The sequence below is a fragment of the Actinoplanes sp. NPDC051861 genome, assembly GCF_040681145.1.
Classification (GTDB): Bacteria; Actinomycetota; Actinomycetes; order Mycobacteriales; family Micromonosporaceae; genus Actinoplanes.
The window spans coordinates 119443-176030 of record NZ_JBFAYE010000006.1; the positions used below are offsets into that span (position 1 = coordinate 119443).

The following is a 56588-nucleotide window of genomic DNA, read 5'->3' on the forward strand; positions in this document are numbered from 1 at the left end:
GGGTGTGTTGAGTTGTGGTTTGTGGGAGGGCCGAACTTCACACGCGAAATTGGGGTCAGCGGGTCAGGGCTATCGTTATCACTCCGGCTCCGACCAGGACGCCGGCCCACAGGCGGTCGATGTTGAACCAGGCCTTGCGCAGGATGCTGAGGCCGACGAACTCGTAGACGACCAGGCCGCACGCTGCCATCGCGGCCAGCATCCCGACGGTGTGCACGCCCGCCGCGGCCAGGCCCTCCAGAGCGCCCGACGCGGCCGGCACGGCGTGGCCCGCGTGCCCGGTGCCGGCCATCGGTGTCGTCGCCAGCACCGGGAGCAGCATCAGGCCGGCGCCGTGTGCCGAGGACATCAGGAAGGACCAGCCGGTCAGCTGGGCGGCGTTGAGCCGCATGCCGGCCCACCGGAAGTGCCGCTCGGAGAGCAGCCGCCACAGGCCGAAGCCGACCATCACCACGCCGCCGGCGATGCCGACCACGTTCGCGGTGGTCACCGATCGGGTGGCCGAGACGACCGCCGCGACGATCGCGACCGAGCCGAGGTGGCCGGTCGCGATCGGGAGCAGGGACGTCAGGAACACCGTGCGGCTGCGCTCCTGCATGCCCCGTGCCACCGCGAAAAGCCAGCCCATCGCCGGGTTGAGGCCGTGGAAGGCACCGAGCGCGAGAAGCGCGCCGTACTGGGTCCAGGTCACTGCGACGGGAAACAGTACGAGTCCGACGACGCGTCCCCACCCTGCAGCCGCGTCTGGTGCACCCGAAGCCCGCGGAACTCGTCGCCGTGCGGGAAGAAGCGCGGGTCCAGCGTGAACGACTCGTCGGTGACGTCCAGCTTGGCCAGCCAGGCACCCACGCCGTCGGGGTAGAACTGGTCGTCCCAGGAGCCGTACAGCGAGTTGGTGACGTAGACGCGCTTGCCGTCGCGGGACACCTCCACCATCTGCGGGCCGCCGGCCAGCCGCTCGTCCGGGAAGGACGGGTGCGGTGTGCGCCGGACGATGCCGCCGAGGTGCACGGATCCGGCCGCGACCGGGTGGAACGGGTCGCTGACGTCGTAGCGCTTCAGCTCGCCGGTGCCCCAGCAGCTGACATAGAGGTATTTGTCGTCGACGCTGAGGTCGATGTCGCTGACCAGTGGCGGGACGGCGCTGAACGGCTGCAGGGCGGGCGGCAGGTCGGCCGGGTCGGCGGGCTCGGCCGGGATGTCGATCACCTTGACGACCTTGAACTCGCCGCCCTCGCGGTGCCACAGCCAGACCGAGGCGGACAGGTCCTCGACGCTGATCACCACACCGAGGAATCCGTACGTCTTCGCCGGGTCGTGCGCGGGCCGCAGCTCGAGGGTCATCTGGTACTGGTCACCGAGGTCGACGGTCTGCACCAGACTGCGCTTGGCCAGGTCCCAGAAGTGGATCCGGTGGCCGTACTGGCGGCCGAGCAGCAGGTCGGGGACTAGACCGTTCTCGATCATGTTGGGCGTGCCCCACTCGGACGTCACGAGCACGTCGGAGTTGAGGTGCCACCAGAAGTCGTACGCCAACTCCTGATCTCCCCGGTCGGCCTCCCACGCCCCGCGTACCTCAAAGGTGGTGTGATCGAGAACCGCGATGCCGCCGGGTCCGACGTCGCCCTGCCCCGCGCCCAGCGCGGAGACGTAGATCCCGTCGGGGCCGCAGTGGATCGTGTGCGGCCGCGAGTAGTTGGCCTTGTTCGCCAGCTCCGATGCCGGAATCTCCTTGATCACCCGGGGGTTGCGCGGGTCGTCCTTGGTGTCGAGCACATAGATCCGGGAGGACCGCAGGCCGGGAACGATCAGATAGCGGCGCTCCACGTGCGGGTGCGGTGCGGTCGGGCAGAGCGCGCTGCTGCAGGCGTTCCAGCCGAAATGGTGCAGCTCGTCGCCGGTGTTCGGAAGGTCGGTCCAGCCCACCACCGTGCCGTAGGCGGCCGAGGCGGGGTCAGTGTCGATCACGGCGATCGCGTCGGGCTTCTCGGCGGCGCGGTCGAAGGCCGCGACGTACGCCAATTGCTCGGCCGGCGCGCTCGCGGCATCACGTGGCGAGGGGTAGAAGCTCGGGTCCGGAGTCCATCGCGTCATGTGCCTCATCCTCGTCCCGGCGAACGACGGTGACCAGAGTCACAACTGTCAACGAAGTGTCAACGCGCCTCGAGCGGCAGCCGGATGAGCACGGTCGTCCCGGTCTCCCCGCCGATCAGCTCGATGCTGCCGTCGTGCTTCTCCACCACCGCGCGGCTCAGCGTCAGGCCCAGCCCGCTGCCCGGCAGCACCCGGTCGTGGCCGCGGGCGGTGCGGTACAGACCGGTGAACATCTGCTCCCGCTCGATGTGCGGCACGTCGCCCGCCGCGTCCGAGACGGCCAGCTCGGCGGCCCGCCCGGTGCTGCGCAGCGTCACCTCGACGTGGCCGCCGTCCGGGCTGTACCGGACCGCGTTGCTGAGCAGATTCTCCACGATGTGCCGCAGCCGGTCCCGGTCGCCGGGGACGATCAGCTCGCCGGGCAGATCCGCGTCGATCACCACGGGCGCGCCGTCGATTGCCTCCCGGGTGCGATCGACCACGTCGCGCACGACGGCGGCCAGGTCCATCGGGGTACGCCGGACGTCCGCGTGCCCGGCGTCGAGCGCCGACAGCTCCAGCAGCTCGTTGATGATGTCCCGCAGCTGGGTCGTGTTCCGCTCGATCACCTGGATGAGCCGCGGGCCCTCCCGGACCAGCGTCGTCTCGTCCGCCTCCCGCAGCAGCTCGGTGTACGCGCTGATCGACGTGAGCGGCGTCCGCAGCTCGTGCCCGATCAGCGCCAGGTACTCGTTCTTGCTCCGGGTCAGCTGCCGCTGCAGGTCCTCGACCCGGCGGCGCTCGACGAACTGCCCGAGGTGCGCGGCGATCCCGGACATCAGCGCGACCAGCTCGTCCTCCGGGTCCTCCACCGAGTCGGCGAAGACCGTGAGCACGCCGACCGGCTGCCCCGAACCGTCGTGCACCGGGATGGCGAGCGCGGTGTGCAGCCGGTCGGCCGAGGTGTCCGGGGAGATCAGGCTCTGCGGCCGGCCCACGTCACGGATCCAGAGCGGCTTGTCCACCTGCCAGGCCCGGCCGGCTAGGCCCTGACCGTACGCCAGCTCCTCCGGAACCGGGATGCCGGAGGGCCAGCCCGGGGCGCTCCACCGCGCCGCCGCCCGGATCGTCTCCTCGTCCACCATCCACAGCTCGGCGTGAACCCAGTCCAGCGTGGCGACCACCGCCTCCAGCACCCGCGGACCGGCCGCCTCGATGCACGGCGCCTCGGCCAGCGCGGTGGTCACCGCCAGCTCGCAGCTGCGGAACCGTTCCGCGCGCCGCTGCCGGGTGACGTCCTGGATCGCCTGCACGGCGCCGATCACCCGCCCGTCGAGCCCGTGGATCGGCTGGGCATCCATCAGGAAGTAGCGGGTGCGGCGGCTCAGGCCCTGCGCGGCGATTGGCTCGTCGCGTACGCGTTCCCCGCGCAGCGCCCGGAACAGGCCCAGCTCCTCCCGGACCAGCGGCGCGCCGGAACCGTCGACCAGCCCGGTGACCTCGGCGATCGGGTGCTCTCCCCAGAGCCGCCGCATCCGGTCGTTGACGAAGACCACCCGGCCGGTGGCATCGCACGCGGCCACCCCGTCGTGCAGGCTGTCCAGGACGGCGTCGAGGAACCGGTGCTGCTGCTCCAGCTCGTACCGCGCGAGTTGCTCGCCGATCAGCAGCGTCGCCACCTCGGCCGCCTCGGCGACGGCGGTGATCTGCTCGGGCGTCCACTCCCGGGGGCCGTGGTCGTACGCGCAGCACACCCCGATGACGAGTCCCAGCCGGTCGTACACGGGATAGCCGAGGAAGGCCTCGGGGTCGTCGATGACCAGGGCGGTGGCGCCGCTCACGACGAGGCCGCCGAGCTCGTCGTTCATGGCGGCCGCGTTGCCCCAGCTCCCGTACAGGCGCAGCTCGGCACCCTCGACGAACTTGATGCAGGCGCTCGGAGCGCGCGCGGCGCGGGCGACCAGTGCGGCGAGTTGGTCGGCGGAGCCGCTGGTCAGGACACCGCGGTGGAGGGCCGGGCCGGACGGGAAGACGGGCGGGCGAAACCCGTCGAAACGTTTGGCGGCCGCCGGCGAACGTGGATGCTCGTCGACGGCCGTCCCCCCGTGAGGCTCGGCCGGGCGCGCGAATGCCGCGGCTTCCGCCGCAGGCGTCCTCTCGGACCGCCCGGCGCCGACGCCGGGGTCGTCTCGCCGCATGGCCCTGACCTCCACACCTCAGGGTAGAGGGGCGAAAAGGCTAAAAGCGGCAAATTGCGCGCTCAAACCTCAGATCCTTGATCGGCCGGCCCGCCGCCGCGCCGCGCTTCTCGAACTTCGTCCGCGGACGTTCGTGCGGCCCGTCCGGCAGGCGGCCGAGCCCCGGATCCGCCTCCAGCACCTCGGCCATCGCCTCCGCGTACTCCGGCCAGTCGGTCGCGCAGTGCAGCACCCCGCCGGGACGCAGCCGGTCCCGCAGCAGTGCCACGTTCGCCGGCTGGATGAGGCGGCGCTTGTGGTGCCGCGCCTTCGGCCAGGGATCCGGGAAGAACACGTGCACCGCGTCCAGCGAGCCCGGCGCGATCCGGTGCACCAGCTGCAGGGCGTCGCCGTGCGCCACCCGGACGTTCGTCAGCCCCAGCTCACCGGTGAGCGCCAGCAGGGCGCCGATGCCCGGCGTGTGCACCTCGACGCCGAGAAAATCGCGTCCGGGATCTGCCTCGGCCATCGCCGCGGTCGCGTCACCCATTCCAAAACCGATTTCGAGTACGACAGGAGCGTCGCGTTCGAACAGGGCCGCCAGATCCAGGGGACTCCGGTCGCCGTCCACGATCGTCAGCCCGAACCGCGGCCACAGAGCCTCGTACGCGTCGAAGTGGCGGGCACTCATCCGACCCCGTCGCGGGTGGAACGTGCGGATCGGGCGGTGTTCGGCGGTCTCAGTCATGGCGGGGCCAACGATAGCCTCGCGCCCTGTCTCACCGTCCGGTCGGCTGCATGCTCGGCTGGGAGCCGGAGCGGAAGAGCTGCCGGGTGCCGTTCGCCAGCCCGAGCACGGTCACCCAGGAGGCGCCGGCCTTCTCGCCGGTCACCACGGCCCGGCTCGCGTCGAGGTAGGAGAGCTCCCGGTCCAGCGCGGTACCCAGCGTCCGCTTGGCCCCGGTCACGGTGTCGTACTCCACGAGATGCACCGGCTTGCTCTCCGCCGCGGTCTCACCCTGCTCGTAAGCGGTGAACGCCAGCTTCGCCCCGTCCTGCCGCCAGCTCGGCACCACCGCGAAGCCGCTGTTCTGGACGCCGCCGCCGCCGTACGCCGCGACCGTCTTCTCCGCACCGGAGACGACCTCCCCGATGCTCAGGCACGCGTCGTAGACCGACTCGCAGTCGCCACCCCGGAACGCCACCCGCTTCCCGTCCGGCGACCAGGCCACCGCGTCATCCGTGCGCAGGCGCTCGACCAGCGCGGCCGCCTCCTTCCGCGAGGTGACCGGCGTCTCCGCGGGCAGAGCCACACCCCGGCAGTCCCGCGGGAACAGCACCTCCGGCTTCGCGGCCTTGGCCGTCGCTGAGATCCGGTAGACCCCCGCCCCACCCGAACACGACAGCGACGCGAACGCGATCCACTTCCCGTCCGGCGACCAGGACGGCCCGGCCGCCGGCCTGGTGGTGAGCCGCCGCCCACCCGTGCCGTCCGCCTCAATCGTCCAGAGCTGCCCGCCCTTCAGCACCGCGATCAGCTTCCCGTCGGGCGACCAGCGGGGCCTCGCATATCCACCGCCGGTGGTGAGGCGCTTCTCGGTGGGCCCTTTACTGACATAGACATCCCCACCCCGGACATAGGCCACCAGACTCGGCAACGTCGGCGCCGCCTGGCCCGCCTGGGCCGCCGCGGGGTGCAGCAGCCCCAGCGCCGTCGTCAGCGCCACCCATCCAGCGATCTTCTTCATGGCCGAACGCCCCCCGAAGTTCTGCCTGCCTGTCCACCAGGGGTAATCGTCGCAACCAGCCTGCACCTAAGCGATTACCTCGCCGATACCACCAAATTTCCCACCGCTCCGGATGATTCCCCATAACCCGTTCAACCCACCCGCGCTGTGGTCATCCTCCGCCGGCGCCCCAGCCATCCCGGCCGGGGCGAGCGACGGCGGGTTAGCGGTCAGGCGGCTCGGAGGTACAGGCTCAGAACGGCTCCGAGCAGCAGCGACCCACCCAAAATCGTGGCGCCGTTCAACGGCTCGCCGAGGAGGGCCACCGCCAGGGCGGCCGCGGCCAGCGGCTCCAACAGCGTGACCACCGCGGCCACGCTGCCCGAGGTGTGGCGCAGGCCCGAGTAGAAGAGCGCATATGCCAGTGCCGTAGTGATCGCCCCCGCGTAGACCAGCAGCGCGACGCTTGCCGCCGAAGGGGTGAACGTCACGCCCTCCAGGAGTGCCAGGGGAGCCAGGGTGATGGCGCCGATCACGCAGGAGAGGGTGGTCAGGGTCAGTGGGGGTACGCCCTGTGCCGTGTGGCGGCTGAGGCCGGTCGACGCCGCGTAGACGATGCCGGAGGCTACGGCGGCGAGCAGGCCCAGTCCGGCGGTGCCCGCTCCCGGGGTGATCGTGGCGCCGGCGATCAGGATCAGGCCGGTTGTCGCGGCTACCGAGGCTGCGATCGTGGCGGTGCTGGGGCGTCGGCGGCTGCGCAGGGTTTCCCAGGCGCTGAGCAGGACGGGTGCCAGCCCGAGGCTGACCACGGTGGCGATGCTGACGCCGCCGAGACGGACGGCCAGGAAGTAGAGCGCCTGGTAGGCGGCGAGGCCGGCCCCGACGGCGATCGTGGCGGCGGGTGCGGCGCGGAAGGTCGCGATCACCTGGTGGCGGGTGTGTAAGCCGACGGCGAGGAGTACCAGTGCGGCGACGGCCAGGCGGTAGAAGCCGATGGCCAGCGCTCCGAGGCCGGTCTGGGCGGCGACGACCTGGACGACGACGCCGGTGGTGCCCCAGAGGATGCCGGTGGTGGCGAGTTGGAGAAGGCTCAGCCGGGTGCCGGCCGAGGTGGACAGAGACGTGGACACGTGTGTGCTCCGTGGAGGTGAGTCGGTTCAGGAAACCGGCGCCGGAGCACAGCGCTGAATCACCGGTCGAGCACGGCTCGAGCGGGTGGCGGGCGCTCCGGTCAGGAGCGCGGCGGCGAGAGAACGCCGGAGAACTGACTCACGTCGGCAAGAGTAGCCGGTCCCCGGTGCTGGGGAGAGCACCGGGGACCGGGTCAGCACCTCACGCGGCGGTGGCGGTCCACATCGCGGTGAAGGCGGCGGCCTCGCCCGCCAGCCAGCTCTCGACGTCGCCGGGGCGGGCGGCGGGGTCGATGCGGTGGGTCACGCCGCGGCGCAGGTCGACCAGGACCGGCTCGGCGTTGGGCAGGATCTGATCCATGTGCCGGGCCATCAGGTGCAGCATCGCGGTGGTCGCCTCCGGGCTCGGCGGCTCCTCGTCGAAGTGCAGCCGGACCGCCTCGCGGCGGCCGTCCTCGTAGCGCAGGCCGAAGTGCGGGTTGATCTTCACAGCGAGCGGGCCGACGGTGGCGATCGCGTCGCGGGTCTGTGCCAGGCTGACCCGCTCCGGGTCGCCGAGTGATGTCAGGTAGGCGCGGGCGCCGGCACGCAACGCCTCGTAGAGCGGCTTCCAGCGGTCCTTCACCAGATCGGTGACGCCACCGAGGTAGCTGCCGCCGGTGCGGAACGCGATGTCCGCCTTCAGCGCCTTCACCAGTTGGCCGTGCGGGTTGAACCCGCTGCGACGCTCCCGCTGCTTGCGGAGCCCGCCGACGAACGTGGCCTTCGCGGGGCCGGTGCGAGACACGTACCGCGTGAAGCCGAGCATCGTCGCATAGGGAGGGATCACAGGCACGGGTGTGGTCGAGATCGTGGACATGGCAGACGTGGTCACGTCAGTCTCCTCACTCGCTGCGCGTTGAAGATCCGCAGCTCAGGGCCCCTCTTTCGTACATACATACTAATCGACGGGTACGACATTCCCAACCGGACGAGCCCTCCGCTGTTGTCGCTTCCGCGCGAACTCTGCGAGTGTCCGGGTAACGTGCGAGTGATCTTGCGAGGCGCCCGGGAAACATTGCGAGTCACCCGTACGCGCCGGGTCGCCCGCCGAAAAGCGCTCATCCGAACGAGCGCTACGCCACGCTGGTCGCCGCAGCCGGATACATGCCGCTGGCCCTGTCCGGCGAGGACCATCTGGAACTGCTGCCGGTTGAGTGGTGGCGCATCACCGACGAGGGAATCCAGATCGGCAACCGCACCTACAACACCGCCGGCCTCGGCCCTTACCGACACCAGCACTCCGGAGTGATCGCCGAAGGAGGCCGGTGGGAGGTCCACTACGACCCCTGCGACGTCTCCCAGGTCCACCTACGCACCCCGGACGGCTGGATCACCGCGGCCTGGACCCAGCTGCCGATGGTGTCCGCACCGTTCGCCGACTTCACCTGGCGCCACGCCCGACGCCTGGCCGGCGCCGGCGCCACCGAGACTGACTTCGCCCGGGTCCTCGACGAACTTCTCACCCGCACCGAGCACGGACCGGGCCGGGGCCCGGATCACCGCACGGACCCGCGCGAGGCAGGCCGCGCACCGGCCAGCGCTACCCGAGCCCGCCGCACCGCCGGTCGCCGATGAACGCACCGGCCCGGACGCCGAAGTCATCCCGTTCGGGGTGTTCGAAGCCGAAGCCGAGAGGTGGAGATGAGATCCGTCGGTGACGACGACATCCTGGACCCGGACGATCCGCTGACCACCAAGGAAGGGTGGCGCCGGTTCGTGGACCACCAGCCGGAACCGGCGGCCGCCCTCGACGCCGAACAGCAGTTCCGCAAGACGGTCTCGATGCTGGCCGCCAGCAATCAGATCATCTACACCACGCACTCGCCGTTCATGGTGGGCACCGACGAGCTGCACCTGGTGCGTGTGGTGGAAATGAAGGACCGGCGAACAGGCACCAAGGTTCATTCGACCCTTGTTGTTGACGACCCGCGGTCGGTCTATCCCTTACAGGCGGCGCTGGGTTACGAGCTCGCCCAGAGCCTGTTCGGGCAGAAGCGCAACCTCGTCTGCGAGGGCCTCACGGACATGTGGTTCCTTGAGGGCGTGGCGGCAGCGATGCGCGAGGCCGGGGTAGTGACCATACGGAACGACATCGCGATCACGCCGGCCCAATCCGCCAGCAAGGTCGTCTACTACTGCGCGCTGCTGCGAGGGCAGAAGCTCAAAGTGGCCGCGCTGTTGGACTCCGACGCCGCCGGCGACCATGCGGCGACCCAAGACGAACTGGTCCGTCTGCTCAAGGGCAAGGAGATCCTGCGGACCAAAGACCACTACACGGGCGCGGTGACCCGCACCGAAATCGAGGACCTACTGCGCGACACCCTTGTCGATGTCGCGAAGGCAGAGCTGGGCTGGGACGTGACTGCCACAGCAGCCGCTCAGCCTGGGCGGCCGATCATCGACATCTTCACCGCTGAAATCACAGGCCGCATGGACGTCTCTCGCCGGGGCCGTCAACAAGGCGCTCCTGTAATCGGCTGAGAATTCGGCTCTACCAGGCCAGCAACCTTACGACCGTCCTCGACCCCAGGCGCCCGGGCCCAGGAGCGGGGCGGGCGCCTGCCGCTGTCCTGAAAGTGCAGAGCACGCCCGGACGATTCGGAATCCTCAAGATCCGGATCTACTCTGCGAGTGCCAGGTCAGCGCCTCGTCCGCTCGCAACTCTCAGGCGGACGCGACAGTTGTCGCTTCCGCGCGAAATCCGGCGAGTGTCCGGGTAAGTCTGCGAGGGCCGATCAAGGAGGCGGGGTGTGCATCCATCCCCCTGGTTTCACGGCCGGGACGGTGACCCGGCTCCGTGTCGCGGCGGGCGCGCTGCGGCCCGGTGTCGCAGGCTGGTCGCGGTGTGGGGCCAAGACGCGGGGGTCCGGTGGGTTCCCCGTGTCGCGTACGAAAAAGAATCAGCCGGAATACACACGGAGCGCGACGTAGGCCGCTGACAGCAAGGGGACCGGGACGCCGTGTGCGGAGGCCTCCGTGACCAGGTCTCCGACGATGGCGTCGGCTTCGACGGGGAGGCCCTGGAGGAGGTCGCGGTACATCGAGGAGGTTGTGGGCTCGGTTGTGGCGATCGCGGCTTCCAGCATCGCCAAGGCCTTGGGCCGGGGAGGGTGACCGGCCGCTGTCGCCGCGGCGATCGCCTCGTTGGCCAGGGCCTGGCCGAAAGCGGGGCCGCCCGGCGCGGCGTTGATGGCGCCGATCGAGCCGCGCATGAGGGTGGTGGCGGCGCCGAGCGTGGCCAGCAGGACCCACTTCTCCCACATCTCCTGCAGGATCGCGGTCGAGGCGCGGGCGTCGAAGCCGGCCCCGATGAGCGTCGCGGAGACTGCGGGGAGGCGGTCGTCGGGTTCGAGTGGGCCGAAGGCGAGGCGGTGCAGGCCGGTCATCTGGACCACGTCGCCGGAGGAGTCCAGCATCGCGTGGATCATGCAGACGCCGCCCCATGTCCGGTCTGTCCCGAACGCGCCGGTCAGGGCGTCCATGTGACGCATGCCGTTGAGCAGGGGGATCACGACGGTACGGGGGCCGACCGCGGGGGCGAGGCCGGCCAGCGCGGCCTCGAGGTGGTAACTCTTCACCGCCAGCAGGACCAGGTCGTAGAAGCCGTCGGCGGCGGTCACGGCCGGTGCGGAGAGGATGGTCTCGCCGTCGGGGCCGTGCAGGCGCAGGCCGCGTTCGGCCAGGTGGGCGGCGCGGCCGGGGCGGACCAGGAAGGTCACGTCCCGGCCGGCCTGCAGGAGGCGGCCGCCGAAGTAGCCGCCGGTGGCGCCGGCGCCGACCACCAGGGTGCGCATGTCAGCCCAGCTGTTCGTCGTCGTAGCACCACCGCCAGGTCTCGCCCGGCTCGAACGAGCGCATCACCGGGTGACCCTCGGCGGCGTGGTGTGCGGACATGTGGCGGGCCGGCGACGAGTCGCAGCAGGCGACGTAGCCGCAGGTCAGGCAGAGGCGCAGGTGCACCCAGTCGTGGTCACCGGCGGCGTGGCACTGCGGGCAGCCGGCGGCGTACTCGCTCTGCGGGGCCGGCTCGGTGGCGTCCTTGAGATGCTGGCAGATCAATCGACACTCCGTTGCAACTGTGACTCTTCCAGGTCGAGCTCTCGCTGAGCGCGGACCAGCACCTCCTCGGGGATCCGCCCCTCGTTGCGGGCGATCTTGAAGACGTGCCGCTCAGCTTTGATCATCTCGCGGCGCAGGCGACCGTACGCCGCCGACGGCGTTTCCCGCGCCTGGCTGCCGAGTCGCTCCCACGCGTTGTTGGAGCGGCTCTCGATCTGGGCACGCAACCGTTCCACGACCGCGGGCGGTGCGCCGTCGGCGTTGGCGTCGAGCGCCTCCAGCGCGGCCCGGCCCGCCTGGTGCTGCACGCCCGCCTCGGCCAGCGCGTCCTCGGCGCTGGTGTCCTGGACGACCCGCAGGCGGCGGGCCAGCCACGGCAGTGTGGTGCCCTGAACCAACAGCGTCAGCACGATGATCGCGAACGCCACGAAGACGAACAGCTCCCGAGGATAGTCGGGTACGCCGTCCTCGCCGGGCAGCGGCAGGGTCTGCGCGGCGGCGAGGGTGACCACGCCGCGCATGCCGGCCCAGGCGATCACGGTGGGCACGGTCACGGCGGGCCGGTCCTCCCGGTTGCGGATGCGCGGGATGAGCCGGGCCAGGTAGGTGGCCGGGTACATCCACAGGAACCGGATCACCACGAGCGCGCCGAAGACCACGGCGGTGACCTGGACGGTGGTTCGCATGTCGGTCTCGATGCTGCTCACCACGGACCGCAGCTGGAGGCCGACGAGGAGGAAGACCACGCCCTCGAGCAGGAAGTTGACCAGCCGCCAGACGGCGTCCATCTGCAGCCGGGAGGTGGCCGAGAGAAGGTACGGAATGCGGTGGCCCAGATAGAGGCCGGCGATCACCACGGCCACGATGCTGGACATGTGCAGGCTCTCCGCGACGATCACCACGACGAACGGGGTGAGCAGCGACACCGCGTCGTCGAGCAGCGCGTCCTCGATCTTGCGGTGCAGCCAGGCCGCTGCGACCGCGAAGGCCAGGCCGATCACCAGGCCGCCACCGGCCGTCTCCAGCACGTCCTTGCTGATGTCCCAGAAGCCGATCGCGGTGCCGGACAGCGCGGCCACCGCGACCCGGACCATGACCAGCGCGGTCGCGTCGTTGAGCAGGCTCTCGCCCTCGAGGATGGTGACGACGCGGCGAGGCAGTCCGACCCGGCGGGCGATCGCGGTCGCGGAAACGGCGTCGGGCGGGGCGACAATTGCGCCGAGTGCGACGCATGCGCTGAGCGGTGCCTCCGGCAACATCAGATGTACGAGGTAACCGATCACAAAAGCGGTGAGCACCACGAGTCCGACGGCCAGGAGCAGGATCGGTCTCAGCGCCAGGCGGAAGGCGGGCACCGAGGTCTGCAGGGCCGCCACGTAGAGCAGCGGTGGCAGGATCCCGACCAGCACGAGTTCCGGCTCGAGGTGTGCCTCCGGGAACCCCGGCACGAACGACAGTCCCAGTCCCGCGACGAGTAGCACCAACGGCGCCACGAAGCCCAGCCGCCGGGCCAGGGCCGCGCCCACGACGGAGATCGCCACCAGGACGACCGTGTCGACGATGCTCTCCATGCCGGGAAGCTTAGAGAGTCGCCGGCCCGGTGCCCTACGTGGTGCTGACCACCCCGGACCGGGCGATCGTCTCGGTGTACGTGCCCTCCTGGTTCTGGCGCCTCTTCACCACGTCGACGGAGAAGACGTACGGCGTACCCGACGTCAGCCCGGTGACCGTGGCGCTGACGTCGCCGCACGTGGCCGGCGCCGCCTTGGTCCACCCGACCTCGGTCTGCTCGCCCACCTTCAGGTCCTGGCTGATCGCGGTCACCCGGTAGTCGACGAGGTCGTTGCCGCCCGGGTTGTACCAGGTCACCACGGCGCTGGTGCTCGACGGCACCACGTCCAGGCCCTCGATGCCGGAGGCGCTCTGCAGCGGTGTGCAGGAGGCGCTCGGCTTGACGGCCGGTGAGGTGCTCGCGGACGGCAGCGGCGGCAGGGTCAGCTCCGGGGTCGGCGAGGCGGTGCCGTACTTCACGGCCGGCGCCTTGGTGGCCCGGCCCTGGTCGACCAGGATCCAGTCGCTGCCCGCGCGGGCGGTGTCACCCTCGGAGCTCGTGGCGGCTTTCCCGGCGGCGCAGCCGGTGAGCAGCAGCGGGAGCACGATGACGGCGGCTTTGCGATATCCCTGCACGTCTTGAAGAGTTCGGGCCGCCGGTCGGGTTGCTTAGCCGTTCCGGTAGTGGATCCGGGCGCGCCGGGCCGGGTCCTTGGTGGCGGCCGAGTTGACCCAGGTGCCGAGAATGATGCCGGCGCCGGGGATCATCTTGGCGAAGATCTTGCGCGCGGCGCGGACGCCGGCCATCTGCCCGAGTTTGACGCCGAGCGAGACGAGCACGCGGAAGAGCGGCCGGTTGGTGCTGCCGGTGAAGATGCGGCTGGCCCGCTCGCGGCCGGCGGCGACGCCGAGGGCGATGCGCGCGCTCTCGGCGACGTGGTGCACCTTCTGCAGGATCAGCAGGTCGGTGGCGCGCTCCGGGGCGGTGGGGTCGACCCCGTACGCCGCGGCGATGTGCAGCACCATGCGCGCCTGGTTCCAGGCGAGCACGCCGACGTCGAGGACCGCGCCGGGCAGGCCGGCGGCGCCGGAGACCGCCCCGGAGATCCGGGCCAGCGTGGTGAAGTGCCGGATCGCCTCGAGGGCCAGCTCGTCGGGGTCCTTCGGCTGGTGGTGGGCGGCCCACTCCGCCGCCTCGGGGCCCAGCCGGCGGACGGCTTCGAGAGCCAGGTGCTCGGGGGCGTACTGCGGGTCGGCCTTCATCCGGGCCCAGAGCGAGGCGGGAGGGGCGGTGGCGGTGGCGGTGGTCGTCGTCGTCACAGCCCTCAGTGTGAGAGGTGCGCGCACGTAAGTGATCATCACGGGTGTGGAATTAACGCCGGCGGCGCATGGTTGGTAGAGGAACCCCGCGCCGGCGGGTGTCACTTCGCGAGGAGGTCCGCAGCGTGCTCGACCCACACGGGCTCTACGAGGTGGCCGGCGATCTGCCGGCCCTGGACGGCCCGGTGCTCATCCAGGCGCTCACCGGGTTCGTCGACGCCGGAAGCGCGATCCAGCTCGCCCGGGAAAATCTGCTGGAGCACCTGGAGAGCGAGGTCATAGCCACGTTCGACCTCGATCAACTGCTCGACTACCGCTCACGCCGCCCACCGATGATCTTCGTGGCGGACCGCTTCGAGAGCTACGACGAGCCGAGCCTCGCCCTGCACCTGATGACCGATCAGCTCGGTACCCAGTTCCTGCTGCTCGCCGGCCCGGAGCCGGACCTGCAGTGGGAGCGGTTCATCGCGGCGGTCACCGCCCTGATCGAGCGCCTCGGAGTCCGCCTCACGGTCGGGCTCAACGCCATCCCGATGGCCGTGCCGCACACCCGCCCGGTCGGTGTCACCGCGCACGCGACCGACAAGCGGCTGCTCGGCGACCACGAGTCCTGGCTGCAGCGGGTGCAGGTCCCGGCGAGCGTCGGCAATCTGCTGGAGTTCCGCCTCGGCAACGCCGGACACGACGCCCTGGGTTATGCGGCTCACGTGCCGCACTACCTGGCGCAGACCGGCTACCCGGCGGCGGCCGAGCTGCTGCTCGACTCGGTCTCCACCAGCACCGGCCTGGCCCTGCCGACCGGCGGGCTGCGCGAGTCGGCCAAGCTCGTCCGCGAAGAGGTGGACAAGCAGATCGCCGACGACGAGCAGGCCGGCCGGCTGGTCACCTCGCTGGAGGCGCAGTACGACGCGTTCGTCCGCGGCCGGCAGGGCAACCTGCTCGCCGACTCGGACACCCCGCTGCCGACGGCCGAGGAGCTCGGCGCGGAGCTGGAGCGCTTCCTCGCCGAGCAGAGCCGCGACGACAGCTAGTTCTTGACGAGCCGGTCGAGCACACCGGGGAGCTGGGTGTCCCAGTAGTCCCAGGTGTGCCCGCCCGGTGCGAACTCGGTGTCCAGGTCGACGCCTGCGGTCCCGCAGGCGGCGACGAACCGCCGGTTCTGCGCCAGCAGGTAGTCGTCGGTGCCGCAGCGCAGGATCAGGCGCGGCAGCACGGCACGGTCCGCTACGCGGACCAGGTGCATCAGATCCTCGTCGCCGCCGGCCACGTGCCGGTCGGCGAAGACCCGGGCGACCAGGGCGCGCATGTGCGGCCTGAGGTCGTGTTCCTGGATGTACGCGAGATCGAGCGCACCCGACAGGGTGGCGGCCGCCGCGAACCGCTCGGGTTCCCGCAGCGCCCACTTCATCGCCCCGTAGCCGCCCATCGACAGCCCGGCGACGTAGGTGTCCTCGCGCCTCGCCGAGACCCGGAAGAACCGGTGGACGGTCTCCGGCAGTTCGGCCGAGAGGAAGTCCCAGAAGCGCATCCCGTACGCCTCGTTGGCGTAGAAGCTGCGGTGTACCTGGGGCATGACGACGGCGATGCCGCGTTCGGACGCGTACCGCTCCACCGAGCTGTACCGGGACCAGGCGCTGTGATCGTCGGTGAGGCCGTGCAGCAGGTACAGCAGCGGCGGTGGATCCGCGGCGTCGCCGCCCGGCAGCAGCACCGTCATCGAGGTGCTCATCTCCAGCGCCTCGGACTCGAAGTCACAGCGGATCATGGCCATCCCGACAGTCTCGGGCATCACGTCACAGCCGCGCCCGAAAGTCCCTCATCGCGGACTCCCCCCGCTTCGGGGTGTCAGACGGGGGCGGGTTGGCGGGTGGTGGGGACGTGGGCCAGGAGGGTTTCGGCCTCGCGGGAGACGCGGTGGGCGTCGGTGGCCTGGGCGGCTCGGTAGACGGTGGTGGTTCGGGTGGCGATGGTGGGCCAGTTGAAGTCGGTGCGTACTCGCTGGTGGGCCTGTTGGGCCAGGGTGCGGGCGTAGTCGCGGTTGCCGAGGACCTCGCCGGTCACCCAGGCGAGGGCGGCGGGGTCGGCGGGGGCGAACTTCACGCCCGTCACGCCGTGTTCGACGATTTCGGTCAGGCCTCCGGTGTCGGAGACGGCCACGGGGGTGCCGGCGGCGGCTGCCTCCAGGGCGACCATGCCGAACGGCTCGTAGATGCTGGGTACCACGTAGCAGTCGGAGGCGCCCATCAGCGCGGTGAGTTCGTGGCCGCCCAGGAAGCCGGCGAACGTCACGCCGGGGGAGGCCAGGGCTTCGAGCTCACGACGGTACGGGCCGTCGCCGGCGATCACGACGCGGAGGCCGGGGAAGCCCTGGCGGAGCATCGGTACGGCCGCGAGCAGGTGTTGCACGCCCTTCTCGTAGACGAGCCGGCCGGCGTAGCTGACCAGGGGACCGTCGCCGGCGTAGCGGGAGCGGGCGGCGGCCACGGCGCGGGGGCGGGCTCGCCAGCGCAGCGCGTCGACGCCGTTGTGGACCACGTCGGCGCGGGTGGCGTGCACGTCGAAGAGGCGGCCGACCTCGCGCTTCATGTAGTCGGAGCAGACGATCACGCGTACCGCCTCGGTGGACAGCCAGCGCTCGATGTCGTCGATCGTGCGGTTGTGTGCGGCGGGCAGGTGGCCCTGGTGGCGGCCGGACTCGGTGGCGTGGACGGTGGCGACGAGCGGGATGTCCAGGTGGTCGCGCAGGGTGACAGCGGCGTGGGCGACGAGCCAGTCGTGTGCGTGCACGACGTCGTAGCGGCCGGTCCGGGCGGCTCGCAGCGCGGCGCGGGTCAGCGTGTGGTTGAAGGCCATCGCCCAGGCCGGCAGGTTCCCGCTCGTGGTGTCGAAGGTCGGCGGGTCGTCGGGGGCGCGGATGACGCGTACGCCCTCGGTGTGTTCCTCCAGCAGCGCCCCGGGCACGTGCCGGGTGACCACGGTGACCTCGTGCCCGGCCGTGACCAGGGCGGTGGCGAGCGCGTGCACGTGCCGGCCCAGCCCGCCCACGAGCAGCGGCGGGTACTCCCAGGAGAGCATGAGGATCCGGCTCACGGCGTGTACCTCTGTTTCACGCGCAGGACCTCGGCGACGGAGCGGGCGGAGAACGGGCGGCCGGCGCCGTGGTGCGGGGCGTCGCCGTCGGCGTACTCGCTCACCGAGCCGGTGCCCCACTCGGACAGGTGCGCCTCCAGGCCGGTGAGCAGGCCTTCGACCGGGCGGCCGATGGCGTCGCAGGCGTCGGCGTACGCACCGATCAGCCACGGCAGAACCCGGCCGTCACCGGTGCTGCGGTAGCCGTACTCGCCGGGGGCCAGGGTGCGCAGTCCGAGCGGGGTGAGCAGGGACTCGCCGGCGGCGCGCAGAGCGGTTCCGGTGAGGCCGCGCATCGGGGCGTGCGGCAGCGACCAGGCGAACAGCTGGCCGGGACGCAGTGTCGGGTCGTCGTGGTGGGCGCCGGCACCGAGCGGGTAGGTCGCCGCGGGACCCTCCACCACGTCGTGGAGCCAGCCCTCGGGCGCCGGGAAGCGGGACACGAACGAGTCCCGGGCGCGCGCGTGCAGGGCGCGCGGCTCGGTGTCGTCGAGGCGAGCCTCCGCGAGCAGGTCGGCCATCGCGGCGAGCGCGTTCACCCACAGGGCGTTGACGTCGACGTGTTTGCCCGAGGGCGAGAGCTGAAGGAGACCGTCGGCCGGAAACGAGCCGATCCACCGGCGCAGCAGGCGGGCCAGCGGCACCGCGAGCCTCGCCGCCAGGTCGCTGTCCCCGGTACGCGTGACATGCCGGTCAACCGCGTGCACCAACCACAGAGGCGCGTACGGCGAACCCTGCGGATCGCGTGCCCGAGCGTGCCGGATCAGCAGCTCACGGCCCTCCTCGGCCCGGCCGGTGTCGAGGAACAACCCTTCGTAGGCGGCCATCGTGGTGGCCGGGTCGTGCTCCGGGGACGGATAACCGGCGAGGACGTCGACACCCTCGGCGGTCCGCACCACGAATCGATCCGCTGACAACGCGAGCGTTTCCGCGTACCCCTCTGTCTTGGAGAGCGTGACCAGCCGATGAGCCCGCTCGCGCTCCGCCGCGATGACCACCGACGCGGCCGGCGGCCTCTCGCTCAGCGTGCCGCCCCACGCGGAGATCTCCATGCCGCCGCCCGGGCCGGTCTGCTGGAAGAACGTCCCGGCCAGCCAGAGGTCCTCGGCGTGATCGCCGGCCCGCACGCCCAGGTGCCAGAATCCGCCGGGCTGCCAGCCGGGCCCGGCCAGCCGATAGGCGTCCTCGATCACCACGCCGTCCGCGACCGGCTCCGCGACCGGAGGCGGATCCGACGCGTGCCGCACCCCGTCGGTCTCCCGCCAGGTGCACATGGCCGCCACCGCGAGACCGACCGGTTCGGGTGCGCTCACCACGCGGTGCACGACGGCGAGCGACGGATGCCCGTTCCGCAGGGCCAGCTCCCGCTCGATCACCACGTCCCCGATCCGCCACCGCCACCGGGGCAGCCCGCTGGCGAGGGTGAACGTCTCCAGGAACCGGTGCCCGGCGGGATCGATCGCGCCGGACTCCCACTGATGGGTGAAGAGCGTGATCCTGGTTCCTGTTGGGAGCGTCACAGTCAGGTCCAGAGCGGCCAGCGCGGCGTGATCGCCGACGGTCAGCAGCGCATGGCTCGGGCGAGTCCTCAGTCCACTGACGGTGCCCGACGCGAACCCGCCCAGACCGTCGGTGACCAGCCATTCCCTTCCGCCGCCGGCGTCCACGGCGAGGGATCCGCACACCTGCGGGCCAAAGGTGATCTGTTCAGATCGCGGCACGACGCCTCGATTGCTCAAAGGTGACCCCGCAGAACCCCCGGACGGGGAGATATCAGGGGCTAACCGGACAGTCGGGCCGACGTTAGCAGTGATGTCCGCGAGAATGGCCGCTGACGCGGCTGTGCAGGATTAACCCATCCCCCGGATGGGCATGCTTCGCCCGCCGGCCGCAGATCGTCGGGGACGGCCGAGGGGTGGGAGCACGTTATGCAGGTCTGGCCTGGTCACAGGTACCCGCTGGGTGCCACGTACGACGGGACGGGCACAAACTTCGCGATCTTCTCCGAGGTGGCTGAGGCGGTCGAGCTCTGTCTGTTCGACGCGTCCGGCAACGAGCGGAAGGTGCAGCTCCACGAGCAGGACGCGTTCGTCTGGCACGCGTACCTGCCGGGGGTGGAGCCGGGTCAGCGGTACGGCTACCGCGTCTACGGGCCGTACGAGCCGCACCGGGGACTGCGGTGCAACCCGCACAAGCTGCTGCTCGACCCGTACGCGCGGGCGGTCGACTCGGACATCGAGTGGCACGCGTCGTTGTACGCGTACGACTTCGAGAACCCGGATCAGATGTCGGATCTGGACTCGGCGGCGTACATGCCCAAGGGCGTCGTGGTGAACCCGTACTTCGACTGGGGCAACGACCGGCGGCCGGACATCCCGTACCACCACTCGGTCATCTACGAGACGCACGTCAAGGGCCTGACCCAGCGGCACCCGGAGATTCCCCGGGACATGCGCGGGACGTACTCGGCGATCGGCCACCCGGCGATCATCGAGCACCTGAAGAGCCTGGGCGTGACCGCCGTCGAGCTGATGCCGGTGCACCAGTTCGTCCACGACAACCGGCTGCACGACCTGCGACTTCGTAACTACTGGGGCTACAACACGCTGGGCTTCTTCGCGCCGTACCACGGGTACTCGGCGATGGGCTCGCTCGGCCAGCAGACCCAGGAGTTCCGCGGCATGGTGAAGGCGCTGCACGCGGCCGGCATGGAGGTCATCCTCGACGTCGTGTACAACCACACGGCCGAGGGCAACCATCTGGGGCCGACGCTCAGCCTCAAGGGCATCGACAATCGTACGTACTACCGGCTCGTCGACGATCAGCCGCAGTTCTACATGGACTACACGGGTACGGGTAACAGCCTGAACGTGCGCAGCCCGCAGAGCCTCCAGCTGATCATGGACTCGCTGCGGTACTGGGTCACCGAGATGCACGTCGACGGGTTCCGCTTCGACCTGGCCTCGACGCTGGCCCGCGAGTTCTACGACGTCGACCGGCTCTCCACGTTCTTCGAGGTGGTGCAGCAGGACCCGGTGGTCGGCCAGGTGAAGCTGATCGCCGAGCCGTGGGACGTCGGCCCGGGCGGTTACCAGGTGGGCAACTTCCCGCCGAACTGGACCGAGTGGAACGGCAAGTACCGGGACACGGTCCGCGACTTCTGGCGCGGCGAGCCGGCCACGCTGGCCGAGTTCGCGTCCCGGATCACCGGCTCGGCCGACCTCTACCAGGACGACGGGCGCAAGCCGTTCCACTCGATCAACTTCGTGACGGCGCACGACGGGTTCACGCTCAACGACCTGGTCGCGTACAACGACAAGCACAACGACGCCAACGGCGAGGAGAACCGGGACGGCGAGAGTCACAACCGGTCCTGGAACTGCGGCATCGAGGGCCCGACCGACGACCCGGGCGTGCTGGCGCTGCGGGCCCGGCAGCGGCGCAACTTCCTGGCCACGCTGATGCTCAGCCAGGGCGTGCCGATGATCTCGCACGGCGACGAGCTGGGCCGCACCCAGCAGGGCAACAACAACGCGTACTGCCAGGACACCGAGCTGAGCTGGATCGACTGGGAGAACGCCGACGAGCAGCTGCTGGAGTTCGCCCGCAGGCTGACCGCGTTCCGCCACCGGCACCAGGTGTTCCAGCGGCGCCGGTTCTTCACCGGCCTGCCGGTGACCGCCCGAGGCGGCGGCGACCCGCTGCCCGACCTGGAGTGGTTCACCCCGGACGGGCGGCAGATGGCCGGCGACGACTGGGGCAACGACTTCGGGCGCGCGGTCGCGCTCTTCGTCAACGGCGAGGGCATCCGGGAGCGCGGCCAGTACGGCCAGCGGCATGTGGACAGCTCGTTCCTGCTCTTCTTCAACGCGCACGACGCGCCGCTGGAGTTCACCACGCCTCCCGCCGAGTACGGGGAGAAGTGGGAGAGGGTCATCGAGACCGCGGACCCGTCCCCGGATCGCCCGTCCGTCGTCGAGGCCGGACACAAGATCTGGGTGCCCGATCGATCGCTCATCGTGCTGGACAGGACGGTGTAAATGCCCCACCCGAGCAGTACCTATCGTGTCCAGGTCCGCCCCGAATTCGGTCTGCAAAAAGCCGCCGAGATAGCCGATTACCTGGCCGATCTCGGGGTCAGCCACCTCTATTCGGCGCCGTTGCTGACTGCCGCGCCCGGGTCGCAACACGGTTATGACGTCGTGGATCATTCGCGGGTGAGCCCGGCGCTGGGTGGTGCCGAGGGCCTCGATCTCCTGAGGAGCGCCCTCACCACGGCGGATCTCGGGTTGATCGTCGACATCGTGCCGAACCACGCCGGGGTGGCGCACGCCGACAAAAACCCCACTTGGTGGGATGTGCTGAAAAATGGCCAGAAATCGGAATTTTCGGGCTTCTATGACATCGACTGGTCGCGTGGACGCCTTCTTATCCCGGTTTTTGCTGACAAATCGGATGCGGTGAACGACCTGAGAGTCGAGGACGGCGAACTCCGCTACTTCGACAAGCGGTTCCCGATCGCGGACGGCACCGGCGAGGGGACGGCCCAGGAGGTCCACGACCGCCAGCACTACGAGCTCGTCAACTGGACCCGCGGCGACACCGAACTCAACTACCGCCGCTTCTTCGCCATCACCGACCTGGCCGGCCTGCGCGTCGAGGAGCCGGAGGTCTTCGACGCCACCCACGCCGAGATCCTGCGCTGGGTCCGCGAGGGCATCGCACAGGGCATCCGGGTCGACCACCCGGACGGCCTGCGCGATCCCGGCGGCTACTTCACCCGGCTGCGGGAGGCCGCACCGGACGCCTGGATCGTGGTGGAGAAGATCCTGGAGCCCGGCGAGCAGCTGCCCGCCTGGCCGGTCGACGGCACCACCGGGTACGACGCGATGGCCGAGGTCAACGGCGTCTTCGTGGACACCGGCACGGAGGCCTTCTTCGACACCCTCGACCATCACCTGACCGGCGGAACGACCTCGTGGCAGGACCTGGTCCACCAGAGCAAGCACGCGGTGGCCACCGGTTCCCTGGCTGCCGAGCTGGGGCGGCTCGCGCGTCTCGTACCCGATGTCGAAGCCGCTCCCACAGCGCTCGCCGAACTCGCCGCCTGTTTCCCGGTCTACCGCTCCTACCTGCCGTCCGGCGCTCGTTTTCTGGCACAGGCGCGCTCCGAGGCGGGTCGCCGCCGTCCGCAGCTGATCCGCGTGCTGGACGAGCTGACCGGCCGGCTGCGCAACCCTGGCGACGAGCTGGCCGTGCGGTTCCAGCAGTTCACCGGCGCGGTGATGGCCAAGGGTGTCGAGGACTGCGCGTTCTACCGCTGGACCCGGTTCGTGGCTCGCAACGAGGTGGGCAACGACCCGGCGAAGTTCGGCGTCACCATCGACGAGTTCCACGAGACCGCCGAGCAGCGGCAGTCCGAGTGGCCGGCCGGCATGACGTCGCTGGCCACCCACGACACCAAGCGTGGCGAGGACGTGCGGGCCCGGCTGGCGGTGCTTGCCGAGGTGCCGGGTGACTGGACCGAGGTGGTGCGCCGGTGGACCCGCGTCGCTCCGCTCGCGGATCCGGCGCTGGCTCATCTGATCTGGCAGGTCACGGTGGGTGCGTGGCCGATCTCGCGGGAAAGGCTTCAGGGGTACGCGGTAAAGGCTGCCCGTGAGGCCGGAACCGGAACCTCCTGGCTGAAGATCGACGAGTCCTTCGAGGACGCCCTGCGCGCGATGGTCGACAGGGTGTACGACGACCCGGCTCTGCACCGGGAGATCAGCGACTTCGCCGGGTCGATCACCCCGCCCGGCCGGTCCAACTCGCTCGGGCAGAAGCTGGTGCAGCTCACCATGCCCGGCATCCCCGACGTGTACCAGGGCACCGAACTCTGGGACCACTCGCTGGTCGACCCCGACAACCGCCGCCCGGTCGACTTCGCCGCGCGCCGTGAGCTGCTGGGCCGCCTCGACGACGGCTGGCTGCCGCCGGTCGACGACACCGGTGCCGCCAAGCTGCTGGTCACCAGCCGGATCCTGCGCCTGCGCCGGCAGCGTCCGGAACTGTTCACCGGGTACCGCCCGGTCTTCGCCGAGGGCCGGGTCGGTGAGCACGTGCTGTCCTTCGACCGCGGCGGTGTGGTGGCGGTGGCGACCCGGCTGCCGGTCGGATTGTCACGGCACGGCGGCTGGCACGACACCACGCTGTCACTGGACGGACATAGTTGGACGGAAGTGTTCACGAATACCGGCTACGGTGGGAATCGGCTCTCCGTGGCCGAGTTGCTGCGCACCTATCCCGTCGCCCTGCTGGTGAAAGAATGACGAATTTCGAGGTCTGGGCTCCTGGGAAACCGGTGCGGCTGCTGGTCGGCGGTCAGGAGCGCGAGATGGAATCCGTCGAGGACGGTTGGTGGCGGCTGGAGGTCCCGGAGGCGGGTGCCGGCAGCGACTACGCGTTCCGGCTCCCCGACGAGGACAGCCCGCTGCCCGACCCGCGCTCGGCGTGGCAGCCCAACGGCGTGCACGGGCCCAGCCGGGTCTACGACCACGACGCCTTCACCTGGACCGACCAGGGCTGGAGCGGGCGCCAGCTGCCCGGCTCGGTGCTTTACGAGCTGCACATCGGCACGTTCACGGCGGACGGTACCTTCGACGCCGCGATCGAGAAACTCGACCATCTCGTCGACCTCGGCGTCGACCTGGTCGAGCTGCTGCCGGTCAACGCGTTCAACGGCACCTACAACTGGGGATACGACGGGGTCTGCTGGTTCGCGCCCCATGAGGCGTACGGCGGACCCGACGGCCTCAAGCGCTTCGTCGACGCCGCGCACGCCAGGGGCCTCGGTGTCGTGCTCGACGTCGTCTACAACCACTTCGGCCCGAGTGGTGCGTACGCGCCGATGTTCGCGCCGTACCTGAGTGCCGGCAGCAACGCCTGGGGCAGCTCGATCAACCTGGACGGGCCGGAGTCCGGTGAGGTCCGCCGCTACATCGTCGACAGCGTGCTGATGTGGCTGCGCGACTATCACGTCGACGGCCTGCGGCTGGACGCGGTGCACGCGCTGCACGACGAGGGCGCCGTACACCTTCTGGAACAGATGGCCGTCGAGGTGGAGACGCTCTCCACCCGGTTGCGCCGCCCGCTCACGCTGATCGCCGAGTCGGACCTCAACGACGCGAAACTGATCACCCCGCGCGAGGGCGGCGGTTACGGCCTGCACGCCCAGTGGGACGACGACGTGCACCACGCCCTGCACGCGCTGCTCACCGGCGAGCGCCAGGGCTACTACGGCGACTTCGGCTCGCTCGACTGTTTGCGTACCGTGCTGGAGGGCGCGTTCTTCCACGCCGGCACGTGGTCCAGCTTCCGCGGGCGCCGGCACGGCCGCCCGGTCGACCGGCACCGGACCCCCGGGCACCGGTTCGTCGCCTTCCTGCAGAACCACGACCAGATCGGCAACCGGGCCGTCGGTGACCGGCTCACCGCCACGCTCTCGCCCGGCATGCTGAAGGTCGGCGCCACCCTGCTGCTCACCTCGCCGTTCACCCCGATGCTGTTCATGGGCGAGGAGTGGGCGGCCAGCAGCCCCTGGCAGTTCTTCACCAGCCACCCCGAGCCCGACCTGGCCGCCGCCGTGCAGAACGGCCGGCGCAGGGAGTTCGCCCGGCACGGCTGGGCCGAGGCCGACGTGCCCGACCCGCAGGACCCGGCCACCTTCGAGCGCTCCAAGCTCGACTGGTCCGAGCTGGGCAAGGCCGAACACGCCGAGATCCTCGACCTCTACAAGCGCCTGATCCGGCTGCGCCGCGCGACACCCGGCCTCACCGACCCGTGGCTCCACGAGGTCGAGGTCTGGCACGGCGACCAGCACGTGGTGATCCGCCGCGGTCCACAGGTCGTCGCGGCCAACCTGGCGCAGTCACCCCAGACGATCAGCGTACGGGCACTGCCCCGCTCGGTCCTGCTGGCCACCTCACCCGGCGTCGTCGTCGAGCGAGACCGCCTCGTTCTCCCGCCAGAGACCGCAGCGGTCGTCTCGGTCCGCTGACTGCTACTCGCCCTCCGCCCGCTTCTGCTTGCCGGCGGAGGGCTGCCGGTGCCGCTGCTGCCATCCGCCATAGAGCGAGGTGCAGGCGATCGCCATGGCGGTGAGCATGTCGCCCTGCCCGGCCAGGACGATCCCACTCGCCATGCCCAGGATGGCCAGCAGCGCGATCAAGTCGAGCCGGCGGTTGTCTCGCATGTAGTTCCTCCGTCAAGCCTGTGGATTCGTGCTCTCAACTGCTGCAAAGCCTTTCTCAACCGCCACCAAGGTGGCAATATTGTTGCGAGACACAGGACGTTTTAGCGAGACAATGAGGGACCGCATGCCTGGAGTGCCTGGACGGCGCCGAAGCGGGCCTGTGGGAGAGACCGAGGAGATCAACTCTCTGGCGGCGTTTCTCCAGAAATGCCAGCAAGACGCAGGTCTCTCGGTCAGAACTCTCCGAACCCTGCTGGATCCCGAGCGCCTCAAAGCGAGGCACGTGCCGAGTCATGCGGTTCTCCAGCGCAAGCTGAACGGGGCGCTCTCCGCCGCGGAGAAGCAGCTCATTGACGAGATTGTTCGTGTGTGCACGCCGCCAGCCGAGCTCGGACGAGCTCTTGCCCGGGCAGAGCGGCTCCGGCAGGCGGCGATCAGTGGCACCACACCCGCCGATCGTGGTCGCGACGAGGTCGCGCGTCTCCGCCGTGAGCTGAATCGGGTCAAAGGCAACCTGGACATCGCCAAGGACGATCTTCTGGCCGAGACACGACGTCGTGCCGACGCCGAGACGAGACTGCACGCCACAGCCCGGGATCACTCCGCAACCGGCACCGACCAGGCCGAGGTCGCCCGGTTGCGCGAGGCGGTGCGCAGGGCCGAGGCTGAACGTGACGAGGCGCTGCGCGAGCTGGCGGCCCTACGCCGTGAGCGCGCGGCGACGTCGGAGCACCGGTCGGAGCCGGCCCGGCCCACTCCGGCAACGTCCACTGGCGGCGCCGATCCAGAGCTGGACAAGCTGGCGGAAGCCTTGCGGCAGATGGATCCGGACGGTGTCCGCCTCGCCGCCGTGCTTCGGCGATCGCTGGATCAGCTTTACGACGGCCGGAACACCGGACGGTTCGACTGGCGGCAGCTCGGCAAGACGGAGAAGACCCACCTGGGCACCCTCGTCGAGATTGAGCTGCACCGTGAGTTCGGCCTTGCCGATGGGCAGCGATCCGACTTCGCGTTGAACGGCATCGAGTTCGATCTCAAGTTCTCCGTGCGGGACGGCGGCTGGATGATCGCACGAGGCGATCCCCGGCTCCTGCTTCTCGTCACCGGGAACGACACCGAGTCGAACGTGTCCGCTGCCCTGGTGCGCGTCCGCGACGGCCTCTTACATGACCGCGGCAACCGGGATGGGAGCGCATCGCTGTCGGCTGAGGGCCGCGCCGCTCTTCGCTGGCTGCATCGGAGAGTGCCTATGACAGAGAACCTGTTGGCGCATCTGACGGCCGGCGATCGGGCGGCAATTCTTGACCTGCGGCCGGGTCAGCGCCGGGTCACCGAGTTCTTCCGGCAGGTTCTCGAACGCCCGGTCAGCAGAGCAGTGGTCGAGACGCTCGCGATGCAGGAGAACGCCGCAAAGCGGGTGCGTTACGCGCGGGACCTGCTCCGCCGTGAGGGGATCGTCATCCTCGGCGGACGGAACGGCGCGCATCGGGGGATAGCCGCCGAGCTTGGGCTGACGTTGGACAGGTCGGACTCGTGGATGAGTGTGCGGGTGGTACCCGCTGACGAACATGAGCCGGATGTGCGCAGCGCCGAGATCGATGGACGTCGCTGGCGGCTGGCGGGCCCTGACGATCCGATCATTGAGGGACCGGGCACCTGAGGTTGAGGGGATACCCCATCATGTGGTGGTGACCTTGGGGAAGAGCAGGCGCCGGCGGAAGCGGAGCGACAAGGACTGGTGTCAGCTTCCGGTGTGTGACTGTGACGTGCCGGGATGCGACTGTTTCAACCTCAGCATGATCTTGAGGATTACGGCGCTGTTGGCGCGTACCCCCGGATCTAAAGGCCGGGCTGAACGGGCCGTGACCGGTGCGATCAGAGGGTATCGGGTGGTTTCGCCGAGGCTGCCCACCCGGTGCCGGTACACGCCCACCTGCAGTGCGTATGCGCTGGAGGCGATCGACAAGCACGGGCTGGGCGCCGGGTTGCGGCTGACCGCGGCGCGGTTGGGGCGTTGCCGTCCGGGTGTCCCGTTCGGGACCGCGGACCCCGTTCCGTGACCTCGGTGGTGCACGATGTCTCCTTCGGGGGAGGGAGTCGGGTTCGGTGCCCGGTTTCCTTCGGGGGAGAGGGAGTCAGGGGCCATGCCCGAGGAGAACGAGAGCCCACCACCGGCGCGTGACCCGGAGCCGGCGCCGCAGCCCGCGCCGCAGCCGGGGGATCGCGGCCTGCGCTGGCCCCGTCAGTGGAACCCGGAGCGGATCTGGCCGCCGCTGCGCAACGGCGACCTGGCCTGGCTGCGCCGGCGCCTGCCCGAGCAGCCCGTCACGGTCGAGGAGATCGCGGCGCACGACATCGCCGAGCAGGAGGTGATCGAGGAGGTCATCTCCGAGGTCGAGCGGCGGTCGATCGTGGAGGGCGAGTTCCGGTTCAAGGCGTGGCGGCTGGCCGGGCTGGGACTGCTCATGGTGCTGACGCTCGGGGTGGCGCTGGGCCGGCTGCTGGTGGCCGGGCCGCCCTCGGTCGACGAGCTGCGCGAGCAGGCCGGTGTGGACGGCTGGAGCCAGCTGGCGATCGGGGTGAAGGACGACCAGTACGGGGTGGCGTACTACGACAAGGCGCAGAAGAGCTGGTCCGGGTTCGACATCGACGTGGCGTACATGATCGCTGAAGATCTTGGTTTTCGTCGCGACGACGTGCGCTTCTACGGCCTGGAGAGCGAGGACCGGGCCCGGATGCAGGCGATCGACCCGGCGACCGGCGAGCGTGTCCCGGTGCAGCTGGTGCTGGCGAGTTACAGCATCACGGCCGAGCGGGAGGCGGCCGGCGTGCGGTTCTCGGCGCCCTATCTCTACACCGAGCAGTCCGTGGTGACACTCAACGACCATGATCCGGTCTCGGCGCTGCAGGACCTGGCGTTCCAGCGGGTCTGCACGCTGTCGACCTCGACCTCCTCGATCGCGCTCACCGAGGCCGGTGCCGTGGCGGTCCGCAAGAACCGGGTCAGCGAGTGTTTCACCGAGATGGACAAGGGCGCCGTCGACGCGATCAGCACGGATGCGGCGATCCTCGCGGGATACAAATGGAAATATCCGACAAAATATAAGCACTGGGATCTGGGGCTGGAGAAGACCGAGCGCTGGGGCGTGAACGTGGGGGAGAACCCGGCCCTGGAGACTCTGGTCAACCTCACCCTGTACCGGTCCTATACGGACCCGAAGGACGACCGGTGGGAGGAGGCCTGGGGGGAGAACTTCCAGGTCGAGCTGGACGCGAACGGGACCACGCCGATCGCCGTGGCCCAGCAGCCGCCGGCTGACCGGCCGGACGTGCGGCAGCTTCCGTGGGAGGACCCGCTGGGATGAGCGAGATCCACACCGGTGCGGTGCACAAGGAGCGCGTGCTTCCGCGGCAGAGCTATCGGGCCGAGCTCAACTGGCTGCTCGCCGTCCTGCCCGGGTTCCCGCTGCTGCTGCTCGTCCTGAGGTTGTGGTACCTGAGTCGCCAGGACCTGCCGACCATGCTGCTGCTCGTGCAGTACATCAACCCGCTCGGCATGATCGGCGCCCTCTTCATCACGCTGAGCTGGACGATCCCGGCGATCATCCTGGTGGTCCGCCTGCTCGGCGGCATCCTGCTGGTCAGCGTCCCGGACCGGACCGGCACGTCGTTCCTCGCCGTCGCGGCGCTGCGGATGCCGGGCTGGGTCGTGGTCATCGCCGCGGGCATCGCCGCCTTCACCTGGCAGCTGCGCATGCTGCCGCTGCTCATGATGATGGTCGTGGCGATCCTCGGCCTCACCGCCGTGCAGAGCGTGCAGGGCGAGCGGTGGCTGATGCGGTGGATCACGATCGGCGTCCCGGTGGTCACCGGCGTCCTCGTCTGGATCTTCTTCTGGCCCGGTGTGGTCGCCGCGGTGCGTGCCGGTGAGTACGGCACCGCCCTGCTGCTCGGCGTGCCGCCCCTGCTCGGCCCGCTGCTCACCGGCCCGGTACCGGAACGCTGGGCCCGCATCGCCACGCACTGGCCGGCCGTCGTCGCGGCCTTCGCCATGCCCTTCGTCGTGGGCGTCGTCTTCCTGCGCGCGCCCGTCCTGCCCAACAGCGCCATCGAGGTGGCCACCGCCGGCGAGCCGGTACGCGTGATCCGCGGCCAGCTCATCTCGGTCGACGACACCTCCACCACCATGCTGGAGCCCACCGGTGATGTCACTTTCGTCCCCAACGGCGAGGTCAAGTCCAAGACCCTCTGCCCGGAACCGGTCCGCCCACCGGACAGCGCCGTGGCCGTCCGCGGCTGGCCCGTCGAAGCCTCGGCACTGCAGTGGATCGCGCCGACCCGCAAGGTCACCGAGATCGATCCGAGGTGCCTCGGTCGCCCACTCGACCGCGTATGAGTGTATTTTCTGCAACGACATGGACGACGCGCCGCCTCCCACGTGCAGACAGCCTGGCATCGACCTGGCAGGCTGCACGCCATGACCTTGCACCTCCGGTGGGCGGCCGTCACCGACCAAGGACACGTCCGCAGCAACAACGAGGACAGTCACTACGCCGGTGACCGTCTCCTCGTTGTCGCGGACGGCATGGGCGGGATGGCCGCCGGCGATCTGGCCAGCCGGATCACCATCGACGCCATGGTCTCGCTCGACGTGCCGATCGGCACCGAGCACCAGATGGACGCGCTGCACAAGGCCCTCGAGATGGCCAACGGCCGGATCGCCGAGATGGTGGCCGCCGACCCCTCGCTGCAGGGCATGGGCACGACGCTGACCGCGGTGCTGTTCAACGGCGAGCGGGCCGCGATGGCCCACGTCGGCGACTCCCGGGCCTACCTGCTGCGCGACGGCCGGCTCAACCAGCTCACCAAGGACGACACGTACGTCCAGATGCTGATCGACCAGGGCCTGCTGAAGCCGGAGGAGGCGGCCGGCCACCCACGCCGCGCGGTGGTCACCCGGGTGCTGCAGGGCGAGCCGGTCAGCCCGGCGTACGTGATCGTGGAACCGGTGCCCGGCGACCGCTGGCTGCTGTGCAGCGACGGCCTCACCGGCGTCGTCGCCGACCCGGTCATCGAGCAGGAGATGCAGACGATCGCGGACCCGAAGTCGTGCGCCGAGCGCCTCGTCGACCTGGCGCTGCGCGGCGGCGGGCCGGACAACGTCACGGTGATCGTCGCCGACGTGACCTCGGGGGACTAGGCCGGGTACCTTACTCCGGCCGCGACGATCGTGGCCCGGACTCTGGTGGTGATTCCGACGGTGCGACTGGTCGGCACGATGGTGCTCGCGGTGGCGGTGGTCGCCGCCGGGCAGCTCCTGCCCGGCTCGTCGATCCTCTACAGCGAGACCGCACAACTGATCGCCGGCCTCGCCGCCGCGGTGTTCTGCCTGCGCGCCGCCCGTGAGCGGACCGGCGTCGCGCGGTACTGGCGTCAGCTCGCCGCGGGCGGGCTCGTGGTCTGGGCGCTGACCCGGCTGTGGTGCGTGGTGCAGGTCGTCGGCGGCAGCGGCGGATCCACCCCGCGGATCATCGCGGCTGTCGGCTTCCTGGTGCTGCCCGCCTGCATGCTGTTCGGACTGCTGAGCGCGACCCACACCCGTCCCCGGCCGGTGCCCACCTCGCCCCGGCGCGACCAGGTCGGCCTGGTCATCGACAGCGTGCTGATCACCGGGTCGGTGCTCGCGCTGGCCTGGACCGTGTACCCGGGCGACCAACTCGAGGACGTCGTCGACACGGTCTGGCTCGCGTACCCGATCTTTGATCTTGTCCTGCTCACCATGGCCGGGCTGCTGCTGACCACCCGGCCCGACTCACCGGCCGGGCGGCGCCCGCTGCTCGTCATCGCGGCGGCGCTGGTGGCGTTCGGCACGGCTGACACGCTGCGGCTGCTCGGCACCGGGCCGGACTGGCTGGAGACCGCGGGACACCTGCTCGGGCCGGCCCTGATCGCGCTGGCGGCACTCTGCCCGGCGCGGCCGGCGCCCGCCCTGCCCGACTCGGCGCTACTGTCCCGCGACTGGTTGCACCTGCTCGTCCCGTACGGGCCGGTGCTGGTGACCGGGGTGGTGCTGGCGGCGCGGACGATCGGCGGGGAGCCGTTGACGCCGTTCCAGGCGTACCTGGGATGGCTCGGGCTGGCTCTCGTGGTGACCCGTCAAATGCTCACGATCATCGACAACAACGTGCTGCTGGACCGGGTCGCGGAGACTCAGCGGCGGTTGCACCATCAGGCGTACCACGACCCGCTGACGGGCCTGGCGAACCGGGCCCTCTTCCGGGAACACCTGATCCTGGCGGTCGAGGCGCACGAGCGGCACGGCACTCCGGTCGCGGTGATCTTCGCGGATCTGGACGACTTCAAGCTCATCAACGACACGTTCGGCCACGCTGTCGGCGATCGGGTGCTCAGCGCGGTCGGGGAGCGGATGCGGTCTTGCGTACGCTCCACCGACCTGGTGGCGCGGCTCGGCGGCGACGAGTTCGCGGTCGTCTTCGATCACGGGATGCTCCAGCCGCCACCGCAGCGCCGTGTGCGCGGCCGTCTCCGGCGGATCGGCGGCCGGCGTTACGTGCTCTCCGCCGCCGGTGTGCGCGTGTCCGAAACTGTCGACTGGCCGCCGGACCCGTCGCTGCCCGAGCCGGCCCCGCCGACAGCGCTGGCCGAGGGGGAGTGGTCGGCGGAGGCGGAGGCGGTGGGGCAGCGCGTTCTGGCGGCGTTGCGTAAGCCGTACGTCATCGACGGCCGCTCCGTCGGCGTCGGCGTCAGCATCGGCCTGGTCGCGGCCGAGCCCGGTGACGAGCTGACCGCCGACGTGCTGCTGCGCCGGGCGGACGCCGCCATGTACGCGGTCAAGCGCCACGGCAAGAACGCGCTGATCCGCTACACCGGCCCGCGCGACTCGCTGCCGAACGCCGACCTGCCGCAGCTCCTCGCGGGCGCGCTCGCCGACGGTGGAAGTCCGGCCGCGGCCGGCTTCGAGGTCTTCTACCAGCCGATCGTCCGCCTCGCCGACTGCGCCACCGTGGCAGTCGAGGCACTGGCGCGGTGGACCGACCCGGTCGCCGGTCGCGTGCACCCCGACGTCTTCGTCACGATGGCCGAACGCACCGGTCTGGTCGCGGCGATCGACGACTTCGTCCTCGACCAGGCCTGCGCCGACGCCGCAGCGCTGGCCGCCCGTTTCGGCCGCCCGATCGACCTGCACGTCAACGTCTCGGCCGGCCGCCTCGGTCAGCAGGACCTGGAGAACGCGGTGAAGGCGGCTCTGTCCCGTCACGACCTGCCGCCCGCACGCCTCGTCATCGAGATCACCGAGACCCTGCGCATTCCCGACCTGCCCCGGGCCGCGGACGTGGTCGGGCGGTTGCGGGCGCTGGGCGTGCGGGTCGCCCTCGACGACTTCGGCAGCGGGTTCAACGCGCTCGCCCAACTGCACTCGATCCCCGTCGACATCGTCAAGCTCGACTCCACGCTGACCGATTTCGGCAACTCACCGGACCGTTCCGGCGCGCTGTGCCGGTCGGTCCTGGCGATCTGCGCCGAGCTGGACATAACGGTCGTGGCGGAGGGGCTGGAGACGCCGGACCGGTCGGGGGCGCTGGCTGATCTCGGGTGTCCGCTCGGGCAGGGCTACCTGTTCGGCCCGCCCGCGGCCCTGGCCGACCTCTAGGGCCGGCTGGGGGTCAGGGGGAGCGGGGGTTGAGGCGTTTCGTGGGGACCGCGGAGGTGGGGTCCTCCGGCCACGGGTGGCGGGGGTAGCGCCCTCGCATCTCCGCTCGTACCTGGGGGTAGCCCTGTGCCCAGAAGGAGGTCAGGTCGCTGGTGACCGCGACCGGCCGGCCGGCGGGGGAGAGGAGATGCAGGAGTACCGGCACGCGGCCGTCGGCCAGTGTGGGTGTTCGCTGCCAGCCGAACGCCTCCTGGACCTTCACGGCCAGGACGGGTGCGGCCGGGTCGGAGTAGTCGACGCGGATGTGGGAGCCGCTGGGTACCGGGAGGCGTTCCGGGGCGACGGTGTTCAGGCGGCCGGCGATCGACCAGGGCAGTAGGCGGCGCAGGCCCGCGGTGACGTCCAGTTTGGCCAGGTCGGCGCGGCGGCGGGCGGAGCCGAGGTCGAGCCAGTCGGGCAGGGCGGCGGTCAGGGCGGTGTCGGAGACGTCGGGCCAGGGTTCGCCGAGGGCGGCGTGGGCGAAGGCGAGGCGGTTGCGGAGTTCGGTGGCCGTGCGGGACCAGGTGAGCAGGCCGAGACCCTCCTGGCGCAGGCCGGTGAGCAGCGCGTCCCGGAGCAGCGCGGGAGACGGGTCGGTCAGGCGGGTGGAGGTGAGCGTGATGGCGCCCAGGCGCTGGACGCGGCGGGCCACCACGTCGCCGTCGATCCAGCCGATCTCGGTGTCGTCGGTGAGGAACGTGGCGGCCACCTCGCGGGCCGTCGCCTCGTCGAGTGGCGCGGCGCTGCGGACCCGGGCCGAGCGGGCGCCGGGGGAGCGGTCGGCGCCGGCCACCGCGAGCCAGGCAAGTCCGGTCAGAGGGCTGCCCTCGGGGAGATCGGCCGCGGTGCCGCCGGCCATCAGGTAGGCGCGGCCGCCGGGTTCACGCAACCGCCCCACCCGCTCGGGATAGGCGAGCCCCACGACGATCCCGGCGGCCAGATCGTCAGGAAGCCGCCCCGCGCCAGAGGGAGGAGTGGTTGGAGGGCGGGGAAGGGCGGAGCGGAGGCGGCGGACCTCGGTGGACCATGCAGGGTCGTTGGCCGAGCGGGCGCGGCGCCACGTCGCGACCACGTCCTCGGCGCCGGTGCGGTCGTCCGAGAGGGTGGCGACGATCTCGGCGGCGCGGGCGGGGCCGACCAGCTCGGCGCCGTCGAGGAGAGCGCGGGCCAGGCGCGGGTGCAGGCCGGCGCCGGCCAGAGCGCGGCCACGAGCGGTCACCCGGCCGTCGGGCCCGAGGGCGCCCAGGTCGTGGAGGGTGGAGGTGGCGGCCCGCAGCGCACCGGCCGGCGGCGGGTCCGGCAGGGACAGGCCGCTGCCGTCCGGGTGGCCCCACAGTGCCAGGTCCAGGGCGAAACCGGTCAGGTCGGCGGCCGCGATCTCCGGCTCGGGCTGGGCGGGGAGCCGGTCGTGCAGCGCCCGGGGCCAGCAGCGGTAGACACGACCCGGCGCCTCCCGCCCGGCTCGCCCGGCGCGCTGGTCGGCGCTCGACCGGGACACCGGCACCGTGGCCAGGGCGCCCAGTCCGCGAGCGTGGTCCATCCGGGGCACTCGGCTGAGCCCGGCGTCGACCACCGCCCGTACCCCGGGAACCGTCAGGCTGCTCTCCGCGACCGCCGTGGCCAGCACCACCCGGCGCCGCGGCCCGGCCCGCAGCGCGGCGTCCTGCGCCGCACCGGTCTGCCGTCCGTGAAGGGTGACCACATCGATGTCGCGCAGGGAGCGGAGGTGGCCGGCGACGATGTCGATCTCGCGGGCGCCGGGCAGGAAGACCAGCACGTCGCCGTCACCCTCGGCGAGGGCGCGGCGCACGGTCGCCGCGACGTGGTCCAGCAGGCGGGGATCGACCCGGAGGCCGTGCGGCGGGGCCACCGGGCCGGGCGGCGGCGCCCAGATGACATCAACAGCATGCGTACGCGCAAACGCCGTGACCACCGCCGCCCCGCCCAGAACCTCCGCCAGCCGCTCCGAGTCCGCCGTCGCCGACGTGGCGAGCACACGCAGCTCGGGCCGCAGCGCCGCACGCACCTCCACCAGGAACGCCAGCGCCAGATCCGAGTCGAGGTGCCGCTCGTGGCACTCGTCGAGGATCACCGTCGTCGTGCCCGCGAGCTCCGGATCGTTCTGCAGGCGGCGTACGAGCAGTCCCGTCGTCACCACCTCGACCAGAGTCGACCTGGACACCTGACGGTCGCCGCGGACCGCGTACCCGACTCGGTCTCCGACCTGCTCGCCGAGCAGGCCCGCCATCCGCCTCGCCGCAGCCCGGGCTGCCACCCGCCGGGGTTCCGCCACGATCACCCGGTTGCCGGGTTCGGCGAGCGCGAGCGGCACGAGCGTCGTCTTGCCGGTGCCCGGCGGCGCGACCAGCACCGCCGCCCCCGCCGAGGCCAGGGCCGCGGTCACCGAATCGAGAACGGGACGGACCGGGAGGTCGGGCAGGTCGCCGGCGGGGAGAAGCACCGGACCAGTCTGGCTCACGAGATTTCCGGCGTGCTTCGTGGCAGGGTGCGTGTTAATTCTTCGGTCCGTCGCTGCCCGCCGCGGACTCCGCCTGCTTGACTGATCAACATCGAAAAAAGGGGGGTGACCCGAGTGAGCGCGGTGGAGATCTTCAACGCGCTGCCCGCCGAGCGGCTCGAGGAGGACCTGCTGGCCTGCCTCGCGGCGCCGGCCTGGGCCACCGGGGTGACCGCCGGGCGGCCGTATCCGGACCGGCCCGCGCTCCTCGCCGCCGCCGGTGCAGCTGCCGATGCGCTGAGCTGGGAGGACGTGCTGAGAGGCCTGTCCGCGCACCCGAGGATCGGCGAGCGCGCCGCCGGGCAGTCCAGAGAGGCGTCCTGGTCGCGGGCCGAGCAGTCGGCCGCCGCGAGCAGCTCCGACGAGCAGACCGGACGGGCCCTGGTCGAGGCGAACCGGAAGTACGAGGAGCGGTTCGGCCACGTCTTCCTGATCTTCGCGAGCGGCCGCGGTCAGGCCGAGATCCTCGCCGCCGCCCACGAGCGGCTCGGCAACGACGACGCCACCGAACGGGCCGTCGTCACCGGTGAGCTGCGCAAGATCGCGCTGCTCCGGCTGGAGCGGGTGCTCGATGCCCTCTGACGACGGTACGGCCTCCGAGTTCGCCAAGATCTCCACGCACATCCTCGACACCGTCACCGGCGACCCGGCCAAGGACGTCTACGTACGCCTGGAACGCCGCGACTCCGACGGCTGGCTGACGATCGCCGAGGGCCGCACCGACGGCGACGGCCGGCTGCGCTACCGCGTGCCGATGCGCGACTGGCAGGCCGGCGGGTACCGGCTCTTCTTCTACGTCGAGCCGTACCTCGGCGGTGACTGCTTCTTCCCGGAGATCACGGTCGCGTTCCACGTCCACGACCCGGACCGCCACTACCACGTGCCGCTGCTGCTCAGCCGGTACGGCTACACCACCTACCGAGGGAGCTGAACCGTTGGCGATCGTGCTCGGACCGAACCGTTACGGCAAGGCGGAGACCCGGCTGGTCCGGGTGTCCCGCGACGGCGACACGCACGGTCTCGTGGACTTCAACGTCAGCGTCGCGCTCGCCGGTGACCTGACCGCCACGCACCTGACCGGCGACAACTCCGGCGTCCTGCCCACCGACACGATGAAGAACACGGTGTACGCGTTCGCCAAGAAGCACGGCCCCGTCGAGCCGGAGGCGTTCGCGCTGCTCCTCGGCCGGCACTTCGTCGGCACCCAGTCGCAGGTGCGCAGCGCCACGGTGTCGATCGAGTCGTTCGCGTGGGAGCGGCTCGGCCCGCACTCGTTCCAGAAGCGGGGCGACTTCACGCGTACGGCATTGGTGACCGTGACCGAGGACGCCGCGCAGGTGGTGTCGGGTGTGACGGGGCTGGTCCTGCTCAACTCCACCGACTCGGAGTTCCACGGGTTCGTGCGCGACGAGTACACGACCCTGCCGGAGACGACTGACAGGATCCTGGCGACCGCTGTGGACGCGAGGTGGCGGCACCTGAACATCGAGAAAGACTGGCTTAAATCGTACGATAAAAGCCTTGAAGCTCTTAAAAGCGCATTTATTGGAACTTATAGCTTCTCACTCCAGCAGACGCTCTACGCCATGGGGCAGAACGTTCTCGCCGATCAGCCCGACATCGTCGAAATCAGACTGGCCCTGCCGAACAAACACCACTACCTCGTCGACCTGTCGAGCTTCGGCGAGACCAACGACAACGAGGTCTTCATCGCCGGCGACCGGCCCTACGGCCTCATCGAAGGCACCGTGACCAGGGACGACGCACCGGCGGCAATCGCGGAGTGGTGGCTGTGATCGTCATCGAGAACGTCGCGATCGCGACCGTCGACGAGGCCGGCACCGAATACCCCAACGGTCACGTGGTGATCGGCGACGACGGCCGCATCGCCGCAGTAGGTAACGGCAAATATCCGGATAAAGCGGATAAAGTCGACGGCGCTGGGTGCCTGCTGACTCCGGGGTTGATCAACACCCACCACCACCTCTACCAGTGGGCGACGAGAGGGCTCGCCCTCGACGAGACCCTCTTCGGCTGGCTGACCACGCTGTATCCGATCTGGGGAAGGCTGGACGCCGAGATCGTCGGCGCGGCGGCGGGTGCGGGCCTGGGCTGGCTGGCGCTCTCCGGCTGCACCACCTCGATGGACCACCACTACGTCTTTCCGCGTGACGGCGGCGACGTCCTGGAGGCCGAGATCCGCGCCGCCCAGAGGATCGGCCTCCGGTTCCACCCCACCCGAGGCTCCATGGACCTGAGTCGCAAGGACGGCGGACTGCCGCCCGACCACCTGGTCGAGGAGACCGACGAGGCCCTGGCCGCCACCGAGGCCGCCGTCGACCGCTGGCACGACCCGTCGCCGGACGCGATGCTCCAGATCGCCGTCGCGCCCTGCTCGCCGTTCTCGGTCACCACCCGCCTGATGGAGGAGGCCGCGGTCCTGGCCCGGCGCAAGGGCGTCCGCCTGCACACCCACCTCGCCGAGACCGACGACGAGGAGGAGTTCTGCCTCAAGCAGTTCGGCTGCACCCCGGTCGAGTACGCGGACCGCGTCGGCTGGCTCGGCGACGACGTCTGGCTCGCGCACGGCGTCCACCTCGACGACGCCGCGATCGCCCGCCTCGGCGCCACCGGTACGGGCGTGGCCCACTGCCCCAGCTCGAACGCCCGCCTCGGCACCGGCGCCGCCCGGGTCCGCGAGTTGCTCGACCATCGCGTACCCGTCGGCCTCGGTGTCGACGGCGCCGCCTCCCAGGAGGTCTCGCACCTCGGCGCGGAGCTCCGGCAGGCCCTCTACACCGCACGGCAGCGCGGCGGCCCGAAGGCGATGAACGCCCGCGAGGCGCTGCGCCTGGGCACGATCGGCGGCGCCCGTCTGCTGGGCCGGCAGGACCATCTCGGCTCGATCGAGGTGGGCAAGCTCGCCGACCTGGTGCTGTGGCGCCTCGACGGTCTCGGCCACGAGGGCATCGACGACAGGGTCGCCGCCCTGGTGTTCGGCCCGCCGGCCCGCGTCGAACTGGCCCTGGTCGGCGGCAGGCCGGTCGTCGAGCGGGGCGAGCTGGTCAACGCCGACGAGGAGACGCTGACCAGCGAGGCGCGGCGAGCGCACCGCCGCCTCCTGAAGACGGCATAGAGGGGGTCATGAATAATGCACGACTACGGTACGGGGGAGTAACCACACCGAGAGGAACCGTCAACGATGACCGAGATCCTGTCCGACGAGGCCGTGGCGTTCGTCGCCGACCTGAACCGGCGATTCCGGCCGCGGCGTAACGAGCTTCTCGCCGCCCGTGCCGCCCGCCGCGCCGAGATCGCCTCCGGCGCCACGCTCGGCTTCCTCGCGGAGACGGCGGACATCCGCGCGGCCGAGTGGTCGGCCCCGCCCGCCCCCGCGGACCTGCGCGATCGCCGGGTGGAGATCACCGGGCCGACCGAGCGGAAGATGACGATCAACGCGCTCAACTCCGGCGCCAAGGTGTGGTTGGCCGATCTGGAGGACGCGAACACCCCGCACTGGGAGAACGTCGTCGACGGCCAGCGCAACCTGCACGACGCGATCCGCCGCACGATCTCTCTGGAGACCCCCACCAAGAGGTACGAGCTCAGCGGCGGCCCGTACCCGACGATCGTGATGCGCCCGCGCGGCTGGCACCTGGACGAGCGGCATCTGCCGGTGGACGGCGAACCGGCCGTCGGCGCCCTGGTCGACTTCGGGCTCTACTTCTTCCACAACGCGCGCGAGCTGCTCGAACGTGGCAGCGGCCCGTACTTCTACCTGCCCAAGATGGAGTCGCACAAAGAGGCGGCGCTCTGGAACGACGTCTTCACGTACGCGCAGGAGACGCTCAGGATCCCGGTCGGCACGATCCGCGCCACCGTGCTCATCGAGACGATCCCGGCCGCGTTCGAGATGGAGGAGATCCTCCACGCGCTCCGGCCGCACATCTCCGGGTTGAACGCCGGCCGCTGGGACTACCTGTTCAGCATCATCAAGTACTTCCGCGACAACCCGAACATGATCCTGCCGGACCGGGCGTCGGTCACGATGACGGCGCCGTTCATGCGCGCGTACACCGAACTGCTCGTCTCCACCTGCCACCGCCGCGGCGCCTTCGCGATGGGCGGCATGGCCGCGTTCATCCCCAGCCGCCGCGACCCGCAGGTCAACGAGGTGGCCCTGGCCAAGGTCCGCGAGGACAAGGAGCGCGAGGCCGGCGACGGCTTCGACGGTTCCTGGGTGGCGCACCCGGACCTGGTCCCGGTCTGCCAGGAGATCTTCGACCGGGTGCTCGGCGACCGGCCGAACCAGCTGGACCGGCAGCGCCCGGACGTCGCGGTCGAGGCACACGACCTGCTGAACGTGTCGAGCCTGGCCGCCAACGTCACCGAGCCCGGCCTGCGCAACAACGTCGACGTGGCGCTGCGCTACCTGGAGGCCTGGCTGCGCGGCAACGGCGCGGTGGCCATCCACAACCTGATGGAGGACGCGGCGACCGCCGAGATCTCCCGCTCGCAGATCTGGCAGTGGATCCACAACAGCGTGAAGCTGCCCGACGGCACCCCGATCACGGCCGAACTCGTCGGCCGCATCGAGGACGAGGAGCTCGCGCGGATCCGCGAGTCGCTCGGTGACGAAGCGTGGACCTCCGGCCGGTTCGACGACGCCCGCAAGCTGTTCGAGCGGGTCGCCCTGGCCGACGACTTCGCGGACTTCCTGACCAGCGCCGCCTACGACTCGATCGACTGAGGAGCCCCATGCGCCTGTCCGATCACGACCATGCCGAGATCGACGGGCTTCTCGCCGCCCACGACGCGTTCCTCCGGTCCCGCTATCCGGGGGAGCGCGCCGGGCGGCAACCTGTGCACACCGTCTACATCCCCGCCGACCGCCTCGACGGCTTCCGCGACTGGGGCGAGATCGCGCTGCGGACCATGGATGAGCATGACTTTCCCTGGCCCGACCCGGCTGTCCGGGCCAAACTCGCCACCGAGCCGATCGAGGACCTGCGGGTCGACTTCGAGGACGGTTACGGCGTGCGCGACGACGAGCAGGAGGACGCGGCGGTCCGCAAGGCCGCCGCGATCCTGGCCGACGGCCCTCGCCCACCGTTCGTCGGTGTCCGGATCAAATCACTCGAAGCGGCCACCCGGCGCCGTTCACTGCGCACACTCGACCTCTTCCTCGAGCTCTTTCAAGATCGTTTCACGATCACGTTGCCCAAGGTCAGCGGTCCCGATCAGGTCACGACGATGGTCACCCTCTGTGAAAAGCTGGAGCGAGCGTACGCGCTGAGCACCGGCTCGATGACCTTCGAGATCCAGGTCGAGCTGCCCTCGGCAGTACTCGCCGCCGACGGCACGGCGACCGTCGCCCGCCTCATCACGGCGGCCGGCGGGCGGTGCACGGGCCTGCACTACGGCACCTATGACTACAGTGCCGCCGCCGGTGTGGCCGCCGCGTGCCAGTCGATGGAGCACCCGGCAGCCGACTACGCCAAGGCCGTCATGCAGGCCGCGGCCGCGCAGACCGGCGTGCGCCTCTCCGACGGCTCCACCAACGTCCTGCCGGTCGGCGACCCGGCACACGTCCGCGCCGCCTGGGACCTGCACCACCGGTTGGTCCGGCGCTCGCTGGAACGAGGGTTCTACCAGGGCTGGGATCTGCACCCGGCGCAGCTGCCCACGCGCTACGCCGCCACCTACGCGTTCTTCCGCGACGGCCGGGACGCCGCGGCTGACCGCCTGCGCCGCTACCTCGACCGCCAGGACAGCGGCATCGCCGACGAGCCGGCCACGGCCCGGGCCCTGGCGGGTTATCTGTTGCGCGGCCTGGACTGCGGCGCCCTGACCGACGCCGGCTTCCCCCGCGAGCAACTGACAACCCTGACGCGATAACCCCACCGCCAACCCCGCGTGTGGAGTTCGGCCCTCCCACGAACCGCAACTCCCCACGAAGTGGTGTTGAGCCCGTTGTGTGTGGAGTTCGGCCGTCCCGCGAACCGCAACTCCACACGGGGCGGTGTTGAGCCCGTTGTGTGTGGAGTTTGGCCGTCCCACGAACCGCAACTCCCCACGAAGTGGTGTTGAGGCGGTTGCGTGTGGAGTTTGGTCGTTCTGCGAACCGCAACTCCCCACGGAGTGGTGTTGAGCCCGTTGTGTGTGGAGTTTGGCTGTTCTGTGAACCGCTACTCCACACGAAGGGGTGTTGAGGCGGTTGGGTGTGGAGTTTGGCCGTTCTGTGAACCGCAACTCCACACGGGACGAAGTGGTGTTGAGTGGTTGCCGTCCGGTTGAAGTGGACAGACCGTTATCTTGCCGGTGCTCTCTGGCAATCAGGTGCCGGACAGGAGTCGATCTCGAACTGTTGGGCGCCCGCGCGAGTACTACCCCCGGGGACCTGACGGAAGGCGTGTGGTGCGGTACATCGGAAATGAGCACACCTGGCAGCGGCCAACCTGGCACTGCCGAGCCTGCGGGCACGCGTGGCCGTGCGCGCCGGCGCGGGCGGACCTGGCGGCCGACGGCGCCGACCGGGTGTCGCTGGCCATGTACATGTGGGGCAACCTGGACCGGGCCGTGGTGGACCTGCCGCGGCGGACTCCGGCCGAGCTGTTCGAACGGTTCGTGGGGTGGACCCAGAATCAGGAGACGGGTGCGACCTGTTCGCGTACCCAGGCCGGATCGGGATTGACGTAACCCTGGCCGCCGAGGACCACGGTGGGCACCGTTTCGTCACCGCCGGTAATGGCGCGGACGGCCGCGGCGCCCTCCGGGTCGTCCCAGATGTCCACCCAGTGCAGGCGGCCCGCCTCCGGGCCGAGGCGGGCGCGCAGGCGGATGCAGAACGGGCAGCCGGGCCGCCAGTAGACCACCGGGCGACCGTCCGACTGGGCCTCGGCGGCGGTCTCCGAACGGGGGAAGAGCTGCGGTGACACGACGAACGCGAGGCCCAGGAAGATCAGCATGAGCAGGGCGGCGGCTCCGGGGGAGTCGTCGCCGATCTTGACCGCTGCGATCAGTGCCCCGCAGAGCACCGTCAGCAACGCCAGCCTCCACCGTCGCACCATGGAGCGGTACGGTACTCCGCTACCCCGGGTAGCGATATCCCCGCCCGGGCGGATGGGCGCCCATTGAAACAAACCCTGTGAAACAAACCGTCGATAGGGTCGCCCCATGGTTGATCTGGTGGTGCGGTCGCGGCGGACAGTGACTCTCGACGGCGAGCGGGCGGCGGCGGTCGCCGTCGAGGACGGGCGGATCGTGGCGCTCCACGAGTACACCCAACCGGTCGGTGCCGCCGAGGACGTCGATCTCGGTGACACCGCGTTGCTGCCCGGCCTGGTCGACACCCACGTGCACGTCAACGAGCCGGGGCGGACCGAGTGGGAGGGCTTCGCCTCCGCGACCCGTGCGGCGGCCGCCGGCGGGGTGACCACGATCGTCGACATGCCGCTGAACAGCCTGCCGCCGACGGTGAACGCGGCGGCGCTCAAGACCAAGCAGGCCGCCGCGAGCGGGCAGTGCCACGTGGACGTCGGGTTCTGGGGCGGCGCGATCCCCGGTAACGCCGACGACCTGCCCGAGCTGCACGCCGCCGGGGTGTTCGGCTTCAAGGCGTTCCTCGCCGACTCCGGCGTGCCCGAGTTCCCGCCGGTCGACCCGACCCAGCTGGCGCAGGCCATGAACGCGGCCGACGCGCTGTTCGTGGTGCACGCCGAGGATCCGTACCACCTGCACGCCGCGGAGAGCTCCGCGGCGTACGCCGACTTCCTCGCCTCCCGCCCGGCCGACGCCGAGCACGCCGCGGTGGCCACCGCGATCGCCGTCGCCCGCGCCGCCGGCCGTCGCGTGCACATCCTGCATCTCTCCGCGGCCTCCGCGCTGCCGCTGATCGCGCAGGCCCGCGCCGACGGCGTACGCGTGACCGCCGAGACCTGCCCGCACTACCTGACCCTGGACGCCGCCGAGATCCCGGACGGCGCCACCGAGTTCAAGTGCTGCCCGCCGATCCGGGACAGCGCGAACGCCGACCTGCTCTGGTCCGCCCTCGCCGACGGCCTGATCACCTGCGTGGTGAGCGACCACTCGCCGTGCACCCCGGAGCTGAAGCGGCGCGACACCGGTGACTTCGCGGCGGCCTGGGGCGGTATCGCCTCGGTGCAGCTGGGCCTGCCGGTGATCTGGACCGCTGCCCGGGAACGGGGACACAGCCTCGCCGACGTGGTGGACTGGATGGCGCGCCGGCCCGCCGATCTGGTGGGGCTGCGCGGAAAGGGGCGGATCGCGGTGGGCGCCGACGCGGATCTGGTGGCCTTCGAGCCCGGTCAGGAGTTCACCGTCGATCCGCACGCGCTGCACCACAAGAACGCGGTCACGCCGTACGCCGGAAAGGTCTTGAAGGGTGTGGTCCGCACGACCTGGCTGCGCGGCAGGCGGGTGACCGGTGACCAGCCGGGCGGGACGTTCCTGAGCCGAGGGGAGAACTGATGGGTGACTTCACGGCGCTGCCGGATCTCGCGTCACGGGCGTTCGGCGGAGGCGTCGTGTCCGCGAACGACGAGTTCTTCGCCGCCGCCGACCACCTCGTCCTGCCGCACCCGCCGGGCCATGCACCGAAGACGTTCGACCACAAGGGACAGGTCTACGACGGCTGGGAGACACGGCGGCGTCGCGAGCCCGGCCACGACTTCGCGATCGTCCGGCTCGGCGCACCCGGTGTGATCCACGGCGTGGACGTCGACACCGCGTTCTTCACCGGCAACTATCCGCCGCACGCGTCGGTCGAGGCCGTCGAGGTACCCGGTTATCCCGGCCCGGCCGAACTCGCGGCAGCGGAGTGGGTGGAGATTGTGCCGCGCTCGTCGCTGAAGGGCGACAGCGGCAACCTCTTCGCGGTGTCCGACCGCCGCCGCTGGACCCACGTCCGTTTGCGGATCTTCCCGGACGGCGGTGTGGCCAGGCTGCGGGTGCACGGCGAGCCGATGCCCGACCCCGAACTACTGCCGAAGGTCTTCGACGTGGCCGCCGCGGAGTACGGCGCGACCGTCACCGACTGCAGCAACATGTTCTACGGCCACCCGCAGCGGATGCTGATGCCCGGGCTCGCGCAGAACATGGGCGACGGGTGGGAGACCTCGCGCCGCCGCGACGACGGCAACGACTGGGTGGTGGTGCGCCTGGCCGCTCCGGCCCGAATCCGCTTCGCCGACCTGGACACCAGCCACTTCAAGGGCAACGCGCCGGGCGCCGCCACGCTGACCGGCATGGACGAGCGCCGCGACGCCGGGAACTGGTTCGAGCTGCTGCCACGGGTCGCGCTGCGCCCGGACACGCCGCACCGGTTCCGGGTGACGAAGGCGCCCGAGGTGACCCACGTGCGGCTGGACATCTTCCCGGACGGCGGCATGGCCCGGCTGCGCCTGCTCGGGCGCGCTGACCGCTCTGGGATGCGGCGGTGACCCGTACCGTCTCCCTGGTTCTGGTGGACCCGGCGGGCACCCTGCTCGGGGCGCTGCCGCCGTTCCCCGTCTCGACACCCTGGTGGCAGGAGGTCGCGGAGATCGTCGCGGCCACCGGCGTCACCGTGCTGCGCCTGCTGCACGCCGACCGGCCGCACCCGCACGGCGGCCACATCACCTACCTCGCCGAGACGGACACCCGCCCGGAGGGCCTGATCCCGGCCGGAGCCGACCTGGCACCGCACCCGCACCGCGCCCCGTACGCCGAGGTGGGCGGCCCGGCCGCGTCGCTGGCGTGGGCGGCGGGGGCCCTGGACCGGATCGGCGTCACCGGCACCACCGCGCATCAGCAGCGCACCTGGAACCTGTCCGCGATCTGGCGCCTCGACGCGCCGGACGGCACCCCGGCCGCGTGGCTCAAGCAGGTCCCCTCCTTCTTCCGGCACGAGCCCGCCGTGCTGCGTCTCGTCGACAACGTCGCGCCCGGCCTGGTGCCGTACGTGCTGGCCGCCGGTGACGCCGGCCGGATGCTGCTCGCTCACGTGCCGGGAGACGACCTCTACGGCGCGGGTCCGGAGATCTGCGACGAGATCGCCGCGGCCTTCCACCCGGTGCAGGAACACTTTGCCGGCCGTGTTGATGAGCTTCTCGCGGCCGGGGTGCCGGACCGGCGACTCTCGGTTGACCGGCTCATCGACGTGGCCAAGCCGTTTATAAGCGATATGTCGGGTTTGTCAAACCTGATCTACGGACTGCCGGACCGGCTCGCCGACGTGGCCGCGTGCGGTCTCCCCGACACGCTTGTGCACGGTGACTTCCACAGTGGCAACGCGCGCACCGGCCCGGTCATCGTCGACTGGGGAGACTCGTGCGTCGGCAATCCCGCCCTCGACGTGCTGCGGCTCAGCGACGACCCCGCGGTGCTGCGTGACTGGGCCGCACGCTGGCCCGGCACCGACGCGCTGCGTGCGGTTGACCTGCTGCGGCCGGTCGCCGCGCTGGAACAGGCCGCCGCGTACGCCGGATTCCTCTCCCGGATCGAACCCTCCGAATGGCCCTACCACGCCGGCGACGTGCCCGAGCGCCTCGCCGCCGCGGTCGAGACCGCTGGTCCCTGACCCGGATAATTCGTACGGTGGCAGGCATGGAGGACGCCCGCCGGCACTACCTCGACCAGATCCGGTACGACGGCGTCGCGCTGTCACCAGCGCTGGCCGCCGCGTTCGCCGCCGTGCCCCGCGAGGTCTTCGTCCCGGACGGCTTCCACCGGCGTGACGGCCGGCTGGTGCTGCCCGCCGACCCCGAGTTCCTGCCCACCGTCTACAGCAACGACGTGCTGGTCACCAAGATGAACGGCGACGTGCCGATCAGCTCGTCCAGTCAGCCCTCGCTGATGGCCGTCATGATCGAGGCGCTCGACGTGCGTCCCGGCCACCGGGTTCTCGAGATCGGCGCCGGGACGGGTTACAACGCGGCGCTGATGGCCACCCTCGGCGCGGAGGTGACCACGGTGGACGTTCAGGAGGACGTCGCGGACCGGGCGCGCGCGGCGCTGGCCCGGGCAGGCATCGATGGGGTACGCGTAGAGCACGCCGACGGATACACCGGAGGCGTCGACGGGCGCTACGACCGGATCATCGTGACCGTCGGCGTGGCCGGCGTCTCCCCGCACTGGCTCGACCGGCTCGAACCGGGCGGGCTGATCGTCGCGCCGGTCGAACATGCCGGCACCCACCCGGTCCTGGTCGTCCGGCCCGATCCCGTCACCGCCTCGGTCGTCTGCCCGGCCGGGTTCATGACCGCCGCCGGGCCGCTCGCCTCCCGGCACCAGCACAGCCACCCACCGCCCGCGCCCGCGCTCGGCGGACTGGCCGAGACCGCGCCGGCCCGGTGGGGCACCGCCCTGGAGGCGTACGCGTACCGCGACCTCTGGTACGCGGCCGGCGCCTGGCACAACCGCGCCACCCACGCCTCGATACCCGGGCGTGAGCAGAGCTTCCTGGCGCTGCTCGACGACAGCGGCGCCGCCGGCGCGGTGGTGCTGCCCGACGGCGCGATCCTCGCCTCGGGCGGGTCCGCCGAGCGGTACACGGCGGTGGCGACCGCGCTGGTCGACCGCTGGTGGTCCCTGGGCCGCCCACCGATCCGGGCGTGGCGAGTCGGACTGGCACTCGACGGTCCGATCCTGGCGCCCCGCACCTGGGCCCTGACTAAACTCCGGTGATGGACATCTCGGTGAGGCCGGCCAACGCGGCGTCCTGGGACGATCTGCGGGCGATCTTCGGGACCAGGGGTGAGCCGGCCCGCTGCCAGTGCCAGTGGTTCAAGATCACGGCAGCGGAGTGGCGGACCGTTCCGGTCGAGGAGCGTGCCCGGCGGCTGCACGAGCAGACCGGCTGTGACGATCCGGCGGCGCCGTCCACGAGTGGGCTGGTGGCGTACGTGGGGGACGACCCGGCCGGCTGGTGCGCGGTGGAGTCACGGACCGTCTACCCGCGACTCGGAACAGCGCGGGTTCCGTGGGCGGGGCGTGACGAACGTCGTACCGATGCCGGGGTCTGGGCCGTGACCTGCTTCGTCACCCGGACCGGCTATCGGCGCCGCGGCGTCAGCCGGGCGCTCGCCACCGCCGCGATCTCCTTCGCGCATGCCCGCGGCGCCCGCGCCCTGGAGGGATATCCGATCGTCACGAGGTCCGGCCAGGAGTACTCGTGGGGTGAGCTCTACGTCGGCAGCCACAAGATCTTCCTGGAGGCGGGGTTCACCGAGGTGAGCCGGCCGACGCCGCGGCGCGCGGTGATGCGCGTCGATTTCTGAGGGTTCGTGGGGAGGAGTCACCAGGTCCCGGCTCGGCGGTCCCGCCACGGCCGGCCATCCGGGTCGTAGACCAGCCGGTACGCCGGAACCGCCCACAACCGCTGCATCCACGGCAGCCGGTTCGTCTCGTGGTGGACCAGCCGCCCCGGCGGTCGAGGCCCGGTGCGCCCGCCGTCGTGCCAGTCCCGCAGCCGGTCGGCGGCGGCCGTCATCGCCTCGATCGCCGACTCCGGGTCCAGCAGGTCCTCGTCGTCGCCGTCGGCCCGGTCCAGGTGCTCGCGTGTCAGCGCCAGCCGCAGCTCGCGGGCGAACCGGCGGGCGCCGTCACCCAGCCCGGCCGGATCCACCGGCTCGCGCTCGTCGCGCGTCTCGTCGAGGACCGCGCAGGACAGCTCGCTGTCGTGTGTCCACGAGCGACGGTTGAAGTTGTCGCTGCCGACACTGCTCCAGACGTCGTCGATCACGCAGACCTTGGCGTGCACGTAGATCGGCGTGCCCTCGGAGTTCTCCAGGTCGAAGACGTGCACCCGGTCGGAGGCGGCCCTGCGGCACAGCTCGATGGCCTTCTCCCGGCCGACCTGGTTGGGCGGCAGCGCGAACCTGCCGTCCACGTCCGGGTGCCGCGGGACGACGGCCACCAGGTGCAGCTCCGGGTTCTCGCGCATCGCCTCGGCGAACAGCTGCGCCACCTCGGTCGACCACAGGTACTGGTCCTCCAGGTAGACGATCCGCCGGGCCCGCTTGATCGCCTTGGTGTATCCGCGGGCCACGGTGCGTTCACCCAGCTTCGCGAAGCCGTACGGCGGGCGCATCGCGGGGTAGGTGCGCAGGACCTGGACGGTCATCAAGCCGCACTCGGGTGGGTCCGGTGGCTGCTCCGGGAGCCGGTCGGCCCGCATGTCCTCGTGCCGGAGCTTGTCGGTGAGCGTGGAGACGGGGCCGTGCTGATCGAGCGGGACCGGGTCGTTCCACCGCTCCCGGAACGACGTGTCGAGGGCGCCGACCACCGGGCCCCGCAGTGCCAGCTGGACGTCGTGCCAGGGCGGGTTCGGCCCGTACGCCTTCGCCATCTGCACGGCCTGCCGGTCGCCGTGGTGCTCGGCGCTGTCTCGCCGGCTGTGGCAGAGATCGATCCCGCCGGCGAAGGCGATGTCCCGTTCCGGACGTCCCGGATGCCGCAGCACGACCAGCTTCTGGTGGTGCGACCCGCCCCGCCGGACCCGCTGGTCGAGCAGCACCTCGCCGCCGGCCGCCTCGATGTCGTCGCTGAGGTTGCGGTTCTCCTCCTCGCTGTACGCCAGTCTGTCCAGATGGGAGCGCCACAGCAGGCCCTTCACCACCACACCACGCTTGGCCGCCGCGGCGAACAGCTCGGCGATCGCCGGACCGTGATCCCGCAACCGCTCGTCCGGGTCGCCCCGCCAGTCGGTGAAGAACAGGTGATCACCCGACTCGAGCTGTTCAACTTCGGTCACTAACCGATCGAAGTAATTTTGCCCGTGAATAAGTGGCTCAGCCGTGTTTCCGTAGTTCCATGTGGGTATGGAGGTGTCCGGGTTGCCGCGTTCGGCGGTCGTGAGAAGCCATTCCTGCGGCGGCACTGCAACCCCTTCGAGGTCGACGACGCCCTCACCGTAAGCCTCCCGACCGCCGCTCGCACCCGGAGCGGAGACCCCCGATCCCGCGGAGGAGTGGATCCATGAGCAGCGAGCCGCTGGTTTCGACCCCCGTACCCGAGACCGCTACCGACTCCGCCGAGAAGGGCCTGCTGATCGCGGTCCTGCTACTGGTGCTTCTGGGCACCACGGCAATGCTGATGATGGGTTAGAGAACCCATTCGTCGTCCCGGATGATCTCGACGGTGCCCTTCGGGCCGGTGCCGGTAACGGTCAAACCGTCCCCGCCGATCACCACGTCGGTGTGCACGGTCGAGGTGTTCAGCCCCAGGTCGGTACGCTCCGACTCGCTCATCCCGATCCCGCCCGCCACCGCGAACGGGAAACTCTGACCCCACGCCACGTGACACCCGGCGTTCTCGTCGAAGAGCATGTTGTGGAACACGATTCCGGCACGGGCGATCCGGCTGTCCCGGTCCACGAGGGAGACCTCACCCAGGAACCGGGCGCCCGGGTCGGAATCCAGCTGAGCCTCCACCGCCTCCGCACCCGCGTCGGCGGACACCTTGACGATCCGCCCACCCGCGAACTCCACCCGCAGTCCCTCGACCAGCCGCCCGTTGAGCACGAGCGGTTTGGTCAGCCGGATCACGCCTTCCGCGCGCCGCCGGTCCGGGCTGGTGAACACCTCCTCGGTCGGGATGTTCGGCATATAGGCGATGCCCTGTGCGTCGACCATCCCGCCACCGGTCCAGTGACATCCCGGGATCAGCCCGACGGTCAGATCGGTGCCGCCACCCTGATACCGGATCTCGGTGAGCTCCAGCGCGTCCAGCTCCGCACCGCGAGCCGCGAGCGTCTCGCTCCGCTCCCGCCAGGCCGCGGCCGGATCCGGCTCGTCAAGACGCATGGCGACACCCACCGCCTCCCAGAGCCGCTCCACATCCGGCTCCCCGAACACCTGATTCGCCCAGCCGGGGTTCGGCGCACCCACCGCGGTCCAGCGCATCCCGCTCATGATCGCCGCCCGCCGCGCCCTGACCTCCTCGACCGGAACGGCCGCGGCCTTGGCCGGATCAGCACCGTCCAGCAGATGCGGATCAGCGTCCCCGATCAGCGTGATCGAAGCCGCCCCCTGCTCCCGCCACTCCTGAATCCGCTGCAGCGCCCACCCCCGGCTGCCCCGCAACGTCTCCAGCTCCGCATGGTCGACCGCCGACCGCCGCATCGGCCCGTCCGTCCACACCGGCTCCACCCAGCCGGCCCCGGCCGCATAGGCCGCTTCCACCACCGCCCGGGCGATCTCGAGATGCGCGGTGTCGGTATGCAGCACGACCCCCTGACCAGGCTGCAGATTGACCCCCGCACGAACCACAACATCCGCAAAACGCTCTATCCGGTCCATGCCCGCCACCCTATGACCCGGACGCTCCCGCCGGTCATCCTGTTCAACCCCCAGCATCGGGCCGCCGTTGCCTACTCTTCCGGCATCGGCCCGGGCCGTCGTCGCTTGCGCTTTCTCTGCGGAGGTACGCGAGATGGCAAGCCCCGCCGAGTCAGCGCGACCGCCCCGCACGGTCACGCCACTGCCGCGCCCGCCGGGCGGAGCTGCCCGCTCACCGCTCCGGCGGCCGGGCCGGTGACCCACCGCACGGCGCCGTAGGTCGCCGGGCGGCCCGGTGTTGCAGCTGGTCGCGCTGACTCTCGGGGACTGCGTGGTCGCTCCTGGGACTCCGGTCACCCGTATCGAAGAGGTTTGGGTGAGAAAGCCGCCTGGAGCGACCCCCGTCAGTCGGTGTGGGGGAGGCGGGTGGCGGGGATGACGCCGAGGCGGCCCTTCTGGAAGTCCTCGAAGGCCTGCTTCAGCTCCTCGCGGGTGTTCATGACGAAGGGGCCGTAGTGCGCGACCGGCTCGCGGATCGGGCGGCCGCCCATGATGAAGAGGTCGAGTTCGGTCTTGGCCTCGACGCGGATGGCGTCGCCGGGGCCGTGGGTGGCGAGCTGGCCCAGGCGGATCGGGCGCATGTCGGTGCCGGCCCAGCCCTCGCCGGCGAGGGTGTAGACGAGAGCGTTGTAATCCGGCTGCCACGGCAGGTCCAGGCGGGCGCCGGGCTGGAGCGTCACGTGGGCCAGGTTGATCGGGGTGAACGTGGAGCCGGGGCCCTCGTGGCCGGCGATCTCACCGGCGATGACGCGGATCAGCGCGCCGCCGTCCGGCGTGGTCAGCAGAGCGGCGGACTTTCCCCGGATGTCCTGATATTTCGGGTCGAGCATCTTTGCGGCCCGCGGCAGGTTCACCCAGAGCTGGAGGCCGTGGAAGAGGCCGCCGGAGGTGACCAGGTGCTCGGGCGGCGCCTCGATGTGCAGGATGCCGGAGCCGGCGGTCATCCACTGCGTGTCGCTGTTGGTGATCGAACCGCCGCCGCCCAGGGAGTCCTGGTGGTCCATGATGCCGTCGATCATGTAGGTGACGGTCTCGAAGCCGCGGTGCGGGTGCCACGGTGTGCCCTTGGGCTCGCCCGGCGCGTAGTCGACCTCGCCCATCTGGTCCAGGTGGATGAACGGGTCGAGCTCCGGGATCGGCACACCGGCGAAGGCGCGCCGGACGGGGAAGCCCTCGCCCTCATAGCCCTGCGGTGCGGTGGTGAGACGGTGGACCGGGCGGAAGTCGGTCATCGGGTCGAGCCGGGGCAGGCGCGGCAGCACGAGGACGTCGTCGACGGTGATGGCTGGCATGGCTCTCACACCTTCCTGATGCGCGCGAAGACGCGACCGATGACGGCCAACTCGTCGTCGTCGAGCTGGTCGATGAAGCTTTTACGAACTGTGGCCAGATGGGCCGGTGCGGCTGCGCGCAGGGCTTCCAGGCCCTCGTCGGTGAGGACGGCCTCCTGGCCGCGGCCGTCGTCGGGACATGCCTGCTTGCGGACCAGGCCTCTCTTGACCATAGAGCTGATCTGGTACGTCACCCGGCTCGGTGAGAAAACCAGGCGGCTCGCCAGCTCACCCATCCGGATCCGGCGGCCAGGGGCGTCGGCGAGGGCGACCAGGACGTGGTAGTCGTTCATGCTCAGGCCGGTGTCCGCACGCAACTCGTCCTCGAGGAGGGTGTGCAGCGCCCAGGAGCTCTCGATGAAGGTGCGCCAGTGCTGGAGCTGGGTCGCGGTGAGCGGTTCGGCCATGCGGCAGACGGTACTCCTTCAAAACTGAAACTTCAAATCTGAAAGAGAGTGCGATGGTGAAGATCCGTCAGGCGGTGCCGCGGGATGCCGCTGAGCTGGTCAGACTGCGTGAAGTGATGCTGCGCACGTTCGCCCGCGACGGCTGGAACGACGACTGGAAAGAGCCGGCCAGGGCGTCCCTGGAGCGGCGCCTCGGGGAGCCGGAGCCGGTCCTCGCGGCGTTCGTGGCCGACCGCCCCGACGATGCCGGCCTGGCGGCGTGCGTGGTCGGCATCATCGAGGAGCGGCTGGGTGGTCCGGGCAATCCGGGTGGGCTTGCCGGTTACGTGTTCAGCGTCGCGACCGACCCGGACATGCGCCGTCGCGGATACTCCCGGGCCTGCATGACCGCGCTGCTGGACTGGTTCCGCTCGCGCGGCGCCGGTGTGGTGGACCTGCGGGCCTCGGCGGCGGGTGAACCGCTCTACGAGTCGCTCGGCTTCCGGCGCACGAGCGACCCGGCGATGCGGCTGAGACTCTAGGGGACCTGGTTGCTCAGGGAGTGGGTGAGGCTCTCCCGGACCGCGTCGAAGTCGACCTCGCGCTCGGACAGGATGAGGGCGGCCAGGCCCTGGCCCTCGCGCAGGACGCCCAGCATGATGTGCTCCGGCGCGATGAAGTTGTGCTTGAGGCGGATCGCCTCGCGCAGGGACAGCTCCAGCACCTTCTTGTTGCGAGCGGAGAACGGGGTGTGGTTGGTCCCGGCGGCGAAGCGGCCGAAGATGCCCTTCCGCTTGGGCGCCGGGCGGGGCAGGCGCAGCGAGCCGGCCCCGAAGTTCTCCTCGATGGCGGCGCGCACCGCGTCCAGGTCGATGCCGATCGCCTTGAGCGCCGCGGCGTCCTCGGCGTCGCGGTCGGCGAGGGAGGCGGTCTCGCTGCGGTCGCCGACGTGCCGGACGATCGCGGCCCGGACGTAGTCCTCGTCGACGCGGGCGTCGCGGAGCGCCTCGCGGACCGCGCCGCTCTCGCCGTGGAGCAGGGCGAGCAGGGTGTGCTCGGTGCCGATCGTCTCGTGCCCGAGAGCGCGGGCCTGCTCCTGCGCGCCGATGACGACGGCGCGGGCGTCCTTGGTGAATCGCTCGAACATCTCAGCCCTCCCGTGGATCCGGCATCGGCATCAGCTTCGCGTGCTTCTTGTGTACGCCCTGGCGGGTCACCTCGAGGGCGTCCGCGATCTCCTGCCAGGACCAGCCCTTGCTGCGCGCGTTGGCGACCTGGAGATGCTCGAGGCCCTCCAGGAGGCGGCGCAGCGCCACCACCGCGCGCAGCCCGACCCGTGGGTCGGTGCTGCCGGCGGCCGCGGCCAGATCGGTCGCTTCGGTCATGCTGTCAACGTACGTTGACAGGGCAACCGCTGTCAACTACGGTTGACGGAGAGGACAAAGAGAAGGACCGGCCCCATCGGGCCGGTCCTGCATCGCCTCTGCCGCTATTTGCCGGAGGTCACTCCCAGGCCGGGAGGGTGCCGAGGGACACCGTCAGCTCGACCGGGTGGTGCACCGGAGCCGCCACCGTGAACCGAGCGCCGTACGGGTCGGCGAGCTCGGCGAACGCGGTCAGCCCCGCCTCGGCCGGCTCACTGATCACGGCACCGCCGAGGCGCTCGCACTGCGACGCCGCGTACTCGATGTCCTCGACCTGGAAGGCCACCCGCCACCACGCACCGCGGTGACCCGACGCCAGCCCGGCGATCGCGTCGTGCGCCTGATTGAGCCACTCGCCGTTGCCGAACTCGTGCCGCAGCAGCCAGCCGAACGCGGACCCGTAGAAGCGGGCCGCCCCGTGCGGGTCGTCGGTGATCAGCTCCGGCCACGACATCGTGCCCGGCTCGCCACCGGCCTGCGCGCCGGCGAAGTCGTATCCCTGCCAGAGGCCGATGATCGCGCCGGACGGGTCGGCGATCACCGCGCGACGGCCGCCGTGCGCCTCGGCCGGGTGGCTCAGGCAGTGGCCGCCGGCCATCGCGACCTGCTCGAGGCTGTCCTCGAGGTTGGTGGTGCTGAGATGCGTGAGCCAGCCGTCCGGCCGGTCGAGCCGGCTGCGGGTCAGGCCCGCGACGGCGCGCCCGTCGAGCTTGAACCGGTCACCCGCCGAATCCCAGCCAAACAACTCTCCGTAAAAAAACGACGCGCGTGCGGGGTCCGCACTCGCCAGTTCCACCCAGCAAGGTGTCAAGGGTGCATAGCCTCTGATCCGCATGAGCCGCTCCGTTGTGGACATCCCCAGTTACTTGAGCACTCTACGACACTGATAACGCTTCGTCACCACCGCACGGTTCATTGTCCGGTTTAGAGCAGAAAACTACTACACACGGTGAGCGGTCGAGTGATCCAGGTGACGCATCACGGGGGTTGCGGCGATTCCGTGCAGCACCACGGAGATGACGACCACGAATCCGGCGGTCGCCCAGACGAGCTCGGCGTCGGGAAAATCGGCGTGCGTCATTGCATACGCAAGGTAATAAAACGAGCCGATGCCACGGATCCCGAACGCCGCGATCACCCAGTGTTCCGCGGTGCTGCCCGGAGCGCCCTGGAGTGCGGCGAAAGCGGACAGCGGGCGGACCAGGAAGATCAGGACCAGGCCGGCCATCGCGGCCTGCCAGGTGAGTGGGGCCAGCAGGCCGCCGACGACGGCTCCGCCGAGGAGAAGCAGCAACAGTACGGTGAGAAGCCGCTCGGTCTGCTCGGCGAAGTCATGCAGGACCTGGTGATACTCGTGCGAGCGCTCGGCGGCCCGGATAGCCCGCGCGGCCACGAAGACCGCCAGGAAGCCGTAACCGCCGCACACCTCGACGACTCCGTACGCCAGGAACGTGGCGGCCAGTGCCAGGAAACCCTCGGAGTGCCGGGAGAGCCGTAGCTCGTCCCGCTTCGCCCGGAAGAAGAGCTTGCCGAGCAGGCGTCCGACGAGTACACCGCCGATCAGGCCGACAGCGCCCTTGTAGAGGACGTCCTGCAGCACCCAGTCGCCGAACCAGCCGGCGGGGTCGAGGCCGTACTGGGCGATGGCGATCGCGGCGTAGACGAACGGGAAGGCCAGCCCGTCGTTGAGCCCGGCCTCCGAGGTGAGCGCGAACCGTACCTCGTCCTCCGAGTCCTCCTCATCGGTCGGCTCGCCGACCTGCACGTCCGAGGCGAGCACCGGGTCGGTCGGCGCCATCGCGGCACCGAGCAGCAGCGCCGAGGCCGGCACCAGCCCGGCCCACCACCAGCCGAGGAGGGCCGTGGCCGCGATGGTCACCGGCATCGCGATGATCAGCAGGCGGCCGGTCGACGCCCAGCGGCGCCGGCCGAACGGGCGGTCGATCTTCAGGCCGGCGCCCATCAGCGCCACGATCACGCCGACCTCGGTGAGGTGCTCGGTGAGCTTCGCGTGGGTGAGCGGATCGGCCTCCGGCAGGCCGAGCGGCAGACCGAAGACGGCCAGGCCCAGCCCCAGGAAGGCGATCGGCAGGGAGAGCGGTCGTTCCTCGACCAGCCGGGGCAGGATGCCGGCGAGCAACGCGCCCACCCCGACCAGGGCGAACACGACGTCGGAGAGCTGCATCGGCTACTTGAGCCGGGCGGCCGGCAGGATGTCCGGTGCCGGCTTGTCGATCAGTGTGTCGTCGGCGTTGAACAGAACTCCGGGCCTCATGCCCTCGCATTACCCGGCAGCAGGATCTCGAACCAGACCGTTGATCCACGGACGGTCGGGTCGGTGCCCCAGGAGTCGCTGAGTTCCTCGATCAGGCCCAGACCCCGGCCGCGGCTGGCGAGCGTGTCGGTCTGCGCGCGGATCACGCTGCCCCGGGTGCCGGT

52 protein-coding genes and 2 pseudogenes (1 of these 54 running past the window's edge) are annotated in these 56588 nt (G+C 70.7%); 26 read left to right on the forward strand and 28 right to left on the reverse strand.

Annotated features, from left to right (window positions below):
* Positions 1-55 precede the first annotated feature (55 nt).
* The 7 genes from AB0M02_RS19240 to AB0M02_RS19270 form a co-directional block, all read right to left on the reverse strand.
* Positions 56-691 (reverse strand): hypothetical protein, encoded by a 636-nt coding sequence (locus AB0M02_RS19240; RefSeq protein WP_364228474.1) that lies wholly within the window; start codon positions 689-691, stop codon positions 56-58.
* Entirely contained in the window at positions 688-2094 is a 1407-nt protein-coding gene (locus AB0M02_RS19245; protein WP_364228476.1) for a selenium-binding protein SBP56-related protein, read from the reverse strand. The genes AB0M02_RS19240 and AB0M02_RS19245 overlap by 4 nt, the downstream gene beginning before the upstream one ends.
* 59 nt (positions 2095-2153) lie before the next feature.
* Positions 2154-4271, reverse strand: coding sequence for an ATP-binding protein (locus AB0M02_RS19250; protein WP_364228478.1), 2118 nt, complete (start codon positions 4269-4271; stop codon positions 2154-2156).
* A 40-nt stretch (positions 4272-4311) separates the two neighbouring features.
* On the reverse strand, positions 4312-4998 hold the full coding sequence (trmB, locus tag AB0M02_RS19255; protein ID WP_364228480.1) for a tRNA (guanosine(46)-N7)-methyltransferase TrmB: 687 nt from the start codon (positions 4996-4998) through the stop codon (positions 4312-4314).
* A 31-nt stretch (positions 4999-5029) separates the two neighbouring features.
* Positions 5030-5998, reverse strand: coding sequence for a hypothetical protein (locus AB0M02_RS19260; protein ID WP_364228482.1), 969 nt, complete (start codon positions 5996-5998; stop codon positions 5030-5032).
* Positions 5999-6207: 209 nt separating this feature from the next.
* Positions 6208-7107 carry a DMT family transporter gene (locus tag AB0M02_RS19265; protein WP_364228484.1) on the reverse strand — a complete coding sequence of 300 codons (900 nt, stop codon included), beginning with the start codon at positions 7105-7107 and terminating at the stop codon, positions 6208-6210.
* A gap of 202 nt (positions 7108-7309) precedes the next feature.
* Positions 7310-7966 (reverse strand): hypothetical protein, encoded by a 657-nt coding sequence (locus AB0M02_RS19270; protein WP_364228941.1) that lies wholly within the window; start codon positions 7964-7966, stop codon positions 7310-7312.
* A gap of 287 nt (positions 7967-8253) precedes the next feature.
* Between AB0M02_RS19270 and AB0M02_RS19275 the strand changes: the two genes are divergently transcribed.
* Together AB0M02_RS19275 and AB0M02_RS19280 are read left to right on the forward strand one after the other, a co-directional pair.
* The gene (locus AB0M02_RS19275) at positions 8254-8724 is read left to right on the forward strand and encodes a hypothetical protein (protein ID WP_364228486.1); all 471 of its coding nucleotides are present in this window, start codon (positions 8254-8256) and stop codon (positions 8722-8724) included.
* Positions 8725-8790: 66 nt separating this feature from the next.
* Positions 8791-9630, forward strand: coding sequence for a hypothetical protein (locus tag AB0M02_RS19280; protein ID WP_364228488.1), 840 nt, complete (start codon positions 8791-8793; stop codon positions 9628-9630).
* Between the two features lie 419 nt (positions 9631-10049).
* Here AB0M02_RS19280 and AB0M02_RS19285 read toward each other — a convergent pair whose 3' ends face one another.
* Genes AB0M02_RS19285 through AB0M02_RS19305 form a run of 5 tightly spaced genes read right to left on the reverse strand, consistent with a single transcriptional unit; the run spans position 10050 to position 14022 of the window.
* Positions 10050-10943: a ketopantoate reductase family protein gene (locus AB0M02_RS19285; RefSeq protein ID WP_364228490.1), complete on the reverse strand. Its 894-nt coding sequence runs from the start codon at positions 10941-10943 to the stop codon at positions 10050-10052.
* A gap of 1 nt (position 10944) precedes the next feature.
* Positions 10945-11208, reverse strand: coding sequence for a UBP-type zinc finger domain-containing protein (locus AB0M02_RS19290; RefSeq protein WP_364228491.1), 264 nt, complete (start codon positions 11206-11208; stop codon positions 10945-10947).
* Positions 11205-12779, reverse strand: a complete 1575-nt coding sequence (locus tag AB0M02_RS19295; protein WP_364228493.1) for a Na+/H+ antiporter — start codon at positions 12777-12779, stop codon at positions 11205-11207. The genes AB0M02_RS19290 and AB0M02_RS19295 overlap by 4 nt, the downstream gene beginning before the upstream one ends.
* A gap of 34 nt (positions 12780-12813) precedes the next feature.
* Positions 12814-13395 carry a fibronectin type III domain-containing protein gene (locus AB0M02_RS19300; protein ID WP_364228495.1) on the reverse strand — a complete coding sequence of 194 codons (582 nt, stop codon included), beginning with the start codon at positions 13393-13395 and terminating at the stop codon, positions 12814-12816.
* Between the two features lie 33 nt (positions 13396-13428).
* Positions 13429-14022: an EcsC family protein gene (locus tag AB0M02_RS19305; RefSeq protein ID WP_364228943.1), complete on the reverse strand. Its 594-nt coding sequence runs from the start codon at positions 14020-14022 to the stop codon at positions 13429-13431.
* A 182-nt stretch (positions 14023-14204) separates the two neighbouring features.
* Here AB0M02_RS19305 and AB0M02_RS19310 point away from each other — a divergent pair, with 182 nt between their 5' ends.
* On the forward strand, positions 14205-15110 hold the full coding sequence (locus AB0M02_RS19310) for a PAC2 family protein (RefSeq protein ID WP_364228945.1): 906 nt from the start codon (positions 14205-14207) through the stop codon (positions 15108-15110).
* Here AB0M02_RS19310 and AB0M02_RS19315 read toward each other — a convergent pair.
* The 3 genes from AB0M02_RS19315 to AB0M02_RS19325 form a co-directional block, all read right to left on the reverse strand.
* Positions 15107-15850 (reverse strand): alpha/beta hydrolase family protein, encoded by a 744-nt coding sequence (locus AB0M02_RS19315; protein ID WP_364228947.1) that lies wholly within the window; start codon positions 15848-15850, stop codon positions 15107-15109. The two genes, AB0M02_RS19310 and AB0M02_RS19315, sit on opposite strands and share 4 nt — an antisense overlap.
* Positions 15851-15924: 74 nt before the next feature.
* Entirely contained in the window at positions 15925-17154 is a 1230-nt protein-coding gene (locus AB0M02_RS19320; RefSeq protein WP_364228949.1) for a glycosyltransferase family 4 protein, read from the reverse strand.
* A gap of 11 nt (positions 17155-17165) precedes the next feature.
* The gene (locus AB0M02_RS19325) at positions 17166-18929 is read right to left on the reverse strand and encodes a glycogen debranching enzyme N-terminal domain-containing protein (RefSeq protein ID WP_364228497.1); all 1764 of its coding nucleotides are present in this window, start codon (positions 18927-18929) and stop codon (positions 17166-17168) included.
* 207 nt (positions 18930-19136) lie between these two features.
* On the opposite strand from AB0M02_RS19325, the gene glgX reads away from it, so the two are divergent.
* Genes glgX through treZ form a run of 3 tightly spaced genes read left to right on the forward strand, consistent with a single transcriptional unit; the run spans position 19137 to position 25246 of the window.
* Positions 19137-21248: a glycogen debranching protein GlgX gene (gene glgX / locus AB0M02_RS19330; protein ID WP_364228499.1), complete on the forward strand. Its 2112-nt coding sequence runs from the start codon at positions 19137-19139 to the stop codon at positions 21246-21248.
* Complete coding sequence (gene treY, locus AB0M02_RS19335; protein WP_364228501.1) at positions 21249-23519, forward strand: malto-oligosyltrehalose synthase; 2271 nt, start codon at positions 21249-21251, stop codon at positions 23517-23519.
* Positions 23516-25246: a malto-oligosyltrehalose trehalohydrolase gene (treZ, locus tag AB0M02_RS19340; protein ID WP_364228503.1), complete on the forward strand. Its 1731-nt coding sequence runs from the start codon at positions 23516-23518 to the stop codon at positions 25244-25246. Before treY ends, treZ begins: the two co-directional genes overlap by 4 nt.
* A 3-nt stretch (positions 25247-25249) precedes the next feature.
* On the opposite strand, the gene AB0M02_RS19345 is transcribed toward treZ, so the two are convergent.
* Complete coding sequence (locus AB0M02_RS19345; protein ID WP_364228505.1) at positions 25250-25441, reverse strand: hypothetical protein; 192 nt, start codon at positions 25439-25441, stop codon at positions 25250-25252.
* 160 nt (positions 25442-25601) lie between these two features.
* Between AB0M02_RS19345 and AB0M02_RS19350 the strand changes: the two genes are divergently transcribed.
* The 6 genes from AB0M02_RS19350 to AB0M02_RS19375 all read left to right on the forward strand — a co-directional run bounded on the left by AB0M02_RS19350 (position 25602) and on the right by AB0M02_RS19375 (position 33113).
* Positions 25602-27101: a NaeI family type II restriction endonuclease gene (locus tag AB0M02_RS19350; protein WP_364228507.1), complete on the forward strand. Its 1500-nt coding sequence runs from the start codon at positions 25602-25604 to the stop codon at positions 27099-27101.
* A 136-nt stretch (positions 27102-27237) separates the two neighbouring features.
* Positions 27238-27501 (forward strand): membrane protein insertion efficiency factor YidD, encoded by a 264-nt coding sequence (gene yidD / locus AB0M02_RS19355; protein WP_364228951.1) that lies wholly within the window; start codon positions 27238-27240, stop codon positions 27499-27501.
* Between the two features lie 84 nt (positions 27502-27585).
* Positions 27586-28806, forward strand: a complete 1221-nt coding sequence (locus AB0M02_RS19360; RefSeq protein ID WP_364228509.1) for a transporter substrate-binding domain-containing protein — start codon at positions 27586-27588, stop codon at positions 28804-28806.
* On the forward strand, positions 28803-29837 hold the full coding sequence (locus AB0M02_RS19365; RefSeq protein WP_364228511.1) for a hypothetical protein: 1035 nt from the start codon (positions 28803-28805) through the stop codon (positions 29835-29837). Before AB0M02_RS19360 ends, AB0M02_RS19365 begins: the two co-directional genes overlap by 4 nt.
* A gap of 81 nt (positions 29838-29918) precedes the next feature.
* Positions 29919-30641 carry a protein phosphatase 2C domain-containing protein gene (locus AB0M02_RS19370; RefSeq protein WP_364228513.1) on the forward strand — a complete coding sequence of 241 codons (723 nt, stop codon included), beginning with the start codon at positions 29919-29921 and terminating at the stop codon, positions 30639-30641.
* Between the two features lie 45 nt (positions 30642-30686).
* The gene (locus AB0M02_RS19375; RefSeq protein WP_364228515.1) at positions 30687-33113 is read left to right on the forward strand and encodes an EAL domain-containing protein; all 2427 of its coding nucleotides are present in this window, start codon (positions 30687-30689) and stop codon (positions 33111-33113) included.
* Positions 33114-33126: 13 nt separating this feature from the next.
* Here AB0M02_RS19375 and hrpB read toward each other — a convergent pair whose 3' ends face one another.
* Positions 33127-35613 (reverse strand): ATP-dependent helicase HrpB, encoded by a 2487-nt coding sequence (hrpB, locus tag AB0M02_RS19380; protein ID WP_364228517.1) that lies wholly within the window; start codon positions 35611-35613, stop codon positions 33127-33129.
* 132 nt (positions 35614-35745) lie between these two features.
* On the opposite strand from hrpB, the gene uraD reads away from it, so the two are divergent.
* The 7 genes and pseudogenes from uraD to AB0M02_RS19415 all read left to right on the forward strand — a co-directional run bounded on the left by uraD (position 35746) and on the right by AB0M02_RS19415 (position 42369).
* Complete coding sequence (gene uraD, locus AB0M02_RS19385) at positions 35746-36252, forward strand: 2-oxo-4-hydroxy-4-carboxy-5-ureidoimidazoline decarboxylase (protein WP_364228518.1); 507 nt, start codon at positions 35746-35748, stop codon at positions 36250-36252.
* Positions 36242-36601 (forward strand): hydroxyisourate hydrolase, encoded by a 360-nt coding sequence (gene uraH / locus AB0M02_RS19390; protein ID WP_364228520.1) that lies wholly within the window; start codon positions 36242-36244, stop codon positions 36599-36601. Before uraD ends, uraH begins: the two co-directional genes overlap by 11 nt.
* Positions 36602-36614: 13 nt before the next feature.
* Positions 36615-37466, forward strand: a complete 852-nt coding sequence (gene pucL, locus AB0M02_RS19395) for a factor-independent urate hydroxylase (protein ID WP_364228953.1) — start codon at positions 36615-36617, stop codon at positions 37464-37466.
* Positions 37463-38806 carry an 8-oxoguanine deaminase gene (locus AB0M02_RS19400; protein ID WP_364228521.1) on the forward strand — a complete coding sequence of 448 codons (1344 nt, stop codon included), beginning with the start codon at positions 37463-37465 and terminating at the stop codon, positions 38804-38806. Before pucL ends, AB0M02_RS19400 begins: the two co-directional genes overlap by 4 nt.
* A gap of 63 nt (positions 38807-38869) precedes the next feature.
* Positions 38870-40420, forward strand: a pseudogene (gene aceB, locus AB0M02_RS19405) (malate synthase A); the annotation flags it as partial.
* Between the two features lie 8 nt (positions 40421-40428).
* Entirely contained in the window at positions 40429-41568 is a 1140-nt protein-coding gene (locus tag AB0M02_RS19410; protein WP_364228523.1) for an aldolase/citrate lyase family protein, read from the forward strand.
* A gap of 519 nt (positions 41569-42087) precedes the next feature.
* Positions 42088-42369, forward strand: a complete 282-nt coding sequence (locus tag AB0M02_RS19415) for a hypothetical protein (RefSeq protein ID WP_364228525.1) — start codon at positions 42088-42090, stop codon at positions 42367-42369.
* Here AB0M02_RS19415 and AB0M02_RS19420 read toward each other — a convergent pair.
* Positions 42315-42740: a glutaredoxin domain-containing protein gene (locus AB0M02_RS19420; protein ID WP_364228527.1), complete on the reverse strand. Its 426-nt coding sequence runs from the start codon at positions 42738-42740 to the stop codon at positions 42315-42317. The two genes, AB0M02_RS19415 and AB0M02_RS19420, sit on opposite strands and share 55 nt — an antisense overlap.
* Before the next feature lie 106 nt (positions 42741-42846).
* On the opposite strand from AB0M02_RS19420, the gene allB reads away from it, so the two are divergent.
* Genes allB through AB0M02_RS19445 form a run of 5 tightly spaced genes read left to right on the forward strand, consistent with a single transcriptional unit; the run spans position 42847 to position 47948 of the window.
* Positions 42847-44160 carry an allantoinase AllB gene (allB, locus tag AB0M02_RS19425; protein ID WP_364228529.1) on the forward strand — a complete coding sequence of 438 codons (1314 nt, stop codon included), beginning with the start codon at positions 42847-42849 and terminating at the stop codon, positions 44158-44160.
* Positions 44160-45131 (forward strand): allantoicase, encoded by a 972-nt coding sequence (gene alc / locus AB0M02_RS19430; protein WP_364228530.1) that lies wholly within the window; start codon positions 44160-44162, stop codon positions 45129-45131. The genes allB and alc overlap by 1 nt, the downstream gene beginning before the upstream one ends.
* Positions 45128-46249, forward strand: a complete 1122-nt coding sequence (locus AB0M02_RS19435; RefSeq protein WP_364228532.1) for a phosphotransferase — start codon at positions 45128-45130, stop codon at positions 46247-46249. Before alc ends, AB0M02_RS19435 begins: the two co-directional genes overlap by 4 nt.
* Positions 46250-46275: 26 nt before the next feature.
* Positions 46276-47355 (forward strand): methyltransferase domain-containing protein, encoded by a 1080-nt coding sequence (locus AB0M02_RS19440; RefSeq protein WP_364228533.1) that lies wholly within the window; start codon positions 46276-46278, stop codon positions 47353-47355.
* Positions 47355-47948: a GNAT family N-acetyltransferase gene (locus AB0M02_RS19445; RefSeq protein WP_364228535.1), complete on the forward strand. Its 594-nt coding sequence runs from the start codon at positions 47355-47357 to the stop codon at positions 47946-47948. Before AB0M02_RS19440 ends, AB0M02_RS19445 begins: the two co-directional genes overlap by 1 nt.
* A gap of 17 nt (positions 47949-47965) precedes the next feature.
* Here the strand turns inward: AB0M02_RS19445 and AB0M02_RS19450 are convergent, their stop codons facing one another.
* Positions 47966-49549, reverse strand: coding sequence for a phospholipase D-like domain-containing protein (locus AB0M02_RS19450; RefSeq protein ID WP_364228537.1), 1584 nt, complete (start codon positions 49547-49549; stop codon positions 47966-47968).
* Positions 49550-49647: 98 nt separating this feature from the next.
* Here AB0M02_RS19450 and AB0M02_RS19455 point away from each other — a divergent pair, with 98 nt between their 5' ends.
* A complete protein-coding gene (locus tag AB0M02_RS19455) occupies positions 49648-49776 on the forward strand; it encodes a hypothetical protein (RefSeq protein ID WP_364228539.1) in 129 nt (42 codons plus the stop codon).
* Here the strand turns inward: AB0M02_RS19455 and AB0M02_RS19460 are convergent.
* The 3 genes from AB0M02_RS19460 to AB0M02_RS19470 all read right to left on the reverse strand — a co-directional run bounded on the left by AB0M02_RS19460 (position 49773) and on the right by AB0M02_RS19470 (position 52746).
* Positions 49773-51026 carry an aminopeptidase gene (locus AB0M02_RS19460; protein WP_364228541.1) on the reverse strand — a complete coding sequence of 418 codons (1254 nt, stop codon included), beginning with the start codon at positions 51024-51026 and terminating at the stop codon, positions 49773-49775. The genes AB0M02_RS19455 and AB0M02_RS19460 overlap by 4 nt on opposite strands.
* Positions 51027-51352: 326 nt before the next feature.
* Positions 51353-52300 carry a pirin family protein gene (locus tag AB0M02_RS19465; RefSeq protein ID WP_364228543.1) on the reverse strand — a complete coding sequence of 316 codons (948 nt, stop codon included), beginning with the start codon at positions 52298-52300 and terminating at the stop codon, positions 51353-51355.
* Between the two features lie 5 nt (positions 52301-52305).
* Complete coding sequence (locus tag AB0M02_RS19470) at positions 52306-52746, reverse strand: MarR family transcriptional regulator (RefSeq protein WP_364228545.1); 441 nt, start codon at positions 52744-52746, stop codon at positions 52306-52308.
* A gap of 53 nt (positions 52747-52799) precedes the next feature.
* Between AB0M02_RS19470 and AB0M02_RS19475 the strand changes: the two genes are divergently transcribed.
* Positions 52800-53267 (forward strand): GNAT family N-acetyltransferase, encoded by a 468-nt coding sequence (locus tag AB0M02_RS19475; protein WP_364228547.1) that lies wholly within the window; start codon positions 52800-52802, stop codon positions 53265-53267.
* On the opposite strand, the gene AB0M02_RS19480 is transcribed toward AB0M02_RS19475, so the two are convergent.
* The 6 genes and pseudogenes from AB0M02_RS19480 to AB0M02_RS19505 all read right to left on the reverse strand — a co-directional run.
* A complete protein-coding gene (locus AB0M02_RS19480) occupies positions 53264-53584 on the reverse strand; it encodes a Clp protease N-terminal domain-containing protein (protein WP_364228955.1) in 321 nt (106 codons plus the stop codon). The genes AB0M02_RS19475 and AB0M02_RS19480 overlap by 4 nt on opposite strands.
* Positions 53585-53680: 96 nt before the next feature.
* A pseudogene (locus AB0M02_RS19485) lies at positions 53681-53872 on the reverse strand (Clp protease N-terminal domain-containing protein); the annotation flags it as partial.
* Between the two features lies 1 nt (position 53873).
* A complete protein-coding gene (locus AB0M02_RS19490) occupies positions 53874-54110 on the reverse strand; it encodes a helix-turn-helix domain-containing protein (RefSeq protein ID WP_364228549.1) in 237 nt (78 codons plus the stop codon).
* A gap of 118 nt (positions 54111-54228) precedes the next feature.
* A complete protein-coding gene (locus tag AB0M02_RS19495) occupies positions 54229-55005 on the reverse strand; it encodes a VOC family protein (RefSeq protein WP_364228550.1) in 777 nt (258 codons plus the stop codon).
* A gap of 84 nt (positions 55006-55089) precedes the next feature.
* Complete coding sequence (locus tag AB0M02_RS19500; protein ID WP_364228552.1) at positions 55090-56334, reverse strand: cation:proton antiporter; 1245 nt, start codon at positions 56332-56334, stop codon at positions 55090-55092.
* 86 nt (positions 56335-56420) lie between these two features.
* On the reverse strand, positions 56421-56588 hold the 3' end of the coding sequence (locus tag AB0M02_RS19505) for a SpoIIE family protein phosphatase (RefSeq protein ID WP_364228554.1). Its footprint extends 2007 nt past the window's final position; 168 of the gene's 2175 nt are visible here — the last part of the coding sequence; the start codon falls outside the window, past its right edge; the stop codon is at positions 56421-56423.

Excerpts from the sequence above, each read along its gene's own strand:
- AB0M02_RS19245 (WP_364228476.1), bottom strand. The coding sequence starts at position 2,094 with ATGACGCGATGGACTCCGGACCCGAGCTTCTACCCCTCGCCACGTGAT.
- AB0M02_RS19250 (WP_364228478.1), bottom strand. The coding sequence starts at position 4,271 with ATGCGGCGAGACGACCCCGGCGTCGGCGCCGGGCGGTCCGAGAGGACG.
- trmB (WP_364228480.1), bottom strand. The coding sequence starts at position 4,998 with ATGACTGAGACCGCCGAACACCGCCCGATCCGCACGTTCCACCCGCGA.
- AB0M02_RS19260 (WP_364228482.1), bottom strand. The coding sequence starts at position 5,998 with ATGAAGAAGATCGCTGGATGGGTGGCGCTGACGACGGCGCTGGGGCTG.
- AB0M02_RS19270 (WP_364228941.1), bottom strand. The coding sequence starts at position 7,966 with ATGTCCACGATCTCGACCACACCCGTGCCTGTGATCCCTCCCTATGCG.
- AB0M02_RS19275 (WP_364228486.1), top strand. The coding sequence starts at position 8,254 with ATGCCGCTGGCCCTGTCCGGCGAGGACCATCTGGAACTGCTGCCGGTT.
- AB0M02_RS19280 (WP_364228488.1), top strand. The coding sequence starts at position 8,791 with ATGAGATCCGTCGGTGACGACGACATCCTGGACCCGGACGATCCGCTG.
- AB0M02_RS19285 (WP_364228490.1), bottom strand. The coding sequence starts at position 10,943 with ATGCGCACCCTGGTGGTCGGCGCCGGCGCCACCGGCGGCTACTTCGGC.
- AB0M02_RS19295 (WP_364228493.1), bottom strand. The coding sequence starts at position 12,779 with ATGGAGAGCATCGTCGACACGGTCGTCCTGGTGGCGATCTCCGTCGTG.
- AB0M02_RS19305 (WP_364228943.1), bottom strand. The coding sequence starts at position 14,022 with ATGAAGGCCGACCCGCAGTACGCCCCCGAGCACCTGGCTCTCGAAGCC.
- AB0M02_RS19315 (WP_364228947.1), bottom strand. The coding sequence starts at position 15,850 with ATGGCCATGATCCGCTGTGACTTCGAGTCCGAGGCGCTGGAGATGAGC.
- AB0M02_RS19320 (WP_364228949.1), bottom strand. The coding sequence starts at position 17,154 with ATGCTCTCCTGGGAGTACCCGCCGCTGCTCGTGGGCGGGCTGGGCCGG.
- glgX (WP_364228499.1), top strand. The coding sequence starts at position 19,137 with ATGCAGGTCTGGCCTGGTCACAGGTACCCGCTGGGTGCCACGTACGAC.
- treY (WP_364228501.1), top strand. The coding sequence starts at position 21,249 with ATGCCCCACCCGAGCAGTACCTATCGTGTCCAGGTCCGCCCCGAATTC.
- treZ (WP_364228503.1), top strand. The coding sequence starts at position 23,516 with ATGACGAATTTCGAGGTCTGGGCTCCTGGGAAACCGGTGCGGCTGCTG.
- AB0M02_RS19345 (WP_364228505.1), bottom strand. The coding sequence starts at position 25,441 with ATGCGAGACAACCGCCGGCTCGACTTGATCGCGCTGCTGGCCATCCTG.
- yidD (WP_364228951.1), top strand. The coding sequence starts at position 27,238 with ATGATCTTGAGGATTACGGCGCTGTTGGCGCGTACCCCCGGATCTAAA.
- AB0M02_RS19360 (WP_364228509.1), top strand. The coding sequence starts at position 27,586 with ATGCCCGAGGAGAACGAGAGCCCACCACCGGCGCGTGACCCGGAGCCG.
- AB0M02_RS19365 (WP_364228511.1), top strand. The coding sequence starts at position 28,803 with ATGAGCGAGATCCACACCGGTGCGGTGCACAAGGAGCGCGTGCTTCCG.
- AB0M02_RS19370 (WP_364228513.1), top strand. The coding sequence starts at position 29,919 with ATGACCTTGCACCTCCGGTGGGCGGCCGTCACCGACCAAGGACACGTC.
- uraH (WP_364228520.1), top strand. The coding sequence starts at position 36,242 with ATGCCCTCTGACGACGGTACGGCCTCCGAGTTCGCCAAGATCTCCACG.
- AB0M02_RS19410 (WP_364228523.1), top strand. The coding sequence starts at position 40,429 with ATGCGCCTGTCCGATCACGACCATGCCGAGATCGACGGGCTTCTCGCC.
- AB0M02_RS19420 (WP_364228527.1), bottom strand. The coding sequence starts at position 42,740 with ATGGTGCGACGGTGGAGGCTGGCGTTGCTGACGGTGCTCTGCGGGGCA.
- allB (WP_364228529.1), top strand. The coding sequence starts at position 42,847 with ATGGTTGATCTGGTGGTGCGGTCGCGGCGGACAGTGACTCTCGACGGC.
- alc (WP_364228530.1), top strand. The coding sequence starts at position 44,160 with ATGGGTGACTTCACGGCGCTGCCGGATCTCGCGTCACGGGCGTTCGGC.
- AB0M02_RS19440 (WP_364228533.1), top strand. The coding sequence starts at position 46,276 with ATGGAGGACGCCCGCCGGCACTACCTCGACCAGATCCGGTACGACGGC.
- AB0M02_RS19445 (WP_364228535.1), top strand. The coding sequence starts at position 47,355 with ATGGACATCTCGGTGAGGCCGGCCAACGCGGCGTCCTGGGACGATCTG.
- AB0M02_RS19455 (WP_364228539.1), top strand. The coding sequence starts at position 49,648 with ATGAGCAGCGAGCCGCTGGTTTCGACCCCCGTACCCGAGACCGCTACC.
- AB0M02_RS19460 (WP_364228541.1), bottom strand. The coding sequence starts at position 51,026 with ATGCTGGGGGTTGAACAGGATGACCGGCGGGAGCGTCCGGGTCATAGG.
- AB0M02_RS19465 (WP_364228543.1), bottom strand. The coding sequence starts at position 52,300 with ATGCCAGCCATCACCGTCGACGACGTCCTCGTGCTGCCGCGCCTGCCC.
- AB0M02_RS19470 (WP_364228545.1), bottom strand. The coding sequence starts at position 52,746 with ATGGCCGAACCGCTCACCGCGACCCAGCTCCAGCACTGGCGCACCTTC.
- AB0M02_RS19475 (WP_364228547.1), top strand. The coding sequence starts at position 52,800 with ATGGTGAAGATCCGTCAGGCGGTGCCGCGGGATGCCGCTGAGCTGGTC.
- AB0M02_RS19490 (WP_364228549.1), bottom strand. The coding sequence starts at position 54,110 with ATGACCGAAGCGACCGATCTGGCCGCGGCCGCCGGCAGCACCGACCCA.
- AB0M02_RS19495 (WP_364228550.1), bottom strand. The coding sequence starts at position 55,005 with ATGTCCACAACGGAGCGGCTCATGCGGATCAGAGGCTATGCACCCTTG.
- AB0M02_RS19500 (WP_364228552.1), bottom strand. The coding sequence starts at position 56,334 with ATGCAGCTCTCCGACGTCGTGTTCGCCCTGGTCGGGGTGGGCGCGTTG.